At 71.0% G+C, this 56,893-nt stretch carries 52 protein-coding genes (1 of these 52 cut by a window edge); 25 read left to right on the top strand and 27 right to left on the bottom strand.

What is annotated here, in order from left to right:
- Positions 1–1,095 carry the 3' portion of a murein biosynthesis integral membrane protein MurJ gene (gene murJ, locus ACYVF3_RS21810; protein WP_461156096.1) on the top strand. The gene continues 531 nt to the left of window position 1, outside the view, so 1,095 of the gene's 1,626 nt are visible here — the last part of the coding sequence; the start codon falls outside the window, past its left edge; its stop codon occupies positions 1,093–1,095.
- On the opposite strand, the gene ACYVF3_RS21805 is transcribed toward murJ, so the two are convergent.
- The 7 genes from ACYVF3_RS21805 to fdh all read right to left on the bottom strand — a co-directional run bounded on the left by ACYVF3_RS21805 (position 1,096) and on the right by fdh (position 10,091).
- Positions 1,096–1,821, bottom strand: a complete 726-nt coding sequence (locus ACYVF3_RS21805; protein ID WP_461156095.1) for a type 1 glutamine amidotransferase — start codon at positions 1,819–1,821, stop codon at positions 1,096–1,098.
- The gene (locus ACYVF3_RS21800) at positions 1,818–3,215 is read right to left on the bottom strand and encodes a DUF1727 domain-containing protein (RefSeq protein ID WP_461156094.1); all 1,398 of its coding nucleotides are present in this window, start codon (positions 3,213–3,215) and stop codon (positions 1,818–1,820) included. Before ACYVF3_RS21800 ends, ACYVF3_RS21805 begins: the two co-directional genes overlap by 4 nt.
- Positions 3,216–3,284: 69 nt before the next feature.
- Positions 3,285–3,455 (bottom strand): hypothetical protein, encoded by a 171-nt coding sequence (locus tag ACYVF3_RS21795; RefSeq protein WP_461156093.1) that lies wholly within the window; start codon positions 3,453–3,455, stop codon positions 3,285–3,287.
- A 571-nt stretch (positions 3,456–4,026) separates the two neighbouring features.
- The gene (locus tag ACYVF3_RS21790) at positions 4,027–4,641 is read right to left on the bottom strand and encodes a LysM peptidoglycan-binding domain-containing protein (protein WP_461156380.1); all 615 of its coding nucleotides are present in this window, start codon (positions 4,639–4,641) and stop codon (positions 4,027–4,029) included.
- Between the two features lie 388 nt (positions 4,642–5,029).
- Positions 5,030–5,953, bottom strand: coding sequence for an NrfD/PsrC family molybdoenzyme membrane anchor subunit (gene nrfD / locus ACYVF3_RS21785; RefSeq protein ID WP_461156092.1), 924 nt, complete (start codon positions 5,951–5,953; stop codon positions 5,030–5,032).
- Positions 5,950–6,813 carry a 4Fe-4S dicluster domain-containing protein gene (locus ACYVF3_RS21780; protein ID WP_461156091.1) on the bottom strand — a complete coding sequence of 288 codons (864 nt, stop codon included), beginning with the start codon at positions 6,811–6,813 and terminating at the stop codon, positions 5,950–5,952. Before ACYVF3_RS21780 ends, nrfD begins: the two co-directional genes overlap by 4 nt.
- A gap of 2 nt (positions 6,814–6,815) precedes the next feature.
- Entirely contained in the window at positions 6,816–10,091 is a 3,276-nt protein-coding gene (gene fdh, locus ACYVF3_RS21775; RefSeq protein ID WP_461156090.1) for a formate dehydrogenase, read from the bottom strand.
- Between the two features lie 64 nt (positions 10,092–10,155).
- Here fdh and ACYVF3_RS21770 point away from each other — a divergent pair, with 64 nt between their 5' ends.
- Positions 10,156–10,356 carry a helix-turn-helix domain-containing protein gene (locus ACYVF3_RS21770; RefSeq protein ID WP_461156089.1) on the top strand — a complete coding sequence of 67 codons (201 nt, stop codon included), beginning with the start codon at positions 10,156–10,158 and terminating at the stop codon, positions 10,354–10,356.
- Here ACYVF3_RS21770 and ACYVF3_RS21765 read toward each other — a convergent pair.
- The 4 genes from ACYVF3_RS21765 to ACYVF3_RS21750 all read right to left on the bottom strand — a co-directional run bounded on the left by ACYVF3_RS21765 (position 10,338) and on the right by ACYVF3_RS21750 (position 14,792).
- Positions 10,338–10,979 (bottom strand): pyridoxamine 5'-phosphate oxidase family protein, encoded by a 642-nt coding sequence (locus tag ACYVF3_RS21765; protein ID WP_461156088.1) that lies wholly within the window; start codon positions 10,977–10,979, stop codon positions 10,338–10,340. The two genes, ACYVF3_RS21770 and ACYVF3_RS21765, sit on opposite strands and share 19 nt — an antisense overlap.
- 130 nt (positions 10,980–11,109) lie before the next feature.
- Positions 11,110–12,150 carry a PDR/VanB family oxidoreductase gene (locus tag ACYVF3_RS21760; protein ID WP_461156087.1) on the bottom strand — a complete coding sequence of 347 codons (1,041 nt, stop codon included), beginning with the start codon at positions 12,148–12,150 and terminating at the stop codon, positions 11,110–11,112.
- Complete coding sequence (locus tag ACYVF3_RS21755; protein ID WP_461156086.1) at positions 12,151–13,029, bottom strand: metal-dependent hydrolase; 879 nt, start codon at positions 13,027–13,029, stop codon at positions 12,151–12,153. It abuts the gene before it with no gap.
- A gap of 8 nt (positions 13,030–13,037) precedes the next feature.
- A complete protein-coding gene (locus tag ACYVF3_RS21750) occupies positions 13,038–14,792 on the bottom strand; it encodes an SDR family oxidoreductase (protein ID WP_461156085.1) in 1,755 nt (584 codons plus the stop codon).
- Positions 14,793–14,989: 197 nt separating this feature from the next.
- On the opposite strand from ACYVF3_RS21750, the gene selA reads away from it, so the two are divergent.
- The 5 genes from selA to ACYVF3_RS21725 all read left to right on the top strand — a co-directional run bounded on the left by selA (position 14,990) and on the right by ACYVF3_RS21725 (position 20,707).
- Complete coding sequence (gene selA / locus ACYVF3_RS21745) at positions 14,990–16,273, top strand: L-seryl-tRNA(Sec) selenium transferase (protein ID WP_461156084.1); 1,284 nt, start codon at positions 14,990–14,992, stop codon at positions 16,271–16,273.
- Positions 16,274–16,281: 8 nt separating this feature from the next.
- Positions 16,282–18,021, top strand: a complete 1,740-nt coding sequence (gene selB, locus ACYVF3_RS21740; RefSeq protein ID WP_461156083.1) for a selenocysteine-specific translation elongation factor — start codon at positions 16,282–16,284, stop codon at positions 18,019–18,021.
- A gap of 75 nt (positions 18,022–18,096) precedes the next feature.
- Positions 18,097–19,035 (top strand): non-homologous end joining protein Ku, encoded by a 939-nt coding sequence (ku, locus tag ACYVF3_RS21735; protein WP_461156082.1) that lies wholly within the window; start codon positions 18,097–18,099, stop codon positions 19,033–19,035.
- Between the two features lie 289 nt (positions 19,036–19,324).
- The gene (locus tag ACYVF3_RS21730) at positions 19,325–20,305 is read left to right on the top strand and encodes a phytoene/squalene synthase family protein (RefSeq protein WP_461156081.1); all 981 of its coding nucleotides are present in this window, start codon (positions 19,325–19,327) and stop codon (positions 20,303–20,305) included.
- Positions 20,306–20,374: 69 nt separating this feature from the next.
- Positions 20,375–20,707, top strand: a complete 333-nt coding sequence (locus tag ACYVF3_RS21725; protein WP_461156080.1) for a hypothetical protein — start codon at positions 20,375–20,377, stop codon at positions 20,705–20,707.
- A gap of 21 nt (positions 20,708–20,728) precedes the next feature.
- Here ACYVF3_RS21725 and ACYVF3_RS21720 read toward each other — a convergent pair whose 3' ends face one another.
- Positions 20,729–21,886, bottom strand: coding sequence for a S8 family serine peptidase (locus ACYVF3_RS21720; protein WP_461156079.1), 1,158 nt, complete (start codon positions 21,884–21,886; stop codon positions 20,729–20,731).
- Between the two features lie 205 nt (positions 21,887–22,091).
- Between ACYVF3_RS21720 and ACYVF3_RS21715 the strand changes: the two genes are divergently transcribed.
- The gene (locus tag ACYVF3_RS21715; protein ID WP_145739357.1) at positions 22,092–22,517 is read left to right on the top strand and encodes a universal stress protein; all 426 of its coding nucleotides are present in this window, start codon (positions 22,092–22,094) and stop codon (positions 22,515–22,517) included.
- A 1-nt stretch (position 22,518) separates the two neighbouring features.
- Here the strand turns inward: ACYVF3_RS21715 and ACYVF3_RS21710 are convergent, their stop codons facing one another.
- Positions 22,519–23,280 carry an IclR family transcriptional regulator gene (locus ACYVF3_RS21710; protein WP_461156078.1) on the bottom strand — a complete coding sequence of 254 codons (762 nt, stop codon included), beginning with the start codon at positions 23,278–23,280 and terminating at the stop codon, positions 22,519–22,521.
- A gap of 159 nt (positions 23,281–23,439) precedes the next feature.
- Between ACYVF3_RS21710 and ACYVF3_RS21705 the strand changes: the two genes are divergently transcribed.
- The 5 genes from ACYVF3_RS21705 to ACYVF3_RS21685 all read left to right on the top strand — a co-directional run bounded on the left by ACYVF3_RS21705 (position 23,440) and on the right by ACYVF3_RS21685 (position 27,794).
- Positions 23,440–24,366, top strand: a complete 927-nt coding sequence (locus ACYVF3_RS21705) for a U32 family peptidase (protein ID WP_461156077.1) — start codon at positions 23,440–23,442, stop codon at positions 24,364–24,366.
- A gap of 265 nt (positions 24,367–24,631) precedes the next feature.
- A complete protein-coding gene (locus ACYVF3_RS21700; protein ID WP_461156076.1) occupies positions 24,632–26,080 on the top strand; it encodes an MFS transporter in 1,449 nt (482 codons plus the stop codon).
- Between the two features lie 135 nt (positions 26,081–26,215).
- Positions 26,216–26,380 (top strand): hypothetical protein, encoded by a 165-nt coding sequence (locus ACYVF3_RS21695; protein ID WP_461156075.1) that lies wholly within the window; start codon positions 26,216–26,218, stop codon positions 26,378–26,380.
- Positions 26,377–26,865: a GNAT family N-acetyltransferase gene (locus tag ACYVF3_RS21690; RefSeq protein ID WP_461156074.1), complete on the top strand. Its 489-nt coding sequence runs from the start codon at positions 26,377–26,379 to the stop codon at positions 26,863–26,865. The genes ACYVF3_RS21695 and ACYVF3_RS21690 overlap by 4 nt, the downstream gene beginning before the upstream one ends.
- Positions 26,866–26,888: 23 nt before the next feature.
- Positions 26,889–27,794: a pseudouridine synthase gene (locus tag ACYVF3_RS21685; protein WP_461156073.1), complete on the top strand. Its 906-nt coding sequence runs from the start codon at positions 26,889–26,891 to the stop codon at positions 27,792–27,794.
- Positions 27,795–27,850: 56 nt separating this feature from the next.
- Here the strand turns inward: ACYVF3_RS21685 and ACYVF3_RS21680 are convergent, their stop codons facing one another.
- Positions 27,851–28,900: a cyclase family protein gene (locus tag ACYVF3_RS21680; protein WP_461156072.1), complete on the bottom strand. Its 1,050-nt coding sequence runs from the start codon at positions 28,898–28,900 to the stop codon at positions 27,851–27,853.
- A 172-nt stretch (positions 28,901–29,072) separates the two neighbouring features.
- A complete protein-coding gene (locus tag ACYVF3_RS21675; protein ID WP_461156071.1) occupies positions 29,073–29,966 on the bottom strand; it encodes a LysR family transcriptional regulator in 894 nt (297 codons plus the stop codon).
- Positions 29,967–30,085: 119 nt separating this feature from the next.
- Here ACYVF3_RS21675 and ACYVF3_RS21670 point away from each other — a divergent pair, with 119 nt between their 5' ends.
- The gene (locus ACYVF3_RS21670) at positions 30,086–31,024 is read left to right on the top strand and encodes a CoA transferase subunit A (protein WP_461156070.1); all 939 of its coding nucleotides are present in this window, start codon (positions 30,086–30,088) and stop codon (positions 31,022–31,024) included.
- A gap of 8 nt (positions 31,025–31,032) precedes the next feature.
- The gene (locus ACYVF3_RS21665; protein WP_461156069.1) at positions 31,033–31,791 is read left to right on the top strand and encodes a CoA-transferase subunit beta; all 759 of its coding nucleotides are present in this window, start codon (positions 31,033–31,035) and stop codon (positions 31,789–31,791) included.
- Between the two features lie 51 nt (positions 31,792–31,842).
- Here the strand turns inward: ACYVF3_RS21665 and ACYVF3_RS21660 are convergent, their stop codons facing one another.
- Together ACYVF3_RS21660 and ACYVF3_RS21655 are read right to left on the bottom strand one after the other, a co-directional pair.
- Entirely contained in the window at positions 31,843–33,090 is a 1,248-nt protein-coding gene (locus ACYVF3_RS21660) for an SLC13 family permease (RefSeq protein WP_461156068.1), read from the bottom strand.
- A gap of 32 nt (positions 33,091–33,122) precedes the next feature.
- Entirely contained in the window at positions 33,123–34,241 is a 1,119-nt protein-coding gene (locus ACYVF3_RS21655) for a PrpF domain-containing protein (protein ID WP_461156067.1), read from the bottom strand.
- 119 nt (positions 34,242–34,360) lie between these two features.
- On the opposite strand from ACYVF3_RS21655, the gene ACYVF3_RS21650 reads away from it, so the two are divergent.
- From ACYVF3_RS21650 to ACYVF3_RS21640, 3 genes are all read left to right on the top strand, one after another.
- Positions 34,361–35,314, top strand: coding sequence for a LysR family transcriptional regulator (locus tag ACYVF3_RS21650; RefSeq protein ID WP_461156066.1), 954 nt, complete (start codon positions 34,361–34,363; stop codon positions 35,312–35,314).
- 140 nt (positions 35,315–35,454) lie between these two features.
- Positions 35,455–36,282: an HTD2 family dehydratase gene (locus ACYVF3_RS21645; RefSeq protein WP_461156065.1), complete on the top strand. Its 828-nt coding sequence runs from the start codon at positions 35,455–35,457 to the stop codon at positions 36,280–36,282.
- 58 nt (positions 36,283–36,340) lie between these two features.
- A complete protein-coding gene (locus ACYVF3_RS21640; RefSeq protein ID WP_461156064.1) occupies positions 36,341–38,620 on the top strand; it encodes a molybdopterin-dependent oxidoreductase in 2,280 nt (759 codons plus the stop codon).
- 314 nt (positions 38,621–38,934) lie between these two features.
- On the opposite strand, the gene ACYVF3_RS21635 is transcribed toward ACYVF3_RS21640, so the two are convergent.
- The 4 genes from ACYVF3_RS21635 to ACYVF3_RS21620 all read right to left on the bottom strand — a co-directional run bounded on the left by ACYVF3_RS21635 (position 38,935) and on the right by ACYVF3_RS21620 (position 44,466).
- Positions 38,935–39,855 carry an AEC family transporter gene (locus ACYVF3_RS21635; protein WP_461156063.1) on the bottom strand — a complete coding sequence of 307 codons (921 nt, stop codon included), beginning with the start codon at positions 39,853–39,855 and terminating at the stop codon, positions 38,935–38,937.
- A gap of 185 nt (positions 39,856–40,040) precedes the next feature.
- Positions 40,041–43,196 (bottom strand): arabinosyltransferase domain-containing protein, encoded by a 3,156-nt coding sequence (locus tag ACYVF3_RS21630; protein WP_461156062.1) that lies wholly within the window; start codon positions 43,194–43,196, stop codon positions 40,041–40,043.
- A gap of 228 nt (positions 43,197–43,424) precedes the next feature.
- The gene (locus ACYVF3_RS21625) at positions 43,425–43,550 is read right to left on the bottom strand and encodes a hypothetical protein (RefSeq protein WP_281290238.1); all 126 of its coding nucleotides are present in this window, start codon (positions 43,548–43,550) and stop codon (positions 43,425–43,427) included.
- A gap of 397 nt (positions 43,551–43,947) precedes the next feature.
- Entirely contained in the window at positions 43,948–44,466 is a 519-nt protein-coding gene (locus ACYVF3_RS21620) for a hypothetical protein (RefSeq protein WP_461156061.1), read from the bottom strand.
- Between the two features lie 138 nt (positions 44,467–44,604).
- Here ACYVF3_RS21620 and ACYVF3_RS21615 point away from each other — a divergent pair, with 138 nt between their 5' ends.
- On the top strand, positions 44,605–45,156 hold the full coding sequence (locus tag ACYVF3_RS21615; RefSeq protein WP_461156060.1) for a heme-binding beta-barrel domain-containing protein: 552 nt from the start codon (positions 44,605–44,607) through the stop codon (positions 45,154–45,156).
- A 129-nt stretch (positions 45,157–45,285) separates the two neighbouring features.
- Here ACYVF3_RS21615 and ACYVF3_RS21610 read toward each other — a convergent pair whose 3' ends face one another.
- The gene (locus ACYVF3_RS21610) at positions 45,286–45,489 is read right to left on the bottom strand and encodes a cold-shock protein (RefSeq protein ID WP_125088080.1); all 204 of its coding nucleotides are present in this window, start codon (positions 45,487–45,489) and stop codon (positions 45,286–45,288) included.
- A gap of 350 nt (positions 45,490–45,839) precedes the next feature.
- Between ACYVF3_RS21610 and ACYVF3_RS21605 the strand changes: the two genes are divergently transcribed.
- Positions 45,840–46,952: an LLM class flavin-dependent oxidoreductase gene (locus ACYVF3_RS21605; RefSeq protein ID WP_461156059.1), complete on the top strand. Its 1,113-nt coding sequence runs from the start codon at positions 45,840–45,842 to the stop codon at positions 46,950–46,952.
- Here ACYVF3_RS21605 and ACYVF3_RS21600 read toward each other — a convergent pair whose 3' ends face one another.
- The 3 genes from ACYVF3_RS21600 to ACYVF3_RS21590 form a co-directional block, all read right to left on the bottom strand.
- On the bottom strand, positions 46,953–47,573 hold the full coding sequence (locus tag ACYVF3_RS21600) for an L-threonylcarbamoyladenylate synthase (protein WP_461156058.1): 621 nt from the start codon (positions 47,571–47,573) through the stop codon (positions 46,953–46,955).
- Positions 47,574–47,772: 199 nt separating this feature from the next.
- Positions 47,773–48,396 (bottom strand): HNH endonuclease family protein, encoded by a 624-nt coding sequence (locus ACYVF3_RS21595; RefSeq protein WP_461156057.1) that lies wholly within the window; start codon positions 48,394–48,396, stop codon positions 47,773–47,775.
- 116 nt (positions 48,397–48,512) lie between these two features.
- On the bottom strand, positions 48,513–49,733 hold the full coding sequence (locus ACYVF3_RS21590; RefSeq protein WP_461156056.1) for an MFS transporter: 1,221 nt from the start codon (positions 49,731–49,733) through the stop codon (positions 48,513–48,515).
- 223 nt (positions 49,734–49,956) lie between these two features.
- On the opposite strand from ACYVF3_RS21590, the gene ACYVF3_RS21585 reads away from it, so the two are divergent.
- The 5 genes from ACYVF3_RS21585 to ACYVF3_RS21565 all read left to right on the top strand — a co-directional run bounded on the left by ACYVF3_RS21585 (position 49,957) and on the right by ACYVF3_RS21565 (position 54,434).
- Complete coding sequence (locus ACYVF3_RS21585) at positions 49,957–51,528, top strand: long-chain-fatty-acid--CoA ligase (protein WP_461156055.1); 1,572 nt, start codon at positions 49,957–49,959, stop codon at positions 51,526–51,528.
- Positions 51,525–52,301 carry an SDR family NAD(P)-dependent oxidoreductase gene (locus ACYVF3_RS21580; protein WP_461156054.1) on the top strand — a complete coding sequence of 259 codons (777 nt, stop codon included), beginning with the start codon at positions 51,525–51,527 and terminating at the stop codon, positions 52,299–52,301. Before ACYVF3_RS21585 ends, ACYVF3_RS21580 begins: the two co-directional genes overlap by 4 nt.
- Before the next feature lie 192 nt (positions 52,302–52,493).
- Positions 52,494–53,468 (top strand): NAD(P)H-dependent flavin oxidoreductase, encoded by a 975-nt coding sequence (locus ACYVF3_RS21575; protein WP_461156379.1) that lies wholly within the window; start codon positions 52,494–52,496, stop codon positions 53,466–53,468.
- Between the two features lie 13 nt (positions 53,469–53,481).
- Complete coding sequence (locus ACYVF3_RS21570) at positions 53,482–54,021, top strand: PadR family transcriptional regulator (protein ID WP_461156053.1); 540 nt, start codon at positions 53,482–53,484, stop codon at positions 54,019–54,021.
- Positions 54,018–54,434 carry a nuclear transport factor 2 family protein gene (locus ACYVF3_RS21565; protein ID WP_461156052.1) on the top strand — a complete coding sequence of 139 codons (417 nt, stop codon included), beginning with the start codon at positions 54,018–54,020 and terminating at the stop codon, positions 54,432–54,434. Before ACYVF3_RS21570 ends, ACYVF3_RS21565 begins: the two co-directional genes overlap by 4 nt.
- A gap of 181 nt (positions 54,435–54,615) precedes the next feature.
- On the opposite strand, the gene ACYVF3_RS21560 is transcribed toward ACYVF3_RS21565, so the two are convergent.
- Together ACYVF3_RS21560 and ACYVF3_RS21555 are read right to left on the bottom strand one after the other, a co-directional pair.
- Positions 54,616–55,404, bottom strand: a complete 789-nt coding sequence (locus ACYVF3_RS21560) for an endonuclease I family protein (protein WP_461156051.1) — start codon at positions 55,402–55,404, stop codon at positions 54,616–54,618.
- A 134-nt stretch (positions 55,405–55,538) separates the two neighbouring features.
- Positions 55,539–56,663: an MFS transporter gene (locus ACYVF3_RS21555; RefSeq protein WP_461156050.1), complete on the bottom strand. Its 1,125-nt coding sequence runs from the start codon at positions 56,661–56,663 to the stop codon at positions 55,539–55,541.
- Positions 56,664–56,893: the final 230 nt, after the last annotated feature.

Here is a 56,893-nt window from a genome sequence, read left to right as displayed (position 1 = left end):
GTGGTGATCACCACCGTGATCGTCTACGCGCTGATGCCCGGCGAGATCTCCACCGACCCGGTGCGCATCGGCGAGCCGAAACTGCTGGTGCTCGGGCTCGGCACGCTGGCCGGGATCACCACCCAGTTGCTGGTGATGGTCGTGTCGTTGCGGCGCAGCGGGTTCCGCTACCGGTGGCGGTGGGGATGGGACCGGCGGCTCTCGGAGTTCGGCGGGCTGGCCGGCTGGGTGGTGCTCTACACGCTGATCAGCCAGGCCGGGATGGTCGTGATCACCCGCGTGACCGCGCAGGGCACCCCGGGCAGCGTGGCGACGTTCAACTACGCGTGGCTGCTGTCCCAGGTCCCCTACGGCGTGCTGGGCGTGTCGCTGCTGACGGCGCTGATGCCGCGGATCAGCCAGGCCGCGGCGTCCGGGAAGACCCGCGCGTTCGTCGACGACGTCGCCTGGGGCACGCGGATGACCGCGGTGCTGCTGATGCCGGTGAGCGCCCTGCTGGTGGTGGCGGGCGGCCCGCTCGCGGTCGCCTTCTTCTCGCTGGGTGCCAGCGACGTCGCCGCCGCCGGGCGACTCGGATGGGCGCTGGCCGCTGCGGCCGCGGGCGTCGTGCCGTTCGGGATCACCATGCTGCAGCTGCGCGCCTTCTACGCGATGCACGACGCGCGCACCCCGACCTGGATCAACGTGATCATGGTCGCCGTGCGCAGCGTGCTGTGCTACCTGGTGCTGGCCACCGTGGACCCGCAGGACGTGGTGCTCGGGGTGACCGCGGCGATGTCGGCGAGCTTCCTCCTGGGTGCCGTGGTCGGGCAGGTCTGGCTGCGCGCCCGCCTCGGCTCGCTGCGCACCGGGTCGACGGTGGTGGGCTGCCTCCGCGCGCTGCTGGCGAGCACCGCCGGGGCGCTGTGCTCGCTGGCGGTGCTCGCCGGGGTGCGCGCGCTGACCGGGCCGCTGAACCCGATGGTGGACGCGTGGCTGGCCCTGGTGCTGCACGGGATCGTCGTGCTGGCCGTCAGCCTCGGGGCGCTCGCGCTGCTACGGGCCCCCGAGCTGAAGCCGGCCCTGCAGAAGCTGGGCCGGCTCGCTCGTCGCTGACTACTTGCGGTTGCGCACGTGCACCCGGGTGCGCTCGGTGCGCAGCGCCTTGAGCTCCGGCGGGTCCGGGACCGGGGCCAGCGGTTCGCCCAGCGCCCACTCCAGCAGCAGGTCGGCCAGCTTCGGGTTCCGCGCCAGCACCGGGCCGTGCATGTAGGTGCAGACGACGTGCCCGGTCACCGCGCCCTCAGCCTCGTCGCGGCCGTTGCCGACGCCGCGCACGACCTTGCCCAGCGCGTGCGAACCGGGCCCGAGCGTCGTGCGCCCGAGGTGGTTCTCGAAACCGGTGAGCATGCCGACGCCGCCGAGCGTGGACTGGGTGGTGACCTCGCCGATCGCGCGCCCGCGCCCCGGCTCGGTCGTGGCGTCGACGAGACCGAGCCCTTCGTGGCGCCGGCCGTCGCCGGTGACGAAGCCCGTTCCCAGCACCTGCAGCCCGCCGCAGATCCCCAGCACAGGCACACCACGCTCCACCGCGCGGGCCAGCCCGGCACCCCGGCGCAGGAAGCGGACGGCGGCGACCTGCGCGACGTCCTCGCCGCCACCGATCAGGTACAGGTCGCAGTCATCGGGGACGGAGTCGTCGGAGGACAGGACGGTGACCAGCTCGCTGCCGATGCCGCGCCAGCGCAGCCGCTGGGAGAGCACGATCGCGTTGCCGCGGTCGCCGTAGGTGCCCAGCAGGTCGGGCAGGACGAGGGCGATGCGGACTCGTTCCCCGGTCATGTGCGGCTCCTGGTGAGCAGGTCACGGAAAGCGGTGTAGTTGGCGATGACGTCGGGCAGTCCGCTTTCGGTGCCACCGAGGGCGACCTCGACCGTGGAGGCGACGCTGGCCCGCACTCCGGCGTAGCGGAGGCGCACCGCGAGGTCCAGCGCGCGGTCGCCCGCGACCTGAACGGACCGACCGCGAAGCATCTCGAAGTCCACGTCCCACAACCACGAGACGTCGTACCCGTCGGCTTCGCGGCTGTTGACCACCAGGACCAGCGGTTCCTCGTTGGTGGAGACCAGGTCGAGCATCTCCAGCCAGCTGGCGGGGTTCTTGGCCAGCAACAGCCTGACCCGGCGTCCACCGAGCCGGACCGTGTCGTAGCGGCCGGCCGCTTGCGAGATGCGACGGACGCGTGCCAGCGCCGGGGCTTCCTCGCCGCCGAGCTGCAGCGCCGCGGCCAGCGCGAAGGTGGCGTTGACGCGGTTGACGTGGCCGGGCAGGGCGAGGGCGAGCTCGTGGTGGGTGCCCTCGGAGTCCAGGACGCCGGTGTCGGTGACCTTCCAGTCGGCGGGCGGCCGCGCGAGCCCGCACTGGCAGCGCCAGTCGCGGTCGACGTCGCCGATGAAGGCACCGCACTGCGGGCAGTTGAGCGCGTCGTCGCGCCAGCGCACGCCGCCGGAGATCCAGGTGACGTTCGGGTGGCCCGCGGCGGCGAACACGATGTTGGGGTCGTCGCGGTTGGCGATGACGTGCGCGCCCGGGGCCTGGGTGAGCGCTCCTTGAAGGCTGGCGGCCACGGTGCGCACCTCGCCCACGCGGTCGAGCTGGTCGCGGCTGAGGTTCAGCAGCAGGATGGCGGACGGCTCGAAGCGATCGGTGACCTGTGCCAGGTGCAGCTCGTCGACCTCCAGCGCGGCGAAGGGGGCGTCGAGCTGGGTCAGCAGCGCGGCGACGTGACCGTCGAGCATGTTCGCTCCGGTCGCGTTGCTGACCGCGGGTGCCTGCGCGCGCAGCGCCTCGGCGACCATCTGCGTGGTGGTGGTCTTGCCGTTCGTTCCGGTGACCATGACGACACGCCGACCGGTTGCCAGCTGCTGCAGGAGATCGGGCTGTAGCGTCAGCGCCAATCGGCCACCGATCATGCCACCGGAGCCGAGACCGAGACGCTGCGACAGCGACGCCGCCATCCGGCCGGCGTTGATGGCCATCGCGGTGCGCAGGCCCGTCCGACGGGCATCGGCGGGCTCGCTGACGGGCGCGGGAACGACCTTCCAGCGCTGGTCAGCGCCCTGGGTCTGGTCAGGCGGTCGTCGACGGCCGGAGCTCGGCCGCCGATCGGGCGACTGGCGCTGGGCCGGTGTCTGGTCGACCGTCGGCTCGTCGGTCTCCCGCGTGGTGTCGGACATGCGTCCCCTCCCCCCTCGGGCGGCCGTCGCACGCGGCACGCCGGGTCGGCTCAGGGCTGCGCGACACCGCTAATCGGCCGCACTCGTGCGCGTCGCCCTGCGCTTCCTGGCCAGTGTGGCCCGGCTCCGGCGAAACAGCGCGACGATCAAGAGCAGGAAACCGGCCGTGATGGCAGCGGGTCCGACCCAGCTGTCGAACCCGGAATCGGCTGCGGCGTCCAGCTGTAGTGCGATGAACATCGGGGGTCCCCTTTCCGAAGGTCGGGGGTCGGGGCACGCGGGGTGAGTGCGGTCACGTCAATGGTCCGCCGCAGCTGGCTAGGTCCGCTGCGCTGACATGCCGATACGTCCCGCGAACGAGCAGCAATCACTCGGGATGATGTCGCGAGGGCACGTTAGGTGATCGGCGGATGAGCTCCGGAGATCGGAGCAGATTTCGCATCTCGCGACATTTCGTTGCGGTTGTGCGGTTTTGAGGCCGAACGGCGGATCTTTCCACTTCGCACGCTCACCCGTTGGGGTCTATTGCGGCGATACGCTCGGCGATCAACGAACGTGCAATTACTCTCGGATTTGATCCCGACGGTGGCCGTCAAGATCCGAAGGGAGCCGGACGTGACCGAACTCGTGCTGATGCTGGGCTTCTTCGCCTTCGCCGGAATCGGCTGGACCGCATGGGACATCCGGAACGACCTGCGCCGCCGCAAGTTCAAGTGAGAGGCGCACCGCAGATCGCAGACGAGGGACCCCGCCGGAGAGAGGCAGGCGGGGTCCCTCGTTCATGCGCACCCTGGTCCGAAGACGGGGTGGGTCACTTGATGGCGAGCTGCTGACCCGGGAAGATCACGTTCGCGTCCTTGATGGCCGAACGGTTCTTGTCGAAGATCGACTCCCAGCTCACGCCGGCGGCCTGGGCGATCGAACCCAGCGTGTCACCGTTCTGGACGGTGTAGGTGCCCTCGACCTTGACGGTCTTCTTGACCGGGTTCTTCTTCTTGGTGGTGGACTTCTTCTCGGTGCTCTTCTTGCTGCTGTCCGAGTCGACGTCCTGGTGCTCGGCGCTGCCGCTCTTGCTCAGGCCGGCCTTCTTCGAGCACACCGGCCACGCCCCCGGGCCCTGCGCCTGGAGCACGCGCTCGGCCACGGCGATCTGCTGCGACTTGCTGGCCTGCGCGGCGTTCGAGCCGTAGTTGTCGCCGCCGTAGGCCGACCAGGTGGACTGGTTGAACTGCAGGCCGCCGTAGTAACCGTTGCCGGTGCTGATGCTCCAGTCGCCACCGCTCTCGCACTGCGCGACGGCGTCCCACGTGGACTCCGAGGCCGCGTTGGCCGGCAGGGTCATGGCGAACGGCGCGGCGACGGCAACGCCGGCGACGGCGACGCGGGCGAGGTTGCGACGGGTGGTGGACTTGCTGTGCTTGCCCATTGTCAGTCTTATCTCCAGCAACGCCTTCGTGCCGTCCAGGTTCCGGCGTCCCGCGCGGTCGGCCTCGGCCGTCCGCACCGGGTTCCCGGCCGGTCGTCACGTCCCTGCCCGCAATGCGTCTCGGGGTTTCGGAAAGCCCGCCGGGCAGGGTTCGGCGCTGCGGACTTCCGGTCTTGCTGTCGGCTCGGGGGCGCCGACGCCGGGCAACGCTACGTAGCTGAAAAGCGTGAACAAAACTCACAGCGAGTGGCACTCGTCATAGAAACGCAATCAAGATCGCAGCGATTGCGACGTTTCAGCTGGTCATTTCTTGATCAGAAATGCGTTATTCACCTGAAATCAAACCACGGAGTGTGAGACTTGAACCACTACTCACTCACGTGAGTGACTACCGGATGTCACCACCCGAACTCGATCTGTGCACTTCGCCACGGACTTCCGACCCTGGTTCGCCCACGCGTTCGCGCTGTGGCTCGACGACGTAGCGGGGGTCGCGAGCCGTTTCCCGACCGGCTTCGAACACGCCGTAGCGGGTGGCGACCGCGCCGAGGGTCAGGCAGGCCCCCGCCGCGACACCGGCCGCCCGGCTGCGCCCCGCAACCAGCGCCAGTCCCGCGCCCACCGCGGTGGACGCGCGCGCCACGCGCAGCACCGCACCCGCCCGCCCGGTGCGGTAGGCCTCCGCCGCCAAGCCCAAGCGGGACTCCATGCGCCTGCTCGCGGCCAGCTCCAACGCCGAACCCGCCACCGCCATCCGGCGGGCAGGGCGGGCTTGCGCAGGCGCCGCGACCAGCCCGACCGCCCCGGCGCTGGCGACCGCGCTCCCGGCGAACACGAACGGCAGCTCCCGGTAGGCCTCGTGCCAGCCCGGCACGGCGGTGTCGGCGAGCAGGACCGCGGTGTAGGTGGTCATGGCCGGTGCCAGCACGCCCGCCAGCATCCCGGCCGCCTTGCCCGGAACCGGCAGCAGTCCGGTGAGCTCGCTGGCGGCGGCCGCACCGGCCAGGCCCGAGAAGGGCGCGAGGATCCAGGACCCCACGCTGAGCGGTGAGGTCGGTTTGAACACCCGCAGCATGTGCAGGAACCGCGCCGGGCGCCCCAGGTCGTGCACCAGGGCTCCGACGCTCGCGGTGGCGCCCACCGCCGCTGCCACCCGACCCGCCCGCGCCAGCTGCCTGCGACCGGTGACATCGGCCAGCAGCGCCATCGTCGAGGACGCACCGGCCATGCCGCCGAGGTAGAGGTAGGCCGGGACGTCCGGAACCTTCCACACCGGCTCCTTGAGCACCGGCAGGCCGTAGTAGGAGCTCACCCGCGCCTCCCGAGGAAGGATCCGGCGATCAGCGCCGCCGCGGTGAGCGCGCCGGCGGCCGCGTGCCGCCACATCGAGGGCAGGTCGCGGGTCGTGACGACCGGGTCCGGCGGCAGCCCGTAGACCTCGGGGTCGTCGAGCAGCAGGAAGAACGCCCCGTCGCCGCCGACACCATCGCTCGGGTCGTGGCCGTAGAGGCGCGCGCTGGTCACGCCCTGCTCGTGCAGCTCGTCGACGCGCATCGCGGCGCGCTCCCGCAGCTCGTCGAGGGGGCCGTACTGGATGGACTCCGTGGGGCAGGCCGTGGCGCAGGCGGGCATGAGCCCGGCGCCCAAGCGGTCCTGGCACATCGTGCACTTGGCCGCGCCGCCGGTGTCGGGACGCATGTCGATGACGCCGTAGGGGCAGGCAGGCACGCAGTAGCCGCAGCCGTTGCACACGTCGTCCTGCACCAGCACGGTGCCGTGCTCGGTGCGGATCAGCGCGCCGGTCGGGCACACGTCGAGGCAGGCGGCGTGCGTGCAGTGCTTGCAGACGTCGGAGGACATCAGCCAGCGCACCTGCTGCTCGTCGGGAGCGCCGAAGGCGGGCATGCCGAGTTCCTCGGGCGTTCCGCTCTGCTCGACGAAGGCGACGTGCCGCCAGGTGGTGCCGCTGAGCGCCTCGGTGTTGTCGTAGGACATGCCCGTGAGGTCCAGGCCGTCCTCGGGCAGGAGGTTCCACTGCTTGCAGGCGACCTCGCAGGCCTTGCAGCCGATGCACACGCTGGTGTCGGTGAAGAACCCCGCGCGGGGCTGCGGCGGGTATCCGGTCTCCCCCGCCGGGTCGTCCAACGGTCCCGACAGCCGGTTGACGCTCACGCTCAGTCTCCTCCCACTCTCGGGTCGTCCGCGTGCTCGGTGCCGGTGCGCTCGTCGATGCCCGCGCGGTCGCGGTACTCGGCGACCAGGCGGTGGAGCGCCGAGGCGCGCGGACGGCGTCCGGGCCGGACGTCGCAGGCCCCGGCCTTGGTCTCCATGATGTGCACGTTGGGGTCCAGCGCCACGCCGATCAGCTCGTTGGCGGCGTCGCCGGTGGTCAGCCCGTTGGGCCCCCAGTGCCAGGGGATGCCGATCTGGTGCAGCGTGCGGCCGCCGATCAGCAGCGGCCGCATCCGCTCGGTCACCATCACCCGGCCCTCGATGGCGCTGCGAGCGGTGACGACGGTGGCCCAGCCGCCGTGCTGGAGGCCTCGTTCGGCCGCCAACTCCGGGGAGACCTCGAGGAACATCGCGGGGGCGAGCTCGCTGAGGTGCCGCAGCCAGCGGCTCATGCCGCCGGCGGTGTGGTGCTCGGTGAGCCGGAACGTGGTGAACACGTACGGGAAGACGTCGCTGCCGGGTTCGTCGCCGCTGGGCTGGTAGCGGTTCTCCGGGCGCGAGTGGATCTGCCGCGCGGGGTTCCGCTGCTGGTGGGGGTGCAGGAGGTTGGCGACCGGGGATTCCTGCGGTTCGTAGTGCGCGGGGAAGGGGCCGTCGACGAGGCCGGCGGGCACGTAGAGCCAGCCTCGGCCGTCGCTCTGCATGATGAACGGGTCGGTGCCCGCGATTCCCTCGGGTCCGACGGCGCCGTCCTCCGGCTGGTAGTCGGGGCGCTTGGTCTTGTCGAAGTCGGGGACGTCGTGGCCGGTCCACTCGCCGCGCCCGGCGTCCCACCAGACGTAGGCCTTGCGCTCGCTCCACGGGTTGCCGTCGGGATCGGCGGAGGCGCGGTTGTAGAGGATGCGGCGGTTCGCGGGCCACGCCCAGCCCCACTTCCGCGCGACCCGGTCCTGCTGCTCGGCGGGAACGCGGCGGGCGGACTGGTTGACGCCGTCGGCGGTGACGCCGCAGTAGATCCAGCAGCCGCAGCGGGTGGATCCGTCGGAGCGCAGCTGCGGGTAGGCCGACAGCGGCCGACCGTCGCCGTCGTAGCCGTTGATCTCGGCGAGCACGGCTTCCGCGCTCGGTTCGGCGATCTCGCCGTGCGTCGGGTAGTCCCAGGTCAGCTCCAGCACCGCGCGGTCGCGTTCGGTCTCGCCGGTGAGCTTGTCCCGGATGCGGCGGCCCAGGTGGTAGTAGAACCACAGGTCGCTGCGCTGGTCGCCGGTCGGTTCGACGGCCTTGTGGTGCCACTGCAGGAGGCGCTGGGTGTTGGTGAACGAACCGTCCTTCTCGGTGTGCGTGGCGGCGGGCAGGAAGAACACCTCGGTGCCGAGGTCGGCGGTGCGCATCTCGCCGGTCTCGATCTCGGGACCGTCCTTCCAGAAGGTGGCGGTCTCGATCATGTGCAGGTCGCGCACGACCAGCCAGTCCAGCGCGGCAAGGCCCATGCGCTGCTGGCGGGCGTTGGCGGTGCCCACGGCCGGGTTCTCGCCGATGACGAAGTAGCCCTTGCACTTGCCCTCGATCTGGTCGAGCACCGTCTGGAAGGTGCCGTGGTCGCCGGTGAGCCGGGGCAGCCGGTCGAAGCAGAAGTCGTTGTCGGCGGTGGCGTGCTCGCCCCACCAGGACTTGAGCAGGCTGACCAGGTAGGAGCGGATGTTGGCCCAGTAGCCGCAGGCCAGCTCGTCGTCGGCGACGAAGGACTCCAGGTCGGTGTCGGTGTGCGCGTGCGGCATCGGGATGTAGCCGGGCAGCAGGTTGAACAGGGTCGGGATGTCGGTGGAGCCCTGGATGCTGGCGTGCCCGCGCAGCGCGAGGATGCCTCCGCCGGGCCGGCCGATGTTGCCCAGCAGCAGCTGCAGGATCGAGGCGGCGCGGATGTACTGCACGCCGACGGTGTGGTGGGTCCAGCCCACGGCGTAGGCGATGGCCGAGGTGCGGTCACGTCCGGAGTGGGTGACGAGCTGGTCGGCGACCCAGGCGAAGTCCTCCTGGGAGATGCCGCAGATCTCCTCCACCACGTCCGGGGTGTAACGCGCGTAGTGGCGCTTGAGCAGCTGGAACACGCAGCGCGGGTGCTGCAGCGTCGGGTCGGAGTCGGGGTGCCCGTGGTAGACGGGACCCCCGGATCCGCTGCGCTCGGGACGGCTGCTGGCGCGTTCCCGGCCGTGCCGGGTGCTCGGCGCCTCCTCGGTCCCGTGGCCGCCAACGGCGGGTCCGGCCTGGCTTCCCCAATACTGCCAGGTCGTGACGTCGTAGCTGCCGGCTTCGGGGTCGAAGCCGGAGAACAGGCCGTCGAGATCCTCGGTGTCGGCGAACTCCTCACCGACGATCATGGCCGCGTTGGTGTAGGCGACCACGTAGTCGTGGAAGTGCGCGTCGCGGCTGAGCACGTGGTTGATCAGCCCGCCGAGGAACGCGATGTCGCTCCCGGCCCGCAGCGCGAGGTGCTTGTGCGCCACCGCCGACGTGCGGGTGTAGCGCGGGTCGACGTGGATGATCGTGGCGCCGCGCTTCTTGGCCTCCATGACCCACTGGAACCCGACCGGGTGGGCTTCGGCCATGTTGGAGCCCTGGATGAGGATGCAGTCCGATTCGGCGAGGTCCTGCTGGAAGGTGGTGGCGCCGCCACGCCCGAAGGAGGTGCCCAGACCGGGCACCGTGGAGGAGTGTCAAATGCGCGCCTGGTTCTCCACCTGGAGCGCGCCCAGGGCGGTGTAGAGCTTCTTCATGAGGTAGTTCTCCTCGTTGTCGAGGGTCGCTCCTCCGAGGCTCGCGATGCCCATGGTGCGCCGCAGCGGTCTGCCTTGGTCGTCGGTGTCCTCCCAGGTGGCGTCGCGGGTGGCCAGCACCCGGTCGGCGATCATGTCCAGCGCGACGTCGAGGTCGAGGTCCTCCCACTCGCTGCCGTGCGGACGGCGGTAGCGGACCTTGGTCTCGCGCAGCGGTGAGGTGACCAGCTCTCGGCTGGCCGAGCCCTTGGGGCACAGGCGCCCCCGGCTGATCGGCGATTCCGGGTCGCCCTCGATCTGGGTGATGCGGCCATCGGAGGTGAAGATCCGCTGGCCGCATCCCACGGCGCAGTACGGGCACACCGAGCGCGTGACGCCGTCGGCGTCGCTGGTGCGGGCCCTCAGCTCGTCGGTGCGCCGGGACCGCGACGCCGGGCCCCTGCCCAGCCGGTCGGGCCCGGTGAGCTGCCGCAACACCGGCCAGTTCAGCCACGTGGCCGCCATGTCCCGGAGGCTACCCACGTTCACGATCTCCCACACCTCGCGTCACGGGTGCAGGGCGAGTCCCTTGCGGACCTTGGTCCGGCTCGGAGCGGTCACCGCCGCTCCCCCAGGATGGGTCGCGGAGTCCGGGCGGACTCCGGCCGAGGCTGCCGCGGAGGCCGGATTCGCCGATCAGAGCCACCTGACCAGGTGGTTCCGCCGGTACTACGCGATCACCCCGGCCCGCTTCCGCGATGCCGCGCTAGGTCAGTCCGCGGGGTCGTAGAGCAGGGCCTCGTAGCGCTCGGCGGAGTAGTAGCGCTCCAGCTCGGCCATCGAGTCGTGCGGGCGTTCGAGGCTCTTGGCGATGTGCGCGCGGGACGGGACGGCCTCGGGGTCCCAGGTGTTGGGGTCCCAGAGCCGGGAGCGCAGGAACGCCTTGGAGCAGTGGTGGAAGACCTGCTCGATCTCCACGAGGAGCGCGACGCCGGGCCGGTGGCCCTTCACGACCATCCGCTCGAAGAACGGGGCGTCGCGCAGCAGCCTCGCGCGACCGTTGATCCGCAGCGTGTCGCCGCGTCCCGGCAGGAAGTAGATGAGGCCCACGTGCGGGTTGGCCAGCACGTTGCGGAAGCCGTCGACGCGGCGGTTGCCGGGCCGTTCCGGTACGGCGATGGTGCGCTCGTCGAGGACGAGCGTGAACCCGGCCGGGTCGCCCTTCGGTGAGACGTCGCACCGGCCCTCGGCGTCGGAGGTCGCGACCAGGCAGAACGGTGACGCGGCCAGCCATTCGCGGTCCAGCGGGTGCAGCGAGTCGCGTTCCTTGTCCAGGACGCGTTGCAGCGGTGCGCCGACGGCCTCCTCCAACTCCTCGGTCGAGGTGATCTCCGTCAGCCCGTCGCGTTGCACGGTTCCTCCCCAGCTCGCCTGCGACCGAGGCTACGGGGCCACCCGGTCGCCAGGAAGCGTTTTTTCGCGGGGTCGCCCGGTCCCGCATCCGGACGACCCCGCTCCCCTCCGGTCCCCCGACCGGGGTCCTTCACAGGTCGACGGCGATGTGCCCCCGTCCTCGGTCCACGCAGAGCGCCACGTCGTCGCCGCGCGCCCGGCCGCGCCTGCGCACCTCGCCGGACAGCAGCGGGACGTGGCAGGTGCCGCAGAAGCCCTGCCGGCACGAGTAGGCGACCTCCGGCACCACCTCGCCGATCGCGTCCAGCGCGGTGCGGTCGGCGGGCACCTCGACCGTGCGCCCGCTGCGCGCCAGCTCCACGCTGAAGGCCCGGCCGTCGATGATCGGGGGCGCCGAGAACCGTTCCCAGTGCAGGCCTTTCGCTGTGCTGCCGGGAAGGTCCAGGCGCAGCGAGGTGATCATCGGCACCGGGCCGCAGGCGTAGACCGCGGCGCCCAGCGGGGCGTGGGCGAGCAGTTCGCCCCCGGCGGCGGGAACGCCGAACTCCGTGTCGGGACGGATCCACACGCGGTCCGCCGGCAGGTCGCCGATCTCGCCGAGGAACGGCATCGACGCGCGCGACCGCCCGGTGTAGACCAGCCGCCAGTCGGCGCCTCGGGTCCTGGCGGCGCGCACCATCGGCAGGATCGGGGTGATCCCGATACCGCCCGCGACGAAGAGGTAGGAGCGTCCGCGCACGAACGGGAACGCGTTGCGCGGACCGCGCACCACGATCCGGTCGCCCTCGGAGAGCTCGTCGTGGATCTCGCGTGATCCGCCCGCGCCGTCGGCCAAGCGCCGCACCGCGATCCGGTAGTGGCGCCTCTCCCCCGGCGGCCCGCACAGCGAGTACTGCCGCGTGCGACCGGAGGGCAGCAGCACGTCCAGGTGCGCGCCGGGTTGCCAGGCGGGCAGCGGTCCGCCGCCGGGCCTGCTCAGCCGGAGGCTGCGCACGCCGTCGGCTTCGATCCGGATCTCGGAGATCACCAGCGGCAGGTCGTGGTCCACCGGTCGGGGGGCACCGGCGTTGCGACGGCTGTTGCGGTGCAGCCACTCCACGCCGCCGAGCACCCGGTCCAGCACGCGCATCAGCCGGTTGGGGCCGGTGGGTTCCGGTCGGAGCTCGGTCATCTAGTGGCCCGCCGCCAGCGCCGCGGGCGAGCCGGCCAGGTAGTCCACCGCCTGCGCGGTCGAACCGTGCTGCGACGGGTGGTAGCCGGGCCGGAAGAACGCCGGGATGGAGCCGAACAGCTGCCGGTAGCTCGGGGTGAGGCCGAGGCGTCCGGTGCGGATCAGGTCCCGCCAGCGGGGCTTGCGCCTGCCGCGCAGCACCGGGTCGTGCGCCATCAGGAAGCGCAGTCCCCGCACCCACAGGACCGTGAGCACGATCGTCGCGAGCGCCATCGACTGCAGCCGCAGCAGGTATCCGCCGTGGACGTGCTGGTAGACCTCGAAGGCGACCGCGCGGTGCTCGACCTCCTCGGCGCCGTGCCAGCGCAGCAGGTCCAGCATCGTGGCGTCCGCACCGGCCAGGTCCAGTTCCTCGGCGTCGAGCACCCATTGGCCGAGGAACGCGGTGAAGTGCTCGATCGCGGCGATCAGGGCCAGCCGCTGCACCAGCCAGGCCTCGGCGCGCTTGCCGCGCAGCGGCCGGTCACCCAGGCTCTTGCGGAACATCCACCGGACCTGCGCCACGTACGGCCGGGTGTCCAGGCCGTGGGCGTCGAAGTGGTCGATCACGCCCTGGTGCGATTCGGCGTGGATGGCTTCCTGGCCGACGAAACCGCGCACGTCCTCGGTCAGGCGCTCGTCGGTGATCATCGGCAGCGCCTGCTTGAACACCTCGACGAACCACCGCTCGCCTTCCGGCAGCACCAGGTGCAGGAAGTTCACCCAGTGCGTGGCGAACGGCTCGCCGGGTATCCAGTGCATCGGCAGCTGGGACCAGTCGAACTCCACGTCTCGGGCGTGCAGCGCGACGCGATCCGGGTCACCGGGGTCCAGGTCCATGCCACCTCCTACTTGGGCATGTGGTCGGCTCGGGCTGCAGCCCGCAGCAGTCGCGGGGTGAGCCGCGAGAGCACCAGTCCCGCGCGGGCTTCCGGGGTCACCGGGGCGATGGCGGGCGCACGTCTGGTGGCGCGGAGGATCTCGTCGGCGGCGCGTTGCGGGCTGAAGTCGCGGCGCTGGTAGAGCTCGGTGGCCGCTCGGCGGCGCTTGGCCTGCTCGGCCTCGTCGGTGCCCGCGAAGCGGCTGCTGGTGGTGATCCCGGTGTTGACGAGGCCGGGGCAGACCGCGGTGACCTTGACGCCGTCGGCGGCCAACTCGACGCGCAGGCACTCGCTCAACCGCAGCACCGCGGCCTTGGTGGTGCTGTAGGCGGGCAGCACCCGGGAGGGCAGGTAGGCGGCGGCGGAGGCCACGTTGATGATCCGCCCGCCCTCGCCGCGTTCGGCCATCTGCCGCGCGAACAACCGGCAGCCGTGGATGACGCCCCACAGGTTGACGTCGATGACGTCCTCCCACTCGGCCACCGTGGTGTCCAGGAACGCCCCTGCCAGTCCGATTCCGGCGTTGTTGATCACCACGTCCGGCGTGCCCAGCTCGGTGCTCACGCGCTGGGCGAACTCGGCCATCGCGGCCTGGTCGGACACGTCGACCTCGTGGGTGGTGGCGGCCTCGCCGAGCAGTTCACCGGTCTCCCGCAGGGCTTTCGGGTCGACGTCGGCGGCCACGACGTGCGCACCTGCGGCGACGAAGGCCTGAGCCGTGGCACGTCCGATGCCGTTGCCCGCGCCGGTGATGACCACCAGCTGGTCGGCGAACTCGCCTCGTCCGGGCAGCACGCGGGCGCTGCGCAGACCACGGGTCTGCTCGCCGCCCTCGACGTGGTCGACGAGCTCGGCGGCGCACCGGGCGACGAGTTCCGGACGGCTGCGGGGAAGCCAGTGGCCACCGGGGAGTCGCCGCACGCGCAGGTCCGAGGCCAGCGCCTCGATCTCGGTCTGCAGTGGGGTCGACACGAACGGATCGCCGGTGGGGGCCAGCACCTGCACCGGGATCCGGGTGTGCCGCTGGACCGGGTCGCCGAGCCGGCCGGCGTTGGCGCGGTAGAGCTCCAGGCCGTTGATGCCGTCGGAGGTGACCGGGCGGGTCGGTGTCCCGGCGGCCTTGGGGTCCAGGCGCTCCAGGGTCGAGATGAGCTTGGACATGATCCCGCTGCGCCAGGCCAGTTCCGGCAGGGCGGGGAGCTGGAAGAACGCGATGTAGGCGGAGAAGGCCAGCTGGGCGGCCAGTTCCCGCAGATCCCTCGGGTTGGGGCGCAGTTTCGACCGCAGCCATTGCCCGTAGTGGTCCAGGCCCGGGCCCGAGATCGAGGTGTAGGAGGCGATGCGCGACGCGGCGCCCGGTTCGGTCACCGCGTGCCAGGACTGCACCGAGCCCCAGTCGTGCGCCAGCAGGTGCACCGGGCGGTCCGGGCTGACGGCGTCGATGACGCGGAACAGGTCGTCGGCGAGCTGGTCGACGCGGTAGCCCTCGGTGGTCGCCGGGCGGTCCGAGTCACCGGCCCCGCGCACGTCGTAGGTGACCACCCGGTACCGGTGGGACAGCGCGTCGACGACACCGTCCCAGACGGTGTGGTCGTCGGGGTATCCGTGGACGGCGAGCACGGTCGGCGCGTCCTCGGGTCCGCGCACCTGCACGGCCAATCGCAGCCGGTCACCGGTTTCGAGCAATCCACCGGTACTGCCCTGCCACGGTGCGCGAGTCATGCGCGAAAGCCTAACCACGTTGTCAACGGCCGTTGTCACGGTTCACCCTCTCGCACTCCAGGATCCCTCGAACCAGGCCGCGGAGCCCGAATTTCACCCGGATTTCCGATCCTCGGACCGCGTCCGCACCACACGAGACACCCCGGCGGCAGCGCCGACGACGAGCGGGCGGCCAGGTGCGTTCCTATGGTGGGCACATGGCTGATCACCGCCGCGACGTCCCGGGCACCGACCGGGTGCTCGCCGAGCCGGACGTGGCCGCCGCCGTCGAACGACTGGGCCACGACCTCGTCGTGCGGACCGTCCGGGAGGTCGCCCAGCGCGCCCGCGACGGACTGCTCGCACCGGAGCGCGTGGTTCCGGAAACGATTGCGACGCTGCCGGGTTCGGCATCGGCGCTGCGTCCCGTGGTCAACGCGACCGGCGTCCTGCTGCACACCAACCTCGGGCGCGCCCCGCTGTCGCAGGCCGCGCGGGAGGCGCTGCAGGTCGCGGCGGGAACCACCGACGTGGAGCTGGACCTCGACACCGGTGACCGCGGACCCCGCGGCGCGTCGACCGTCGAGGCCTTGCTGCGGGCCGTGCCCGGGGCCGAAGCCGCGCACGTGGTGAACAACGGCGCTGCCGCGCTCGCGCTGGCGGCCACGGCGCTGGCCGCAGGGCGGGAGATCGTCCTGGCGCGCGGCGAGATGGTGGAGATCGGCGACGGATTCCGCGTTCCCGAACTGCTCACCTCCACCGGGGCGCGGCTGCACGAGGTCGGCGCGACCAACCGCGCGCGCATCGACGACTACCTGCAGGCGCTGGGTCCCGACACCGGGTTCGTGCTCAAGATCCACCCGTCGAACTTCGTGATCAGCGGCTTCACCGCCGAGGTCCCGGTCTCGCAGCTGCGCGAGCTCGACGTCCCGGTGGTCGCCGACATCGGTTCAGGGCTGCTGCGGCCGAACCCGGCGCTGCCCGGCGAACCCGACGCGGCGAGCACCCTCGCCGACGGCGCGGACCTGGTCATCGCCAGCGGTGACAAGCTCCTCGGCGGACCGCAGTGCGGGCTGCTGCTGGGCCGCGAGCAGGTCGTGCGACGGCTGCGCCGCCACCCGCTGGCGCGGGCGCTGCGGGTGGACAAGCTGACGCTGGCCGCGCTGGAGGCCACCGTGCGCGGTCCGCGCCCGCCCGTGGTCGAGGCGTTGCACCGGACCGGGCTGGCCGAACGCGCTGCGGCGCTGGCCGATTCGCTCGCGGCGTCCGGGATCGCGGCCGAAGCGGTCGAATCCGGCGCCACCGTCGGCGGCGGCGGGGCTCCCGGGGCGGTGCTGCCGAGCGCGGCGGTGGCCCTGCCCGGGCGGTTCGCCAAGCAACTGCGTCTCGGCGATCCGCCGGTCGTCGCACGCCAGGAGCGCGGCAGGTGCCTGCTGGACCTCTTCGCCATCGAACCGGCCGACGACGAACTGCTGCGTCGCGCAGTGCTCGCCGCGCACTAGGAGGTCTCATGCGCGTGGTTGCCACGGCTGGCCACGTCGACCACGGCAAGTCCACGCTGATACGGCGGTTGACCGGGATGGAACCCGATCGCTGGGCCGAGGAGCGGCGCCGTGAGCTGACCATCGACCTCGGCTTCGCGTGGACGCAGCTCGCCGACGGGTGCGGGGTGGCCTTCGTCGACGTGCCCGGTCACGAGCGGTTCGTGCCGAACATGCTCGCCGGGGTCGGCCCGGTGCCCGCTGTGCTGTTCGTGGTGGCCGCCGACGAGGGCTGGATGCCGCAGTCGGCGGAGCACCTCGACGCGCTCGACGCGCTGGGCGTCTCCGAGGGGCTGCTGGTCGTCACCCGCAGCGATCTCGCCGATCCCGGCCCGGCGCTGGAGCAGGCGCGCCGGCGGCTGCGCGGCACGAGCCTGGCCGGCATCCCGTCGGTGCGGGTCAGCGGACGCAGCGGCGCCGGGATGGACGAGCTCGCCGCGGCGCTGGACGCGATGCTCCACCGCCTCCCTCCCCCGGATCCCGATGCCGATGTGCGGCTGTGGATCGACCGCGCCTTCGCCATCCGGGGCGCGGGGACGGTGGTGACCGGAACGCTGCAGGGCGGCGCGCTGCGCGTCGGCGACCACCTGCGCGTCACCCCGACCGGGCTGGACGCTCCGATCCGCGCGCTGCACGCGCTGGGCACCGCCGAGGAATCGATCACCGCTCCGGCTCGGGTGGCGGTCAACCTGCGCGGTGTCGATCTCGACCGCCTCCGGCGCGGCCACGCCCTGATCACGCCGGAGCGCTGGCTGACCACCGACGTGCTCGACGTGCGCGTCCGCCCGGCCGGTGACCTGCCGCGCGAGCTCGTCCTGCACATCGGTTCGGCCGCCGTGAACGCCCGTGTGCGGCCGCTGGGGTCCGACACGGCCCGGCTGACGCTCGCGCAGGATCTGCCGCTGCGGATCGGGGATCGCGCGCTGCTGCGCGACCCCGGCGGACACCGGGTGCGCGGCGGGGTCACCGTCCTGGACGTGCGCCCTCCCCCGCTGAACCGGCGGGGTGCGGGACGGCTGCGCGCCGCGGCCCTGTCCGAGCTGGACGGCACGCCGGACTGGGCCGGTGAGCTGCGCAGGCGCGGCCTCGTGCGCTCCGCCGAGCTGACCGCCATGGGCGCCGCGCCGCCCGCCGGTGGCCCGTGGCTGATGTCGGATCAGCGCCGGGCCGAACTCGCCGCGCGGCTGCACGAGGTCTACGCCGAGCACCGCAGCGCTCACCCCCTGGAGGACGGGATGCCGTCGGGCGCGGCCGTCCGGGCGCTGGGCCTCCCGGACTCCGCGCTGCTCGCCGACGTCGCCGCCGAAGCGGGCCTCCCGCTCGGGGGTGGCCGACTCGGCGACGCGGGAAGGTCCCTGCCCCGGCGCGTCGCCCACGCCGTGGAGGTGCTGCGCAGCGGGTTGCGGGAGCACCCGTTCCGCGCGCCCACAGCCGCTGAACTGGCCGAACTCGGCATCGGCGACCGGGAGCTCGCCGCCGCCGAACGCACCGGCGCTCTGCTGCGCCTGGGTCCGTCGCTGGTGCTGCTGCCCGATGCCGAGCACGCCGCGCTGCCGCACCTGGAGGAGCTGGACGAACCGTTCACGCTCAGCGAGGCCAAACGTGCGCTGGACACCTCGCGTCGCGTCGCGGTTCCCTTGTTGGAGCTGCTCGCGCGTCGCGGCCGCACCCGCAGGTTGCCGGACGGGACCCACCGCCTGGTGCGGTGAAGCCGTGCGATCACGCGCCCCCCACCTCATCGTGGGAGGTGCCGACGCCGGTGCCGGGCGATGGGAGGCGACGTCATGCCGCGCAAGATCTGGACGGGGTCGATCAACTTCGGCCTGGTGACCATCCCGGTCGGCCTCTACGCCGCGACCGAGGACCACACGATCTCGTTCCACCAGTACCAGCGCGGCACCACCGACCGGATCCGATACAAGCGGGTCAACGAGTCCACCGGCGACGAGGTCGGCTTCAACGACATCGTCAAGGGCCGCGAGTACGGCGACGGGATCATCACGGTCGAGCAGTCCGAGCTGGAGGAGATCGCGCCGGGCCGCTCCCGCACCATCGACATCAGCACCTTCGTGGACCTCGCCGAGATCGATCCGGTGCACTTCCAGAAGACCTACTGGCTGGCGCCCAACTCCAAGGAGCACTTCCGGCCGTACAACCTGCTGCGCCGCGCGATGGAGGAGACCGGCCAGGCGGGCATCGCGACGTTCGTGCTGCGGGGCAAGCAGTACCTCACGGCCGTGCGCGCCGACACCGACGTGCTGGCGCTCAACACGCTGTACTTCGCCGACGAGATCCGCGATCCGGCCGACCTGGTCGGCGACCAGCCCGAGCAGTCCAAGCCCTCGGACAAGGAGCTCCAGATGGCCACCACGATCATCGAGTCGATGAGCGGCGAGTGGCAGCCCGAGGAGTACTCCGACACCTACACCGAGCAGGTCGAGGAGCTGCTGGCCGAGAAGGCGCGCGGCGGCGAGGTGCAGGCGGCCGAGGCACCGCCGGAGGCCACCGACGTCATCGACCTCACCGAGGCGCTGCGCCGCAGCGTCGACGAAGCGCGCAAGGGCAGGGCGCCCGCGCCCACCGAGGACCTCTCGGAGCTGACCAAGTCCGAGCTCGAGGACCGCGCCAAGCAGCTGGGCATCAAGGGCCGGTCGAAGATGAAGCGGGCCGACCTGGAGCAGGCCGTGGCCGAGGCCGGCCAAGGGTCCCGCAAGGCGTCCTGACCGCGCACCACGCCCGTGGTGGACCTGCGCATCGCCTGTTCGGAAGGGGTGCGGAAATAGTTCCGCGATCTTGCGTCATGGGTGCGCACCGGGCCGGTCCCGTTCACGTGGGCGGCCCTGGTTCGCGGCCCACGGGCGCGCGGGACGCAGAGGGGATTCCGCGTGTGAAATCCGCCGGGCGCGGCCGCCGTGGATGCGGCTCGCGCCCGGCGGTCCCCGCACGTGACGCCGTTCACCCCACCCCGCCACCGACGCCGCCCGCGCGGGCGCGATGTGCTGAGATTTGGCCATGGACGCGGGTGCCTGGGTGGCGGTGGGAGCACGCCGTGAACTCGACTCCGCCGGGGTTCCCGCCGACCTGCGCGAGGCCTACCTGCGCTGTCGCGCGCTCAACGCCGAGCACGGCCGCACCTACTTCCTCGCGACCCGCCTGCTGCCGCCGTCGCGGCGTCCTCCCGTGCACGCGCTCTACGGATTCGCCCGCTGGGTCGACGACATCGTCGACGAGGTCCACGAGGGCTCGACCGCCCAGCGCGCCGACCGCCTCGACGAGCTCGACCAGCGGCTGCGGGACGCGCTCAAGACCGGCACCAGCGAGCACCCGGTGCTGGCGGCGCTGGCGGACACCGTGCAGCGCCACCGGGTGGACCCGGTGCTGTTCGAGGACTTCCTGTCCTCGATGCGGATGGACCTCACCGTCACCGAGTACCCGAGCAGGACCGACCTGGAGCGCTACGTGCACGGCTCGGCCGCGGTCATCGGGATGCAGCTGCTGCCGGTGCTCGGCACGGTCGGCCCCGCCGACGAGGCCCGCGCCGCGGCCGCCGCGCTGGGCGTGGCGTTCCAGCTGACGAACTTCCTGCGCGACGTCGGCGAGGACCTCGACCGGGGACGGGTGTACCTGCCCGGCGACGAGCTGGAGGTCTTCGGCGTCGACCGGGACCGACTGCTGTGGTGCCACCGACGGGGGCGCGCCGACGGACCGGTCCGGCGCGCGCTGGCCGACCAGGTCGCGCGGACCCGCGCGCACTACCGCGCCGCCGAACCGGGCATCGCGATGCTGGCGCCCGAATCGCGCCCCTGCGTGCGCACGGCGTCGGTGCTCTACGGCGAGATCCTCGACCACGTCGTCGCTTCGGGATACGACGTGTTCCGCAGGCGGATCGCGGTCCCGGTCCCGCGCCGTTTGGCCGTGGCCGCAGGAGCGGCGGGTGTGGTGCTCGTCTCGCGCGCGGTGCGCGGAGGCTTGGGTTCCCGGTCTCGCGGGTAGTACCAGGGCAGCACGACGGTGGCGCCGGGTTGCACGACGCCTGCCTGTTCGACACCGGGGAGCCTGACGATGAGCGCACGACCCACGAGTTGGCACGACGTCAACGCGACCGCCGACATGATCACCGTCGCCGGTCAGCGCCTGCACGAGGGCACCCGCGCGATCGCGGGCAGCCCGGTGGAGGCCGCCAGGGCACGTGACGCGCTGCTGGACCTCAGCGCGGCCAGCGCCAGGCTGGCGCGCCAGCTGGACCTGCTGGCCGCCGACAGCGGCGGCGGAGGCTCGGAACCGCCCGACGTGCACGTGGCCCTCGACCAGGCGGCAGCCGCCGCCGAGGACCTGGGCAACTGCACGCGGGCGGCAGCCAGGGCGATCGAGGACGAGCTGGGCGGCGAGCAGTGACCCGCCACCCGCACTCCCCCATCACGGCGCCTGGACGATCCCGGCGCCGACGTCGGTGCCCGGCTGCGGCAGCCGCCGGGCCGACTGGGTGAGCCGCGTCCACAGCGCCCGCGCGCGATCCGGAGACTGCTGCGCGTGCAGCGCGGCGATGCCCGAGACGTGCGGGGTGGCCATGCTCGTGCCGTCGAGCTTGCGGTAGCGCTCGGCCCCGGGCCAGCTCGAGTAGACGTCCACGCCGGGTCCCACCAGGTCGACCTGCCCGACGTCGTCGACGGTGCCGCAGGAGAAGTCGGCGACCTGCAGCTGCGAGTCGACCGCGCCCACGCCCATCACCGACGGGCAGTTCGCCGGGTGCCCGACGGGGGCGATGACGCCCGCCGACCGCTGGCTCTCGTTGCCCGCCGCGGCGATGATCAGCGTTCCGCGCTCCAGCGCGCGACGCGCGACGCGTTCGAACGCCTCCGAGTACGGCTGGCCGGGCTGGGTGGGCGCGCCCAGCGACATGGACACGACCGAGCAGCTGTTGGAGATCGCCCACTCGATGCCCGACAGGATCCCGCTGTCGGAACCCGATCCGTCGTCGCCGAGGACCTTGCCCGCGTAGATGCTGGCCTCGTGCGCGATGCCGTAGCCGGGACCGGCCTGCGAGGTGCGGGGGCCGCACGCGGTGCCGATGACGTGCGTGCCGTGCCCGTGGCCGTCGTGGGCGCTCTGCCCCTCCACGAACGCCCCGGTCACGATGTCCCGGCCGGCGAAGTCCGGGTGCTGCTCGTCGAGACCGGTGTCGAGCACGGCCACCCGCACTCCCGCTCCGGTGGCGGTGGCGGCGTCGGCGCGCACGGCCTGCAACCCCCAGGTGAACTCGCCGTCCGCCGGTGGCGCCGGCTGGCCGATCGCGAACACCCTGCGCTCGGCCTCGATCCCTGCGATGGGCCCCGTTTCGCCCGCCGCGCGGGTCAGGTTCGCGAACTGCTCCTCGTCGGCGTCGATCAGCGCGACCCCGAGCTGGTGCAGCACGATCCCGCCTGCGCTGCTGAACAGCTCGCCGGGCCCGGCTCCGGCCGCGTCGGCGGTGTTGGCGCACCGGATCCCGGTCAGGCGGGTCAGCTCCCGCGTGCCGATGATCGTCGAGTCGTCCTCGAGTAGGACCAGGAATCGCCCGGTCTGGCTGGAAGTCATGTCGCTCCTCGTCGGTCGATGGCGCGGATGCGACTCATCGGTAGCGGACGGAGATCAGCGATCACAACGGAATCCCCCCGCCCCAACCCGTTCGTGTCACCGGCGCGGCTATCCATAGCGTCGACACGCCGCGCGCCGCGGAGCGGACTGGACTCGATCGCCCGCGCGTACTTCCATGGGGACAAAGCCAACGCGGGAGGTCGTCATGACGGACCACGGCAGGATCGTCGTCGGCGTGGACGGATCGGAACCCTCGAAGTGCGCCATGCGCTGGGCGCTCAAGCAGGCCGCGCTCACCGGCTCCTCGGTGCGCGCGATCAGCGCCTGGGAGTTCCCGGCGTTCTACTCCTGGGAGGGCGGCCCGATGCCGCCGGACGACTTCGAGGACTCCGCCCGGCAGTGCCTGGACGACACGGTCTCGGAGTTCCAGCAGGCCGATTCGGAGGTGACCATCGAGCGCGAGCTGGTGCACGGGCACGCCGCCCAGGCCCTCATCGACGCCTCGGCCGAGGCCGACCTGCTGGTCGTCGGCAGCAGGGGCCACGGCAGCTTCTACGGCGCGTTGCTGGGCTCGGTCAGCCAGCGCTCAGCACTGCACTCCAAGTGCCCGGTGGTCATCGTCCGGCACTGAATCAGGCGGTGTGGCCGAGCCTTTCCGACAAGGCCGCGGCACCTTCGCGGACCAGGTCGCGGAGCGCGGACTCGGTTTCGTCGTTCCAGCGCAGGATCGGTACCGAGATGCTCATGGCGGCGACGATCTCACCGCTGGTGTCGCGGACCGGGGCAGCCACGCACGCGACCGATTCGTTGGACTCGCAGTACTCGCGGGCCACGCCGTTCTCGGCGATCTCGTCGAGCTCCTTGCGCAGCGCCTTGCGGTTGGTGATGCTGTGCCCGGTCATCGGGTCGAGCTTGTGCCCGCTGTAGATCTCCTCGACCTCCGCGTGCGGCAGCGCGGCCAGCAGCGTCTTGCCCAGGGCCGTGCAGTGCGCGGGCAGCCGGCGCCCGACGGCGGAGACCATCCGCACCGGGTGGCTGCTGTCCACCTTGGAGACGTAGAGGACGTCGGCGCCGTCGCGCACGCCCACGTGGACGGTCTCCTGGCAGCGCTCGGCGATCTCCTCGGCGACCAGCTGGCCCTCCTTGGCCAGGTCCAGCCGCTCGGCGTAGGCCGAGCCGAGCTGGAAGCTGCGCACGCCCAGCCGGTACTTGTTGGTGGCGCGCCCGGTGGGCATCAGGTAACCCCGCTCGTTGAGCGTGCCGACCAGTTCGTGCACCGTGGTGCGGGGAAGACCGAGCTGCGCGGTGATCTCCGGCGCGCTGAGCTCATCGGTCTCCAGGAACAGTTCGAGGACGTCGAACGCCCGCTCCACGGCTGGTACCGCTCGTGCCAACGCTGCCGCTCCTTCCGCTCTGGCCAACCTCGCGGATGACCGATATTTCGAACATCGTACCTGATTTCGATCGCCGTCCGAGCTGTCGTCTTGACCACCCTTCGTTCGCGACCATACGATTTTGCGAACGTTGTTCGGAATGTCGAACGGAGAACCCAGGTGCGCCAGACGCGTGACTTCCTGCGAACCCTCGGTCTGCCCACCGACGACACCGCCGCCACCAGCGACAAGAGATTTCCCGACGGCGCCCTGTACCGGGTGGAGATCCCCAGCACCGAAGGCCCCGAGGTGCTCGACGCGGTGCTCGCCGAGGCCGACGCGCGCGGGATCCTCGTGCACCGGATCTCCCAGGGCAGCGGCGGAATGCTGCTCACCGACGACGAACTCGCCGCCATGGCCACCACCGCCGCCGCCCGCTCGATCGAGGTGAGCCTGTTCGCACGACCGCTGGCGGGCTGGGACACCGGCGCGATGGCGGTCTCCTCCGGCGGCGCCCCGGTCGCCGGGCAGGCGCGCGGGACCGAGCAGCTGGTGCACGTGCTGGAGGACGTCCGCCGCAGCGCCGAAGCCGGCATCCGCAGCGTGCTGATCACCGACCTCGGCGTGCTCAAGGTCGCCTCGGCAATGCGTGAGGCCGGGGACCTGCCGCCCGACCTGCAGTTCAAGATCAGCGTCCAGATGGGCTTGGCGAACCCGGCGTCGGTGCGCATCGCCGAGGACCTGGGCGCCGACACCTACAACGTGCCCACCGACCTCAGCATCGGACAGCTGGCCGCCTTGCGCGCCGCCACCGACCTGCCGCTGGACGTCTACGTCGAAGCCCCCGACGACATGGGCGGGTTCGTCCGGCACTTCGAGATCGCCGAGATCGTGCGCGTCGCCGCGCCGGTCCACGTCAAGTTCGGCCTGCGCAACGCCCCGAACATCTACCCCAGCGGCACCCATCTCACCCACACCGCCGTCGCGCTCGGCCGCGAACGGGTCCGACGCGCTCAGCTGGGCCTGGGGCTGCTGCACCGCTACTCCCCCGACGCCGTCGGCTCGGACCTCCCCGCCGAAGGACTGGCCGTACCCGTCACCGGCTAAGAGGTGTTGGGAATGCGGCGGAGCCGCTGTTTCAGGTGCGGGACTCAGCCCGCACCGCCGCGGGTTCGCCATCGCCTTCGTGGCGAGTACGCCGGGACGCGGATGTCCACCCCGGGGGTAAGCGACATCCTCGAGGAGCGGCGCACGGAGTCCACGAAGGCGATCAGGTTCCGCTACCCGCACCGCCACGCAAACCAATCCATAAACAGCGACTAGCCCGGCCGCGCGATTTTCCCGGGGCGGCCGGGGAGCCTATCGTCGGCCCGTGTCCACCGCCGTTGCGCTGCGCTCCCGATCCGGCCGCTGGATCCTGCTGGCCACCATCTTCGGCTCCGGGGTCGCGTTCCTCGACGGGTCGGTGGTCAACGTGGCGCTGCCGGCGATCGGCCGCGACGTCGGCGGAGGCCTGCGCGTCCTGCAGTGGGTCCTCGACGCCTACCTGCTCACCCTGAGCGCCCTGCTGCTGCTCGGCGGCGCGCTGGGTGACCGCTACGGGCGGCGGCGGGTGTTCACGATCGGTCTCGTGGTGTTCACCCTCGCCTCGCTGGGCTGCGGGCTCGCATCGACCGGCGAGGTCCTGATCATCGCGCGGCTGGTGCAGGGCGTCGGCGGGGCGCTGCTGGTGCCCGGCAGCCTCGCGCTGATCAACGCCTCCATCGACCCGGACGACCGCGGTGAGGCCGTCGGCCGCTGGGCGGGGCTGACCGGTGTGTCCTCGGCGGTCGGCCCCTTCGTCGGGGGCTGGCTGGTGGACGCGGCGTCCTGGCGGTGGGTGTTCCTCATCAACGTGCCGATCGCGGCCGCCGCGCTGCTGGCGCTGCGCCACGTACCCGAGACGCGCGACCCGAACGCCTCCGGGCGCCTGGACATCGGTGGCGCGGTGGCCGTCACCGCCGGGCTCACCGGGACGATCTTCGCCCTGATCGAGGTCCCGACCACCGGCTGGAACCCCCTGTCCGCCACGGCCGCGGTGGTCGGGGTGGCCTCGCTCGTGGTGTTCCCGATGCTGGAAGCCCGTCATCCCAGCCCGCTGCTGCCGCTGTCGCTGCTGCGCTCCCGGCAGTTCTCCGGCGCGAACGCGGTGACCCTGGCGGTGTACGCGGCGCTCAGCGGCGCGCTGTTCCTGCTGTCGCTGCAGCTCCAGCAGTCGATGGGCTACTCGGCGCTGGAAGCGGGCATCGCCACGCTGCCGATCACGATCATCATGCTGCTGCTCTCCGGCAGGGTCGGTGCGCTGGCGCAGCGAACCGGCGTGCGCGTTCCGATGACGGTCGGTCCGCTCGGCTGCGCTGCCGGACTGCTGCTGCTCACCCGCGCACAGGCCGGTGCCACCTACCTGGCCGGGGTACTGCCCGGCCTCCTGGTGTTCGGGGTGGGACTGTCGATCACGGTGGCGCCGCTGACCGCGGCCGTGCTGGGGTCGGTCGGGCCGGAACGCGGCGGAGTCGCCTCAGGCGTCAACAACGCGGTCTCCCGCATGGCGGGGTTGCTCGCGGTGGCGGTGCTGCCCGTGGTCGCGGGGCTGACCGGCACCGGGGACGGCGCTCCGCTGGGGCCGGGGTTCACCACCGCCCTGCACATCTCGGCAGCCCTGTGCGCGGCGGGCGGAGTGATCGCGGCTCTCACGGTCGGCCGGGGCGGCAAGGTCGAGACCCCTCCCCTGCCCGGCCTCAACCACGCGTGTCAGGACCCGTCCTGCGAGTGCCGCGACTGATTCGAACGCCTCTGCTCACTGTGCTCACCACGCCGAAGCTACGGACGCCGCGCCCCACGGATTAAGGCACAAAGTCACCGTTTCGGCCGTCGCCTTCATCACCCCGCGGGAGCGCGGATGTGATGAGATCAAGACATGAGACGAGGTCGACGCGGCCATCCGTGCGAGGTGCCCACCCAGATCGGGTTGTGGCGGTGCCCGGAGTGCGGCCAGCAGTGGGAGATCCACGGCATCGAGGGGAATCCGCAGATCCGCAAGGTGAGCCGCGTCGGGTGGTTCATCGCGAAGTTGCTGGGATGAGCGCCGTGACCGAACCGCTGCTCGTCGGCTCGGTGGAGTACCGGGTCCAGCGGGCCGCGCAGGACGACCTGCCGTCGATCGTCGGGCTCCTGGTCGACGACGAGCTCGGGTCGACGCGGGAGTCGGCGACCGACCTCGCGCCCTACCGGGAGGCGTTCGCCGCGATCGACGCCGATCCCGCTCAGCTGCTCGTCGCGGTGAAGGACCCCGACGGGGGTGTTGCCGGCACCCTGCAGCTGACGTTCATCCCGGGGCTGGCCCGCCGGGGCGCGCTGCGCGCCCAGATCGAGGCGGTGCGGGTGCACGCCGCGCACCGCGGTCGCGGCCTCGGCGCCGCGCTGTTCGGCTGGGCCGTCGAGGAGGCCCGGCGACGCGGGTGCGCGCTGGTGCAGCTCACCACCGACAAGACGCGCGCCGACGCGCACCGCTTCTACGACCGGATCGGCTTCACCGCCTCCCACGAGGGCTACAAGATGAGCCTGTGACCTGTGGCTATGCTGGTCCGACCATGCGCCGCAAGCTCCGCTCACCGCTGCCCCAGCGCGACGGCCTCGACCCGGTCCGGCTGCACCTGCCCACCGACGGGCGCTGGTCCCGCGTCCGGGACTTCCTCGTCGACCGGCTCGCCAAGGTCCCCGCGGAGGTCGTCGACGAGATGCTGCGCACCGGGCGCTTCGTCACCCACGACGGACCGCTCGGCGCGGAAGACCCGTACCGGCCCGGCGGTTTCGTGTGGTTCCACCGCGATGTCGCGCCGGAGGTACCGGTTCCGTTCGACCTGGAGGTGCTGCACCGCGACGAGCACGTCCTGGTCGTCGACAAGCCGCACTTCCTGGCCACGACTCCGCGCGGCGGGCACGTCACCGAGACCGCCCTCGTCCGACTGCGCACGCAGCTCGACCTGCCGGACCTCTCGCCGGCCCACCGGCTGGACCGGGCCACGGCCGGAGTGCTGCTGCTGGTGATCGACCCGGCGCTGCGCGGCGCGTACCAGACGCTCTTCCACGACCGGCGGGTCGAGAAGGTCTACGAGGCCATCGCCCCGCACGACCCGCTGCTGACGTTCCCCCGGACCGCGAGCAGCCGGATCGTCAAGCACCGGGGCGTGCTGGCCGCGGTCGAGGAACCCGGCGCCCCCAACGCCGAAACCCGCGTCGAGCTCCTGGAGCAGCGCGGGTCCTTCGCCCGCTACCGGTTGCACCCCCGCACCGGACGCACCCACCAGCTCCGGGTGCACCTCAACTCGCTGGGCCTGCCCATCGTCGGCGACGACCTCTACCCCGAGGTCCGGCCGAAGGCTGACGACGACTTCACCGACCCGCTCCAGCTGCTGGCCCGCTCGCTGGAATTCCCCGATCCCCGCACCGGAGAACTCCGCCGCTTCGAATCACGCCGAGCCCTGCACTGGCCCTGACTTTCCGGGTCCCGTTTCGAAGTTTTCATGAAAACTTCGCGCGGAACCCAGTCGGGTCAGAAGGTGGCGACCGGGGTCGTCGGGGAACCGACCGCTCCCGGCAGGTTGAGGGGTGGTGCGGTGAGCAGGAAGCGGGATCGGCCCAGCCGCCGCAGGTCCTCGGCCAGCGGCGTGAGGTGCCAGAGCTCACCCAGGTGCACGCCGAGCTTGAACAGGCAGTGGTGGTGCAGCGGCAGTGCGGGTGCCGGCGGATCGGCGGGCCGTGACGGGAGGTTCTCGACGGCGTAGTTGTCGGCGATCAGCGCGCTCAGCCCGGTGTCGGTGATCCACTGCAGCAGCCGTTCGTCGCGCCCGTCGAGGGTCGCGCACGCCCCGTGCAGGACATCGGGGTCAGGATCGCCGCCCATCTCGACGATGCGCTGCGCGAAACCGGTGTGCAGGCAGACGAGATCGCCTTGCTCGACCTCCACTCCGTCGGCGGCCATGATCTCGGCGAGGGTGTCGTAGCCGACGACCTCGCGCCCGTCGCCGAGGTGGTGGCGCAGGTCGATGAGCACGCCTCGACCCTGCGCACCGGTGCGGGCGAGGGAGTCGATGCCGATCGGCCCGCCGGACGAGGTGGTCTGATCGTGCGGGCCGCCGAGTCCCGCGTCCTCCGCTTCGGACGGTCCGACGACGTGCTCACCGGCCCGAAACCCGTTGTAGAAGACCGGTTCCGGGATGCCGTCGCCGTCGGCGTCGAACAGCGCTCCGGCGTGGGCGAAGGAGTCCCACTGCGTGGAGTACTGCAGGTGCAGCACGACGAGGTCGTCGCAGAGCACGTCGGTGGTTCCGTCGACCTTGTCGCGCAGCTCGTAGTTGAAGTTGATCTCGCCGTAGCGCCGGGTCGGCCGGAGCACGGGCGGGAACCGGTTGGGGTTCAAGGCGTTCCCGCCCGGCAGCGTCAGCGGCAGGCTCAGGGTCCGGCTGATGCCTTCGCGCACTTCGGCCGCCGCGGCCCGCACCCGCTGCGGTGTCAGCAGGTTCATCCGCCCCGCGGTGTCGTCGGGGCCGAAATCACCCCAGTTGGACCCTTCCGGTCGTCGAGCCCAGCGTTCTCCGGTCACCGCCGCCTCCCGGGTTGTCGCGCGCGTCGCAGCTGAGCAGGGCGCTCAGCCCACCGGGAAGACCGGGGACGCCAGCACTGCTCCGGCGTCGCCCGTCGATCCCGGTGATCGCGGGCAACGGTGGCAGGCCGAACGCGGAGGCGTCCACCGCGACATGAAACCGCTGTTCCGATTACCCGGGGGTGGGCAGCGCGGCCTCGGCGATGTCGAGCACGGTGTGCAGGGCGGCGTTGGTGTTGTCCTGGCGCCAGGCCAGCGCCGCCCGCAGCCGGGTCGGCCGGCCCGCGAGCTTGCGGTAGACCAGGCCGGTCTGCTGGATGTGCTGGCAGGACGTCAGCGTCAGCGTGACCCCGACACCGGCCGCGACCAGCGCGAGGATCGTGTAGGAGTCCGGCGCCTCCTGCACCACGCGCGGGGTGAAACCGCCTGCCACGCACGCCTTCACCAGCGCGTCGCGCAGCGTGGACCCGGCGTTGGAGGGGAAGCTGACGAAGGGTTCGGCCGCGAGCTCGGCGATCGGGACGCGGTCGAGCTCGGCCAGGCGGTGGTCGGTGGGCAGCGCGCAGATGAGCTCTTCGACCTCGATGACGCGCGTGTTGACGCCGGGCTGGCTAACCGGCAGCCGCACGAATCCGAGGTCCAGAGTTCCGTCGGCGACCTTGGCCAGGGCGACGTCGGCGTAGGTCTGCCCGCGCATCACCAGTTCCAGGCCGGGGTGGGCGGCGCGCACGGCGCGGGTCAGCACCGGCAGGGCTTCGTGGCTGGAGGCGCCGGCGAACCCGACGGTGACCCGTCCGCGCTCCCCTCGCCCGGCGGCCCTCGCCGCGCCGATGGCGATGTCGACGTCGTCGAGCACCGCGCGCGCCGGTTCCAGGAAGGACTCACCGGCGTTGGTCAGCCGGACCGAGCGGGTGTTGCGCTCGAACAACCGCACGCCCAGCTCCTTCTCCAGCTGCCTGATCTGCTGGCTCAGCGGTGGCTGGGCCATCTGCAGCCGTTTGGCGGCGCGGCCGAAGTGCAGCTCTTCGGCGACCGCGACGAAGGCGGTCAAGTAGCGCAGCTCCACACCGAACCCCGATCCATTCGTCCCTGCTCTGGATCTGACACTAATTCGGTATTGGACCTGTCTCAATCCGGGGTGGCAGGCTGAGCCGCAGGCGCAGGAGCGAGACCGCTGGGGGATCGATGCCGCAGGTCAGCAAGCCGGACAAGACGAGATCGATGCGAGACGCCATCGCCGAGTTCGTCGTCGACGGCGCCACGGTGTCGTTGGAGGGCTTCACGCACCTGATCCCGACCGCGGCCGGGCACGAGATCATCCGGCAGGGACGCCGCGACCTGACCATCGCGCGGATGACCGCCGACGTCGTCACCGATCAGCTCATCGCCGGTGACTGCGTGAGCGGGCTGATCTCCTCGTTCGTCGGCAACTCCACCGCTGGTTCGCTCGGCGAGCTGCGCCGGAGGGTCGAGGCGGGAGCGCTGGAGTTCTCCGAGCACAGCCACTACGGCATGATCTGCCGCTACCTGGCCGGGGCTCAGCGGCTGCCGTTCTACCCGCTGCGCTCCTACGCGGGCAGCGACGTGCCGGGCATCAACCCCGGCATCCGCAAGGTCACCTCGCCCTTCCCCGGCCCGGACGGCGGTGAGGAGCAGATCTACGTTGTGCCCCCGCTGAACCCGGACGTGACGATCGTGCAGGCGCAGCGCGCGGACCGGGCGGGCAACACCCAGATCTGGGGGCTGACCGGCATCCAGGCCGAGGCCGTCTACGCGGCGCGCACGGCGATCGTGGTGGTCGAGGAGGTGGTGGCCGACGAGGTGATCCGCTCCGACCCCAACCGCACGGTGATCCCGGCTCACGCGGTGGACGCGGTCGTGGAGTGCCCGCGCGGCGCGCATCCGGCGTTCGTGCAGGGCTACTACGACCGCGACGGCGAGTTCTACCGCGAGTGGTCGCGGATCAGCGGCGACGAGGCCCGGTTGCGGGAGTGGCTGGACGAGTGGGTGCTGGGCACCTCCGACCACGCCGAGTACGTCGCCAAGCTCGGCGAGCAGCGCTGGGCCCGCCTCGCCGTCGGTGAGGCGTGGAGCGAGCCGGTCAACTACGGCCGCAGGCTGTGAGGAGGACCATGTCGATCACGTCGTCAGAGCTGCTGGCTTCGGTCGCGTCACGCGAACTCGCCGGTGCGAACACGGTTTTCGCCGGGATCGGACTCCCGACGCTGGCGGTGTCGCTGGCGCAGAAGACCGTGTCACCGGACGTGGAGATCGTCTACGAGTCCGGGGTCTGCGGTGCGCATCCCGCGCAGCTGCCGGAAACGATCGCCGACGCGGTGCTGATCACCGATTCCGAGGCGGTGCTGCCGATGACCGCGCTGTTCGGGTACGTGCTGCAGGGCGGCCGGATCGACGTCGGGTTCCTGGGCGCCGCGCAGATCGACCGCTTCGGCAACCTCAACTCCTCGGTGATCGGCGATTGGCACTCCCCCGACGTCCGGCTGCCCGGTTCGGGCGGCGCGATGGAGGTCATGGCCAACTCCGGCGAGGTCTTCGTGGTGATGCGCCGCCACGACCCGCGCTCGTTCACCGCCGAGCTCGACTTCTGCACCTCACCCGGCCCGGATCGCGCGCTCGCCGACGGGATCCGCCCGCGCGGCAAGGGCGTCACCCGCGTCATCACCGAGCTCGGCATCCTCGCCCGCGACGGCGTCGGCGAACAGCTGCGCCTGGTGGCCGTCCACCCTGGCGTCACCGCCGAACAGGTCCGCGCGGCCACCGGCTGGGACCTGCAGGTCGCCGACGACCTCACCACCATCACCCCGCCCTCGGAAGCCGAACTCCACCTCCTGCGCGACGAAGTCGATCCCGACCGCGTCTACCTGAGGTGAAGGCGGGTGGTGCGTTCCGAGGAGCGCACCACCCGCCGCAGCGCAGGTCGGTCAGAACGCGTTGGGGAGCACCAGGAATCCCCACGCCAGCGCCGGACCGGCACCGACGATCCCGGCCGTGTAGCCGATGATCTGCCGGTAGAAGCGCCCCCGGTCCACTCCCCTGGCGTTGCTGAGCACCAGGGCGCCGTTGGTGGAGAACGGCGAGGTGTCCACGATCGTCGTGGAGATCGCCAGCGCGGCCACCAGTCCGGCCGCGCTCAGGTGGCTCGACAGCAGCAGTGGCACGGCGATCGGGATGATGGCGGTGAGGATCGCCGTGGAGGAGGCGAACGCCGACACGATCGCCACCACGAAGCACAGCAGCAACGCGACGAACAACGGCGCGCCCATGTCGGCCGCTCCGTGCGAGATCGCCTCGATCGTGCCCGCCTTCTCCAGGATCTCCACGTAGGTGACCATGCCCGCGACCAGCAGGATCGTGGACCAGCTGATGCCGTCGACGGCCTTGGCCTGGTTGCGGATGTCGATCAGCGTCAGCGCGGTGGCAGCCAGCAGGGCCAGGAAACCGATCTCCAGGTGGAACACCAGCGCACCGACGACCAAGCCGGCCAGGGCCACGAGCGTCACCGCCTGGCGCCACGTGATGCCCGTCGCGGCATCGTCCTCACCCTCGGGCGCGGCGGCCGCGCCACCACCGCGGCGGAATCCGCCGAACGCGAAGAAGGTGATCAGAGACAGCAGCAGGTTGAACCCGAAGCTGGCCGCGAACAGCGCGGTCGCCGAGATGTTCAGCGGCGTCTGTTCGACCATCCCGAGCACCAGCGCACCGGAGACCGCGATCGGGGAGAACGCTCCGGCGTGGGCGCCGCTGATGACCATCATGCCGGCCATGAGCTGGCTGAGGCCGAAGCGGTGCGCGAAGTTGAGGCCCACCGGAGCCAGCAGCGCCACCGCGGCCGGTGTGAAGGTGCCGAAGGCCGTCAGCACCGCCGCGACCGCGAACAGCACCCAGGGGATCAGCGCCGCCTTGCCCCGGACCAGCTTGATCCCGGTGCGCACGACCACGTCGATCGTCCCGTTGCGCTGGGCGACCGAGAACAGGTAGGTGACGCCGACGATGGTGACGAACAGCGAGACCGGGAATCCCTCGAAGATCTCGTCCTCGCTGAGGCCGAGCGCCGAGGTCCCCACCAGGAAGGCCCCGGTGAAGGCGAGGAGGCCGATGTTGATGGGCAACACCGTGGCCACCACGAACATGACGCCCAAGGCGCAGATGGAGATCATTTCAGCAGACATCGTTGTCCCATGCTCTTCGAGTTCGGCGAATGTTAGGCGGTGGCGAGGTCGGGCACCAGGAGGTCCGCCTCGCAGAGGATTCGTGCGGCGCGCCGCACCGTGACCCGTTGCGGCACGCCTCCTGCGAGGTCGGCGCAGGTCACCTCGACGACCCCGGCGGGCGTTCCGATCCGCAACGCCGGGCCGGATGCCGTGGCGACCTCGTGCACGACCGATTTCTCCAGCAGCGCGGCGACCGCCACGCCGACCGCGGAGGTGAGTCCGATGGCCGGGTGCGGCGAGTTCATCGACAGCATCCGGACCGACACGTCGTGGTCGGCGCGATCGATGTCGTCGCCCAAGGAGCTGCGGTACCCGCGCGGCTTCCCGACCAGGCCGACCTTGGGGATCGCGTCACCGGGATCGGCTCCCGGTCCGGTGAGCCCCATGAGGCCCGCCGCCTGCCCGCGCACCGCCCGCAACGGCGCGACCAGGTCGCGCATGTCGGCGAGGGTCTCGGCCCCGGTGCGCCCGACCGTCGCAGCGTCCAGCAGCGCGACCGGTGCGCCCGCATCGATCAGGCTGGCCGCGACGGGACGGCCGTTGAAGGACAGCTCGTCGACGACGGCGCCGGTCGGCGTCACCGAGCCGGTGCTGCGTCCCGCCGGGTCCAGAAAGGTGAGACCGACGGCGACTCCACCGGCCCGGGTGCCCGGCACCGTCTGGTCGCCGAACTCGTGGACCCTGCCGCCCGCGGTGTCCACGACCGCTTCCAGCACCGCACCGGTGTTGACGTTGCGCAGCCGGACCCGGGTCGCGTCCCCGACCACCGGCACGATCCCGCGGTCCACCGCCCAGAGCGCGATCGCGGTGGCGCAGTTGCCGCAGTTGCTGCCCCACTCGACGCGGCCGACACCGATTCCGACCTGCCCGAACAGGTACTCCACGTCGACGTCACCGGTCACCGCGCGACGCACCACGGCGGCCTTGGAGGTGGTGGGGGTCGCGCCTCCCACGCCGTCGAGCTGCACCGGATCGGCTGCGCCGTAAGCGCTGACGAGCAGTCCCTCCAGCTCGGCCGGAGCCGAATCGATCGTCGTCGGCAGCGACGACTCGTCGAACAGCCAGCACTTGCTGGTTCCACCGCGGACCAGCGTTGCGGGAACGTGCACCGGGAACTTCCTTCCAGAGCGGATCTTTCGGCGTTCACCGTGACCCGGGGAAGGGTTGAGTACAATGTCCGATGTCTAATCCCGACTTAACCTCGGCTAAACCCGGCTGAGCAGCGGAGGTGCCCGTGCTCGACGTCCGCAGGGTGTTGTTGCTGGTGGAGGCGGCCGAACGGGGCTCGCTGACAGCCGCCGCCGAGGCGCTCGCGATCACGCCCTCAGCCGCCTCGCAGCAGATGTCCCGATTGGAGAGCGAGGTCGGCCAGCCCTTGCTGCACCGCCAGCCGCGCGGTGTCCGGTTGACCGACGCCGGAGCGGCGCTGGCCGAGCGCGGCCGGTCGATACGGCGCGAACTCCGGGCAGCGCAAGCGGATCTGGACTCCCTGATCACATTGGACAGAGGAACGCTGCGGTTGGGTTCCTTCCCCACGGCAAGCGCTTCCCTGCTGCCGCTCGCTCTCACCCGGTTCTCCCGCAAGCACCCGGGACTGCGGGCGACGGTGCACTCCGCGCTGCTCGCCGACCTGCTGGAGCTGCTGCACACGGGCGAGATCGAGCTGGCGATGCTGTGGGACTACGAGTGGAACCGCATCCAGGACCCCGCGCTGGCGATCGACCACCTGCTGGACGACCCGACGGTGCTGGTCGTGCCCGCCAACTCGGAGCTGCTCGACGAGCCTTCCATCGGGCTGGCCGACCTCGCCGACCACCAGTGGATCATCCGGGCCGACAACCACCCGGTGGCCGAGGTGCTGCGGCGCAGCTGCCGCCTCGCCGGGTTCGAGCCCATGATCTCCTACGAGTCCCAGGACTACCAGGAGGCGCAGGCGATGGTCGCGGCCGGGCTCGGGATCGCCATCGCGCCCCGGCTGGCGCTGACCAACCGCCGCAACGACGTCCGGTTGCTCCACTTCGCCACCGACGTTCCCGCGCCGACCCGCCGGATCCTCCTGGCGCGCATGGCTTACCGCGATCCGACCCCCGCGACCACGGCGATGACCGAGATCCTGCACGCGGTCTCGCAGCGGTTCACCGACGACAACCTGCACCGCAGCCAGCTCGGCACGGTCCGCTGAGGAGGTGCACGCGTTCGGACGGCGCGCTGGACCCGGCAGGCTCCATGACCCACGATCGCAGCGGGCGCAGCGTGAGGTGGTGACCTGCGCGCCCCGTGGTCGCACGACCGCGTCATCGCGAAGCGAGGAAGGAGGACTCCGTGCTGGAGGAGTATCTGCGGGAATGGCGTCCGCGTCCGGTGGTCGAGCACGACGCCCTGGCGCCGGAGCAGTCCAGCGCGCTGGCCCACGCGCTGGAGACCTCGCCGCCGGTGGACGTCCTGCCGCCGCTGTGGCACTGGGTGCACTTCCTGTCCTGGCCACCGCACTCCGAGATCGGTCCCGACGGGCATCCGCTGGACGGTGACTTCCTGCCGCCGGTGCCGGATCGGCGGCGGATGTTCGCCGGCGGCCGGATCACCATCGCCGAACCGCCGCGGCTGGGAGTGCCCGCCGAGCGCACCACCGAGCTCGGCGGTGTCTCGGTCAAGCAGGGGCGTTCGGGTGAGATGGCCTTCGTCACCGAGCACCGCGAGATCCACCAGGACGGGCGGCTGCACATCACCGAGGAGGTCGACTTCGCCTACCGCAGCGGGGAGAGCGGCAGCAAGAACCCGAACCGGTTGCCTCCCACCGACTTCCCCGCTTCCGACGCCGCGTGGCAGCGGCGGTTCGTGGGCGATCCGACGCGCTTGTTCCGGTTCAGCGCGCTGACGGCCAACACCCACCGCATCCACTACGACGAGCCGTACTGCCGCGAGGTGGAGGCCTACCCGGGGCTGGTGGTGCACGGGCCGCTGCTGGTCCTGCTGATGACCGAGCTGGCGCGCGAGCACGGCGGCGACATCGGCGAGGTGTCCTACTGGCTTCGCCGACCCGTCTTCTCCGGGGATCCGGTGCTGGTGTGCGGCGATGAGGACGGCGCGATGTCGGTGCGCTCCGACCAGGTCGCCGCGGAGGCGTCGGTGACGTTCACCGTGCCCCGGTAGCATCGGGCGGAACCACGAAGTCGCAGGTCGGAACGTGCCCGGCCAGGAGAGGGGCCGGATGTCGACCGAGCAGTGGGTGCCGACGACCGCGCACTGGGGGGCCTACGAGGCCGCAGCCGACGGCGAGGGCGGGGTCCGGGTCCGCCCGCATCCCGAGGACCCGGCACCGTCGGCGCTGATCGACAACGTTCCCAGCATCGCGCGACACACCACGCGCGTGCGGCGGCCGGCGATCCGGCGCGGCTGGCTCACCGGCGGCCCCGGCCCCTCGTCGCAGCGCGGCCGCGAGGAGTTCGTGGAGGTCGACTGGGACACCGCGCTGGACCTGGTCGCCGCGCAGCTCGACCGGGTGCGCAACGAATCGGGTAACGAGGCGATCTACGGCGGCTCGTACGGCTGGAGCAGCGCGGGGCGCTTCCACCACGCGCAGAGCCAGCTGCACCGCTTCCTCAACACCATCGGCGGCTACACGGCCTCGCGGAGCAACTACAGCTTCGGCACCTCCGAGATCCTGCTGCCGCACGTGGTGGGCAGCTCGGCTGCCGTGCTCGGCTACGCCGACAGCTGGGCGACGGTGCGCGAGCACACGGACCTGATCGTGGCCTTCGGCGGCGTGCCGGTGAAGAACACCTGGGTCAACCCCGGCGGTGTCGCCCGGCACAGCACCGCGGCCGCGACGGCGGATCCCGGGGTGGAGGTCGCGTCGATCAGCCCGCTGGCCGACGACGCTCCCGGCGGCGGGCGCTGGTACTCGATCGAACCCGGCACGGACGTGGCCATGCAGCTGGCGCTGGGGCACGTGCTGCTCACCGAAGACCTGCACGACACCGAGTTCCTGGACCGCTGCTGCACCGGGTTCGACGTGTTCGCCGGTTATCTGCGCGGCGACTCGGACGGCGTGCCGAAGACGCCCGAGTGGGCGGCCCGCATCTGCGGTGTCGAGGCGGACGAGATCCGCGCGCTGGCCCGCCGAATGGCGGCGGGGCGGACGCTGGTGACCGTCACCTGGTCGCTGCAGCGCGCGGTGGGCGGCGAGCAACCGGTGTGGGCCGGGATCGCGCTCGCGGCCATGCTCGGTCAGATCGGCCTTCCGGGCGGTGGTTTCGGGCACGGCTACGGGTCGATGGCCGATGTCGGCGGCGACGGCCCCGCGCTGCAGATTCCGACGCTGCCGCAGGGGACCAACCCGGTCAGCGCGTTCATCCCGGTGGCGCGGATCGCCGACATGCTGCTGCACCCGGGAACCGAGTACGACTTCAACGGCTCCCGGCTGACCTACCCCGACATCCGGCTGGTGCACTGGGCGGGCGGCAACCCCTTCCACCACCACCAGGACCTCAACCGGTTGCGTCGCGCGTTCGCCCGGCCGGAGACCGTGGTGGTGCACGAGACGCACTGGACCGCCACCGCCCGGCACGCCGACGTCGTGCTGCCGGCGACCACGACCCTGGAGCGCGAGGACCTGGGCGCGGGACGGCGAACGACCCACCTCACCGCCATGCACCGCGTGCTCGACCCGGTCGGCGAGGCGCGCGACGACTTCACCATCCTGGCCGGGCTCGCCGAGCGCCTCGGCGTGCGCCGGCGCTTCACCGAGGGGCGCAGCGCTCGCGGCTGGGTGGAACACCTCTACACCCGGTGGCGCGACCAGCTCACGCGCCTGGGACACGACCTGCCGGAGTTCGACCAGTTCTGGAAGGCCGGGGAGGTCCGGCTCCCGCAGATCCCCGAGGACCCGCCGCTGGTGCGCTTCCGGCGCGACCCCGAACGCGAACGGCTGCACACGCCGAGCGGGCGCATCGAGCTGCACTCGGAGAAGGTCGCCTCGTTCGGCTACGGCGACTGCCCCGGTCATCCCGCGTGGCTGGCGGGCGAACGCGACGCGCCGCTGCACCTGATCGCCAACCAGCCACGGACGCGGTTGCACGGGCAGGGCGACGTGGGCGCGGTGAGCCGGGATTCCAAGGTCGAGGGTCGGGAGCCGATCACGCTGCACCCGCAGGACGCCGCGGCGCGCGGGATCGCACAGGGCTCGGTGGTGCGGGTGTTCAACGATCGCGGCGCCTGCCTCGCTGGGGTCGTGCTCAGCGATCGCGTCCGGCCGGGTGTCGCGGTGCTCTCGACCGGCGCGTGGTTCGATCCGCAGCCCGACCCGCAGCACCCGGGACAGGAGCTGTGCGCCCACGGCAATCCCAACGTCCTCACCGCAGACGTCCCCGCCTCGCGCCTGTCCCAAGGCTGCGCCGGCCAACGCACCCACGTCGACGTCGAACCCGCCGAAGCCCCCATCCCCCACGTCAAGGCCCACACACCTCCTCCGCTCACCCCGGAGCCGTGACCTCGCCCGCTCCCAGTTTTAGTCCAAACTGAGCCGACATTTCGGACATGATCATGGCTCGGTTCGGACTAAGGAGTCGTTTCAGAATGCGGCGGAGCCGCTGTTTCAGGTGTGGGACTCAGCTGGCACCGCCGCGGGTTCTCACACGTCGTCTGGGTGAGGACGCCGCGACGCCGTGTATTGGCATACATCAGGAGTGGCGCCCGGAGGCCAGGCGGCGTGTGAGGTTCCGCCACCCGCACCGCCAAGCAAGGTGATTCTGCAACGACCCCTAAAACTGGGACCTGCCGGGGACGTTCCCCACCCGGAGGCGGTCAGCCCAGCAGGGCGGTGACCGTGACGAGGACCGGGACCGAGAGGATCGTGGAGAGCAGGATCGACTCGCGGGCCAGGCGGACGCCGACGTTGTACTTCGAGGCGTAGACGAAGAGGTTCTGGGCGGCGGGAAGAGCCGAGATCACCACCGCCGCGAACAGCGGTGCCCCTTCCAGGCCGAACAGGCCCGCACCGATCGACCAGGCGATCACCGGGTGCACGAACGACTTCAGCGCCACCGAGACCAGCACCGGCCAGCGCTCCGCACCGCCCGCCGGGAGCTGCGAACCGCGCAGCGAGACGCCGAAGGCGAGCAGCACGGTGGGCACCGACAGGTGCCCCAGCAACGTCAGCGGCTCGGCGACCGGCCCGGGGATTCGCCATCCCAGCAGCGACAGCGAGACGCCGAGCAGGGAGCAGATCACGATCGGGTTCCTGAACGGCGCCAGCACCCGGAGCCACACCGAGGACGTCTCGCCGGCCTGCGTGAAGTCGATGACGGTGAGCCCGATCGGCGTCATCACCAGCAGCTGGAACAGCATCACCGGCGCGACGAGGCTCGCGTCGCCGAGGACGTAGACCGCGACCGGGATGCCGAGGTTACCCGCGTTGACGTAGCTGGAGCACAGCGCTCCGATGGTGGTGCGCCGGACGTTCCACCGCCGCCACAGCGCGATCAGCACGAACAGTCCGGCCGCCGCGACCGTGCTCAGCGCGGTGACCAGCAGCGGAGTGGAGAACAGCACGCGCACGTCGGATTCCGAGAGCATCTGCAGCAGCAGCGCCGGGGTGCCGACGTAGAAGGAGATCTTCGTCAGGACCTCGCGCCCGCTCTCGCCGAGCACCTCGGTACGCCCCAGCACGTAGCCGACCAGAACGATGGCGCCGATGACGCCGAAGCCCTGGATCACACCCGACACGACGCCTCCACCCCGGGCGCGCGGTCCACTGTGGAATCGCGCGCGAAGCCTTTGCGGTCCTTCAACGCGGCTTTCGGCGCTCACCGCAGCCCCATCGCGCTGGCGCCGACACGTTAGCGATCCTAATCGATCACCCGCGCGGGCGCGGTGCCCGAATGGCCACTCTCACACCGTGCGCAGGGCCGTCAGCTCTCGTTGCCGACGATCGCCGGTTCCACCGTCCGCAGGTCGGTGCGCCCGTCGGACGTGGGCACCCGGCCCGGCAGCTTCACGGCGTCGGTGAGCGGACCCGGGCTCCAGTCGCCCCAGTGGGTCTCGCGCCGCACCTGCACCGCGGCCTCAGCTCCGACGGCGTCGGGGTTGTACGGGTCGACGACGTAGATCGCGCCCCAGTCCCGGTTCGGCGAACCGTGCAGGTAAGCGGGCATCTTCCGGACGCTGGCGCCCACGTTGAGCCAGCCGAACGGGCCGCCGCCGGCCGGTGCCGACCAGGTCTGGCCCATGTCGCGCATGATCCCGCCGCCGGCGATCCGGAAGCGCGGCATCTCGAAGACACCGTTCTGGATCTTCGCCGGCTGCAGGCACGGGTGCACCAGCGCGGCCGGCCACTCGACGAACGTGGGCTGGCTGCCGATCAGGTTCGTCATCGTGGTCAGCACCGGTGCGCGAGGTGCGCTGAAGGCCAGCCAGCCGCCCTCGTCGGTGCGCTGGTCCGCCGCGACGACCCGGACCTTCTCGGCTCCGCGCACGTCGAACCGCGCGTGCTGCCAGGAACCGCTGTCGAGCTTCAGGTCGCGGTGGCCGCTGATCTGGAACCCGCCGGGCAGGTCGCGACCCCATTCCACCCGCACCGCGTTCGCGCCGGTGGACGAGCCCGCGAACGCCATCACCACCGGCGTGGTGCCGTCGGCGGCCTGCGGGGGCACGTCGTACCAGGGGGTGCGGATCTCCCCGGTGCTCGCCGCGTCCGCGTCGAAGCTCCCCCAGACCGGTGCGTCGTCGCCGCCGTAACCGAACGGCGGCGCGAACTCGGCGCTGTCGGGATAGCCGAAGCGGTGGAACCCCTGCTGCTCGTCGCGCAGGTAGTCGGGCGGCTGGGCGGGATCGCTGGACACGCGCGGCTGGGTGGCCGATGGGGCGAGGACGCCCTTGCGCGGGTCGGCTTCGACGTCGATGTAGTCCGACAACCCGCAACTGCGCCCGGCGATCTGCTTGATGTTGTCGAGGCCGAGGCTGTAGCTGTCGCGCTGCTTCTCGATGCCCACGGTGAACAGTCCGACCTCGACGATCAGGCACAGCGCGCAGGTGATGGTCAGCGGCGCCGCACCCAGGCTCAGCACCCGCTTGCGCGCGGTCGGCGTGAGCACCGGGGGCTCGTCGTGACGCACGTGCTCGATGAAGGCCACGACCAACCCGAGGAACCCGATGGCCAGGAACGCCGTGCTAGCGCTGCGCCCGTCGAGGCTGGGAGCCTTGTCGAACCACGGCACGCCCCAGCCGGAGACGTACCACCAGGAGTTGGTCCCGGTCACCGACAACGAGCACACGACCATCAGACCGGCGAAGAACCCGGCCCGGTTGCGCCGGGAGCGCAGGACGGCGGCGCTGGTGGCCAACGCGGTGAGCGCGGCCAGCACCGCCCCGATGGCGGCGAACACGCCGAAGTGGTGGGTGTGCTTGGTCGGCGTGGCCGCCAGGACGGCGAAGCTCAGCACCGCGATGCCCAGCATCCGGCGGCTCGGCCCCAGCGCCGCGCCGCGGATCTTGCCGCGACGCAGGAACACCACGCCGCTCGCCGCGATGCACAGCAACAGCAGCAGCACCGGGAAGCGCCTGGTCAACGATCCGTCGGGCCACTTGTCGAACAGCTTCTCGTAGCGGCCGAGCTCTTCGTACCAGGAGTCGTTCGGGCCGAACTCGGTCTTGAGCTCGATGGAGTCCAGCACGGACTGCAGGGTCTGGTCGAAGAACACCCCGACCAGGATCACGAGCCCGGCCGCGGCGATCGGGGCGAGCACCGGCAGCGCACCGATCTCGCGGATGCGCCGCGACAGCAGCCGCAGCAACGGCTTGGAGGCGGCCAGGAACGGCAGGGCAGCGACCATGCCGTGCGGGTTGGCGCCCAGTCCCAGCGCAGCGGCCAGCAGACCGAGGGCCGCCGGGGTCAGCCGTTCCGTGGCCACCGCGCGCTCGACCGCGCACACCGACAGCAGGAAGAACACCACCACGACCGGTTCGGGGCGGAGTCCGTTGTTGTAGGGAAGCCAGAAGGCGAGGAAGACGGCGGCGGCCGCCCAGCCCGCGGACTCGCTGCGCCGGACCTGCTGCCCCAGGCGGGGCAGCACGCCGCGGCTGAGCAGCAACCAGCTCACGACGCCGAGGAACAGCGCGGGCAACCGCACCCACGGCGTGGCGGCGGAGATCTGCACCCACACCGCGTAGATCTCGTAGAACCAGCCGAACGGCGATTCGGGATTGCCGAACCAGCGGAAGTAGTTGGTGACGTACCCGGCGTCCGGGGCCGCCCGCAGCATGGTCAGGATGTAGCCGTCGTCGGCGGTCATGGCGCCGATCAGCCACCACACGGCCAGGGCCGCGAACACCACGAAGTCGCGCACGCCCAGGCGCCACCACCCGACCGGCAGGCGGCGCACGGGGTTGCGGACCTCCAGCTTGCGCAGCGCGAGCACCGCGCCGAGGAAGCTCAGCACCGCCAGCACCATGGCGGTGGTCTTCAGCAGCGTGGGAGTGGTCGAGAAGCGGGTGTCGACCCCGGCCTGGAAGTCCAGTCCGCGCACGTCGTCGCGCTGGTCGTCCAACTGCGAGTAGATGCCGGTGAGCTGCGGGCGCTGGTCGCCACCGACGGAACCGATCGGGACGCCGCCGACCTCGGCCCTCGTCTGGCCCGCATCGGAGCTGATGGTGATCGCGCAGTCGCCCGCGGGCAGCGCCGTCGAGCCGACCTGGTGACCGCGGGCGAAGAAGTTGACCTGGCCGTTGTCGACCTGGAGCGTCAGTCCGGTGGTGCCGCCGTAGGTGCCCGAGGGCGCGTTGGTGGCCAGCAGCTCGCCGGCTCCGTTGATGCGGGCGTCGAGGCTGCGGGCCGACGCGCAGGGCACCGTGGCGTTGAGCCAGAGCGGCGCGTGGCTGACCAGCGGCGCGGACACCGAGCGGGTGCCCTCGGCGGTCGGCCAGCGCAGGGTCGTGGTGTCGTGGTTGACGGGCAGCAGCGGAACGGCCACCGCCAGCAGCGCCGACAGCAACCCGAGCACTGCCGCCACGACGCGCGCGCGTCGCCGCGCCGGGTCACGACGCGTGAACCGCGTCGAACGCTGACTCACGCGCTCGCCACCTAACCTCGCAGGACTTGCTCCTCGCAGAGCTTAAACGGTGACCTCGTACCGTTCGTCCCTGGCGGGGCAACAACGAGGCGGCGACACCTCGTCGAGGTGGGCACCGGGACGTCGTTCGCGCGCTCCGGCCGGTTGATCGGCACCGCTGCGGTGGTGCGGACCGGAGTCCGAGACCCCGCCGCTCGCACCGCTGCGCGGTGAGACCGCGGAGGAGGATCAGGCTGCCAACGCCGGCTCCAGGTCTCCGGTCATCGGGTTGCGGCGGGCGTCGAACAAGTACCCGACCCAGAACCCGATGACTCCCGCACCAACGACAGCCAACGTTCCGACAGCACGCACCATGGGAGCTTTCCTCTTCTCAGCGGCGCCCGATCCACTGGACCCGACCTTTCGCTTTCAAGGGGAATGCTCAACCCGCCGGGTAGCAGCGCCGTGTCACAAACGATAACCGGCCGTAAATTGGCCGACCACGCCACCCCTCGGAAATATCCCATCACGGACCGTCATTCCGCTCACCCGCGAATGGAGTAGTCCGAGCTCGTTGGTGAGCGTCACCAGGGCCTTCGTGAGCTGCCCGCATCCGACGCATCGGACTGCGGGCCCGAACCGCCACCCGCCCGTAGTCGTCGTGATGATGCGGATCACTTTCCGCCGGTTGTCCTATGTCACTCTCTCGGGCGCGCATTGCGAAAATGGCTCGGAATTGACGGTCGCGCGGAGCCCGGGAATGACGCCGAGATCAAATGTTGATCTGCGCCAGCCCGCGCTCGTCCCAGGTCGCCTCGGGCCACGGCCTGCGGGCCGCGGCGAGGATCCTCGCCGCGGCTTCGGTGATCTCCCCCGCGGCCGCGGCCATCGCGGCCACGTCACCGGCGTGCTCCTCGGGTTCGAGCCCGGCCCGGCGAAGCAGCGGGGTGAGGTCGCCCAGCACCCGGGACAGCCAGCCGATCGGGTCGGCAGACAGTGCGGCGTCGAAGACGCGATCACCCGGTTCGCCGTCGGACATCTCCGGGTGCCAGTGCATCCGATCGGCCGCGTGCGGAGCCGATTCCAGCAGGTCGAAGCGGCAGATCCCGCGGCTGAGCCACGCCGCCCTGGACGAGTAGATCGAGCCGGCCTCGGCCGATTCCGACAGGCCGCGCAGCTCGAGGCGGACCCCGCGCTCGCGAACGCCCGGTTCACCGGCACGCGCGGGGTCGGCGAAGTCGACGCCTTCCACGGTCACCGCCAGCCTCTGGAAGCAATAGATCCGATACACACCAGAACACAAGCACAGCACCGCACGCGACGACAAGGATGATCACCGGTTGCTCGCAACGTCCACAGTGGATTTCCCAGATGCCGGTACGGGTGTGCCGGTGCGCTGGGTCCCCGGTGCGGCTTCTACGCTGCCGGGGTGAGCACCCCCGAGGAATTCGCGCTGCAGCCGATCCCCGCCGACACCACCGACCTGAGCGACGGGCCGCCGCTGCACGACGCGTGCACGCCGCTGCGCGACCTGATCGGGGTGTGGCAGGGCGAGGGCGAGGTCGACTACCCGACCATCGACGGCCCGTTCCGCTTCGGCCAGCAGGTGACGATCTCGCACGACGGCCGACCGTTCCTCCGCCACCAGGCCCGCGCCTGGCTGCTCGACGCCGACGGGGCCGTGCTGCGACCGGCGGCCTGGGAGACGGGCTGGTGGCGCCCCGGCGCCGAGGGCCGGCTGGAGCTGCTGCTGACCCACGCCACCGGACTCCTCGAGATCTTCTACGGCAGCGCGGAGACCGGGCGCTGGGAGCTGGAGACCGACGCGGTCCTCGGGACGGCCACCGCCAAGGACGTTCGGGCCGCGCAGCGCTCCTACGTGCGGCGCGGCGACGTTCTCGACTACGCCGAGAGCCGGGCCATGGTCGGCGAACCGATGACCCCGCACGTGTCCGCCGAGCTCCACCGCGCGAACCGCTGAACCGCAAGAAGCCCCGCACTCGAGAAGGAGTGCGGGGCTTCTTGTGTGCGGGCCGTGTGACCGGCTCTGTGAAGTGGAAGGGCCTACCTCAGGAGGCGGGCCTTTCCGGTATTACGTGAGACGCCGTGCTCAGATGACGCGGACGTCGGCCGCCTGCGGACCCTTCGGGCCCTGGCTGACCTCGTAGCTCACCTTCTGGTCCTCATCGAGGCTGCGGAAGCCGCGGGCGTCAATGGCCGAGTAGTGGACGAACACGTCCGGGCCACCGTCGTCCGGGGCGATGAAGCCGAAGCCCTTTTCCGAGTTGAACCACTTCACGGTTCCCTGTGCCATGCTTGCTCTCTCCTTCTGGGAGCCGGTACTACAACAGCCCGTCACACTGCGTGACGACCTGGGTCGCTGACCGAACGGCGACTTGTCCAGCTACAACCAGAAAGCAGCACGCTCGCATCACCATCCTGCGAGTGTGCGCGAACACGACCCCAGAAAAATACGACCGACACGGAGACTACACGGTCCCTCGTGGACACGTCTGCCTCTATCGCTCGGGCGTGTTGTGACCGGCGCCACACTTTCTGCCGACCGACCTGCGCGCGTTCACAGCCCGGCTCCGTGAAGAACGAGATCTTGTCCGGCCCTCCGATTCGAGGTGAAATCGATTCACAATCGAATGAGGAGGGCGGATGTCCAGCACGTTGCTCACCAGCCAGGACTTCAAGCTCGGCCTGTTCTCCCCGAACTGCTCCGGCGGTCTCGCGATCACCAACGTCGCCGACAGGTGGGGCGCGAGCTGGGCGGACAACCTCGGGCTCGCCAGACTCGCCGACGACGCCGGGATCGACTTCGTCCTGCCCATCGCGCGCTTCATCGGCTATCCCGGGAGCTCCGGGTTCCACGAGAGCGTCCTCGAACCCGTGCCCTGGGCCGCCGGGCTGCTCGCCGCGACCCGGCGGATCACGGTCTTCGCCACCGTGCACACCGCCTTCAACCACCCCGTGGTCAGCGCCAAGCAGCTGGCCACGCTGGATCACGTCGGCGAGGGCCGGGCCGGGCTCAACGTGGTGGCGGGATGGAACGAGCCCGAGTACCGCGCGATGGGCCTGCGACTGCCCGAGTCCCACGACGAGCGCTACGCCCTGGCGCAGGAGTGGTGGGACCACGTCCGCGCGCTGTGGACCCGCGAGGGCACGTTCGACCTCCCCGGCAGGTTCTTCGACCTCGAAGGCGTCGCGGCCGCTCCCAAACCGGTCAACGGGACGCTGCCGATGATCAACGCGGGCTCCAGCCCGCAGGGGCGCGCGTTCGCCGCGCGCAACGCCGACTTCGTGTTCACCGCGATCAACGACCCCGACCACGCCGCCGGCGTCGTCGTCGAGCTGCAGCAAGACGCGCGCGCCCGGCACGGTCGCGACGTCGGCGTCATGGCCCCGGCGTTCGTGGTGTGCCGCAAGACCCGGGCCGAAGCCGAGGAGTTCCTGCGGCACTACGCGGAGGACAACGCCGACTGGGACGCCGTCGACGAGCTGATGCGGCTGCAGGGGCTCCACGCGCAGTCCTTCGCCAACGACATCATGGACACCCTGCGCACCCGATTCGCCGCCGGGCACGGGACGTGCCCGCTGATCGGCACGCCGCAGGAGGTCGCCGACGAGATCGCCCGCTACGCCGAGGCGGGCCTGTCGGGAATGGCCCTGGCGTTCCTGGACTACATCGACGAGCTCGAACACTTCGCCTCGGAAGTGCTGCCGCGCCTGGAAGCGAGGGGAATCAGGCTTCCGGTGACCCGGCGCGTCTGATCACTCGAACCGCGACGGGTCACCCGCGCCGACCCGCACCACCTCGGGCTCATCGTTCGAGAAGTCGACGACCGTGGTCGGTTCGACGCCGCAGTCACCGGAGTCGATGACGGCGTCGAGCACGTGGTCGAGCTCGTCCTTGATCTGCCAGCCCTGCGTCAGCGGCTCCTGCTCACCCGGCAGCAGCAAGGTCGTCGAGAGCATCGGCTCCCCCAGCTCCGCCAGGAGCGCCTGCGCGGCGACGTGGTTCGGGATGCGCACGCCGACGGTCTTCTTCTTCGGGTGCAGCAGCCGGCGCGGGACTTCCTTGGTGGCGGGCAGGATGAAGGTGTAGCTGCCCGGCGTGGAGGCCTTGATCGCGCGGAAGACCGCGTTGTTGATGATCACGAACTGGCCGAGCTGCGCGAAGTTCTGGCACACCAGCGTGAAGTGGTGCCGGTCGTCGAGGTTGCGGATGGAGCGGATCCGGTCCATGCCCTCCTTGTTCCCGAGCTGGGCGCCGAGGGCGAAGCAGGAGTCCGTCGGATAGGCGATCAATCCGTTGTCCCGGAGGATGTCCACCACTTGGCCGATCGAGCGGGGCTGCGGGTTGTCCGGGTGCACGTCGAAGTACTTCGCCATGCGGACAAGCATAGGAGCCGTGTCACGGTTGCGTACCGCAGCCGCACCCGGCGAGTCGATCTCCAGACATCCCCCCGGGGAGCCGGGCAGTTTTGGTCCGAATTGACCGGGCAAACCGGACAATGATCATGGAGGGTTCGGACCAAAACTGCCTGCGGCCCACCACCGGAGGACACCGCCGGGGTCCTCCCGGACGCCGTTACTTGCAGGTGGCGAGCATTTCGGTGAGGGACTTCTTCTCCGCGTCGGTGACGGTGAGGTCGTAGGTCTTCTTCACCGTGATCCAGTCCGTGGCGTAGACGCACCACTGGCCGTGCGCGGTCGGCTTCCAGGTCGACGGGTCCTGGTCGCCCTTGCTGCGGTTGGAGCTCGAATCGACCGCGACCAGCTGCGGGATGCTCATGTCGTTGGCGAACTGCTGGCGCTTGGCGTCGTCCCACTTGTTCGCGCCGCTGCGCCAGGCGTTGGCCAGCGGAACCATGTGGTCGATGTCGATTCCCTTGGCGCCGCTGACCTTGTCGCCGGTGTAGAGGCTGGTCCACGACCCGGAGGTGACCTCGCAGGCGGTGTTGGACTTGATGCCCTCACCGTCGCGGGCCAGGACCGCCTCGCGCGTGTTGCAATTCTTGCCCGCGTCCGGTTGCGGGATCCAGTGCTTGAACTTCTCCCGCGAGTACCCCGTCATCGAGCCCGCCGCGGCGACGTCGAGCTCGGCGAGCTGCTCGCTCGCGGGCCCGGTGGCCGCGCTGACCTTCGAGTCCAGCAGGCCGGATTCGAAAACGAGCCACATCGCTCCGAGCAGAACCGCCGCCACGACCGACATCCAAACCGGTTTCTTGCTAGCCGACACCCGACTCCCCCTTCTCGGCGAGGTGTTCGACCAATCTGATCATCCGGGGTGCCCGGCGATCACTCCACCACGTGGGTTGTGTGTTCCAGCTAACGATCAGCCGTCAGGCCCAGGGCCGGCCGCTTCGGCACGTACCGCGGTGCGTAGCGCAGCAGCAGGCCCGCTCCGAGGAACCCGAGGACTCCCATGCCGACGCCCGCGATGCCGACGCCGACGAGGGCGGTGAGCCCGGAGATGATCAGCGGTCCGGCGGCCTGGCCGAAGTCGCCGGTGAAGCGCCAGGCTCCGAGGAACTGGGCGGGTCCGGGCTGCGGCGCGAGGTCGGCGCCGAGGGTCATGATGATGCCGCTGCTGGTGCCGTTGGCCAGCGCCAGCAGGATCGCGATCGCCGCGAAGGTGGGCACGTCGGAGACGACGAACAGCAGCACGTGGCCGATGGCCAGCCCGGTCATCGACGGCGCGGCCGCCCACAACCTCCCCCAGCGGTCCATGATCTGCCCGGAGGAGTAGGCCAGCGCGAAGTCGACGCCTCCGGCGATGCCGATGATCAGCGCCGTGGCCGACGGCGGCAGTCCCGCCGCGACCGCGACGACCGGCAGCACGACGTTGCGGGAGGCGCGCAGTCCGCCGAGCAGCGCGGCGCAGGTGCCCATCCGCAGCAGGACACCCCGGTGGCGCGTCATCGTGGTGAGCAGGCCGTCGTGGGTTTCGCGGTCTCCTCCCGCGTCGTCGGCGCCCGAGAGATCACCGGTGCACAGCAGGAGCAGCAGCGTCGCCACCGCGAACCCGATGTGCACCAGGAAGACCACGCGCTTGTCGGGGCTGACGGCCAGCACCAGGGAGGACACGAAGGGGCCGATGAAGTAGCCCGCGCGGAACAGGCCGCCGAGCACGCTGAGCGCTCGGGCGCGGTAGCGCAGCGGGACGCTGGTGGTGATGAACGCGTGCCTGGCCAGCGCGAACACCGCGGTGGCCAGGCCGACGAGGAAGACACTGGCGCCCAGCACCCACGGGTTGGTGGAGAAGTAGCAGCCGAGCAGTCCGGCGATGGACACCAGCGAGGCGAGGATCATCGCGGTCCGCTCGCCGAGCCGGTGCACCAGCGCTCCGCTGGGCAGGTCGCCCACGAGCTCGCCCACCATGATCATGGCGGCGATCAGTCCGAGCGCCCCGAGTCCGGCGCCTTGGTCGGCGGCCACCAGCGGGATCATCGGCAGGATCGCGCCCTCGCCGGTCGCGAACAGCAGCGTCGGGCCGAAGGCCGCGAGCGCAACGGTTTTCAGCTCGAACGGTTGCTTCCCCTCGGTCACGCTGCGTTGACACCCCACCACGAGATTGGCTCGACCACCGGCTCCGATCACCTTTGCACGCCGGGACCAGGGCCGAAACACGCGCGCCCCGCGAAACCCCTTCGCACGAGGTGAAGTTCGTTACCCCCGGGGAGCGAGCTCCGGCGACCGGTCGCCGCCTTGACCGCCCTCATTCCGCACCGCACGATGAGTGCACCCATCACCCCTCAGCGGCGAGGTGACGATGTCCGGACTGCCCGGCCAGGGAATGACGACCAGCGATCAGCTCGCGCGCCACGCGCGCAAGATCCCCGACGAGGTCGCGTTGCGGCACGGCGGGGTGTCGCGCAGCTACGCCGAGTTCGACGACCGGGTCACGCGCCTCGCCAACGCGCTGCGCGACCGGGGCCTGGGCGCGGGCGACCGGTTCGCGGTGGCCACGGCGAACCACCTGGAGACCATCGAGGCCTTCGTCGCCGCGTCGCGGCTCGGGGCGATCTGCGTGCCGGTCAACTTCCGGCTGGTGGCCGACGAGATCGCCTACGCTCTCACCGACAGCGGTGCGCGCGCGGTGGTCACCGACTCGCTGCTCGCCGCCACCGTGGCCGAGGCCCGCCAGAAGGCGCCGGAGACCGGGTTCGCACTGGTCATCGGCGGTGGGGATGCGGGAGCGGAGTCGGTCGAGTTCGAGCAGGCGCTCGCGGGGGCCTCGCCCGAGCACGACGAGGTGGACGTGGACCTGCACTCCCCCGCGTTCATCATGTACACCTCGGGCACCACCGGGCGCCCCAAGGGCGCGGTGCTGAGCCACTACAACCTCCTGATGCACACCTGCGCTCTGCTGATCCACAACGGGACCTCCGACGACGACCGGGTGTACCTGGTCGGGGTGCCGTTGTTCCACATCGCCGGGGTTTCCGGGTTGATGGGTCCGCTGCTGCGCGGTGGCCGGATCGTGCTGTCCTCGTCCGGGCAGTTCGACCCGCAGGAGACGGTCGCGATGCTGGAGCGGGAGCGGATCTCGGGCTGCTTCTTCGTGCCCGCCCAGTGGCAGGCCATCTGCTCGCTCCCGGGCATCGCCGAGCACGACCTCTCGTCGCTGCGGCGGATCAGCTGGGGCGCCGCCCCGGCGTCGACGACGTTGCTGCGCCAGATCATGGACACGTTCCCGCAGGCGGAGCTGGGCACCGTGTTCGGCCAGACCGAGTGCAGTCCGGTGACCACGGCGCTGCGGGCCGAGGACGCGCTGCGCAAGATCGGCTCGGTGGGGACGCCGCTGCTCAACGTCGAGGTGCGCATCGTCGACGACGAGATGAACGACGTCACCCAGGGCGAGGTCGGCGAGATCGTCTACCGGGGTCCGACGGTGATGCGCGAGTACTGGAACAAACCGGAGGAGACCGCGGAGGCCTTCCGCGGCGGTTGGTTCCACTCCGGCGACCTCGTGCGCCAGGACGCCGACGGGTACATCTACGTGGTCGACCGGAAGAAGGACATGATCATCTCCGGTGGCGAGAACATCTACTGCGCCGAGGTCGAGGAGGCGCTGTCCGGGCACCCCAAGGTCGCCGAGGTGGCGCTCATCGGCGTTCCGAGCGAGCGCTGGGGCGAGACTCCCCTGGCGGTGATCGCCCCGCGCGATCCGGCCGACCCACCCACCGACGAGGACGTCGAGACCTGGTGCCGCGCGCGCCTGGCCGGTTACAAGCGGCCCCGCCAGGTCCGCCTGGTCGAGCAGCTCCCGCGCAACCCCAGCGGCAAGGTCCTCAAGACGACGCTGCGAGCCGAGTACCGCGACGAGCAGGAGCGCACGTGAGCGACAAGACCCATCCGTTCGACCTCACCGGGCACGCCTCGCTGGTCACCGGCGGCAATTCCGGCATCGGTCTGGCGATGGCCGACGCGCTGGCGGCCGCAGGCGCGTCGGTGTGCGTCTGGGGCACCAACACCGAGCGCAACGAGACCGCGGTCCGCCAGTTGGAGTCCCACGGCGGGAAAGCCCTGTCGCTGCGCTGCGACGTCGGCGACGAGGACCAGGTCGAGCGGGCGATGGCCGAGACGGTCGGGCACTTCGGACGGCTGGACTCGTGCTTCGCCAACGCCGGGATCGGCGGCGTGGGAAGTCGATTCGTCGACACGGAGCTCAGCGAGTTCCGCCGGGTCACGCGGGTGGACCTGGACGGGGCGTTCCTGACCCTGCGCGCGGCGGCTCGGCAGATGGTGGCCCAGGGCGAGGGCGGCAGCCTGGTGGGCACCTCCAGCCTGGCGGCCCGCCAGGGCCAGCCGCGCGGCCAGGCCTACGCGGCGAGCAAGGGCGCGCTGGTGTCGATGATCAAGTCGATCGCGATCGAGCTGGGACGCCACGGCATCCGCGCCAACGCAGTGCTGCCGGGGTGGGTGAGCACACCGCTGGCCGATCCGATGCTCGACTCCGAGGCGTTCCACCGCAAGGTGCTGCCGCGGGTGCCCGCCGGCCGCTGGGGCGAGCCGGACGACTTCGGTGCGCTGGCGGTCTACCTGGCCAGTCCGGCCAGCGCGTACCACACGGCGGACGCCCTCACCGTCGACGGCGGCTACGTCAACTTCTAGCCGCAGGCACTCATCACCGCAGGTAGGCCCCGAGGTCAGCGCGACCTCGGGGCCTTCTGCCGTCCCGCGCTCCGCCCTATGCAACTCGTTGCATTGCAACAGGGTGCATAGTACCGTCCGAGCTCACCGGAGCGGTTCGATCGAGCCCTGCGGTTCCAGCGGGCAGAAGACTTCAGAAGGGCAGTGAGCAGCGTGCTGCGGACCAAGTTCACCGAGGAGTTCGGCGTCGAGCACCCGATCGTGCAAGGCGGCATGCAGTGGGTCGGCAGGGCCGAGCTGGTAGCAGCCGTTGCCAACTCGGGCGCGCTCGGCATGATCACCGCGCTGACCCAGCCCACGCCCGAGGACCTGGTCAAGGAGATCGCGCGCTGCCGCGAGCTCACCGACAAGCCCTTCGGCGTCAATCTCACGATCCTGCCCTCGATCACGCCGCCGCCCTACGCCGAGTACCGGCAGGCGATCATCGAGTCGGGCATCACGATCGTCGAGACCGCCGGATCCAACCCCGCCGACCAGGTCGCCGCGTTCCAACCCGCCGGGGTCAAGGTCTTGCACAAGTGCACCAGCGTGCGGCATGCGCTCAAGGCTCAGCAGCTGGGCGTGGACGGCGTGAGCATCGACGGGTTCGAGTGCGCCGGGCACCCCGGTGAGGACGACATCCCTGGGCTGGTCCTCATCCCCCGGGCCGCCGACGAGCTGACCATCCCGATCATCGCCTCCGGCGGCATCGCCGACGCCCGCGGCCTGGTCGCCGCGCTGGCGCTGGGCGCGGACGGGGTGAACATGGGCACCCGGTTCATGTGCACCCAGGAGTCGCCGATCCACGACGAGGTCAAGAAGCGCATCACCGAGGCCGGCGAGCGCGACACCGAGCTGATCTTCCGCCCGCTGCGCAACACCGCGCGGGTGGCCAGCAACTCGGTCAGCCGCGAGGTCGTGGCCAAGCTCGACGACGGCGCCGAGTTCGAGGACATCCGCGAACTGGTCGCGGGCTCCCGTGGCCGGAAGGTTTACGACGAGGGCGACACCGAGCTGGGCATCTGGAGCGTCGGTATGGTCCAGGGGTTGATCAACGACGTCCCCACCGTCGGAGAGCTGGTCGACCGCATCGTGACCGAGGCGGGCGACCTCGTCCGCAAGCGGCTCGGGAACCTCGTCGCGAGCTGAGAGGAGACCCGGGTTGTCCCTGGAGTACGCGATCCTGGTGTCGCTGCGGGAGCGCGCGGGTTCGGGTTACGAGCTGGCGCGGCGGTTCGACAAGTCGATCGGGTACTTCTGGGCCGCCAGCCACCAGCAGATCTACCGCAGCCTCAAGCGCATGGTCGAACTCGGCTGGGTCGACTGCGACGAGGTCGCGCAGGAGAAGCGGCCGAACAAGAAGGTGTACCGGGTCAGCGATCCCGGCGCGCAGGAGCTCACGCGCTGGATCGCCGAACCTGCCGCCACCCGCAACGACCTCACCGTGAAGCTGCGCGGGGCGTCGTTCGGCGACCCCTCGCAGGTGCGGGACGAGTTCGCCCGGCAGCGCGACCTGCATGTCCAGCGGCTCTCGCTCTACCGCGAGATCGAGCGGCGCGACTTCCCCGACGCAGCGCAGGAGAAGGGGCAGGTCTTGCACCAGCACCTGGTGCTGCGCGGCGGGATCCGGACCGAGCAGGCACTTCTGGAGTGGTGCGAGGAAGCCATCCGAGCACTCGACGACGAGGAACGAGGACGATGAACGCCGCAGAACGCTTCCGCAGGGCCATCGAGGCGGGCGATTTCGACGCGGCGGTGGACGAGTTCACCGCCGACATCCGCTTCTACAGCCCGGTGAAGTTCACGCCGTTCGAAGGAATCGACACCGTGCGCGCCCTGTTCCGGGTGCTGCAGCGGACTTTCGAGGACTTCCGCTACGTCGGCGACTTCCCCGGCCGCGGCCAGACCCCGGACGGCGAGGACGCCGAAGCCCACGTCCTGCACTTCCGCACGGTCGTGGACGGCAAGCAGGTCGAGGGGATCGACCTCATCCACCTCGACGACGAGGACCGGATCAGCACCTTCACCGTGATGATCCGGCCGATGTCCTCGCTCCAGGTCGTCAGCGAAGCCATCTACAAGGGCCTGGTCGCCGACGGAGTCGTTCCGGGCTGACCAGCGGTCACAAACCCCGTGCGGCGGAGCCGGTTTCCCGCCGTGCGAGCCGACCGACCGGCATCGCCACGAGACCTGAAGCGGTCCTCCTGCGAAAACGCCCCGGCGCCGTGCGCGTTGACGCACGACGCCGGGGCGTCCGGACCAGGAGGACCGCTTCAGGTCCGGGCGCAGCGACCCGTCACCAGATCTCCTCGACCCATTCCGGGTGGTCGACGAACGGGTTCCTGTTGTGCTGGATGTCGGTGAAGATGACCTCGTTGCGGTGCTGCTCGAAGGCGTCCGGCGGATCCTGCTCGTTCCACTGCTTGAGGACCGAGAGCTTCCCGATGTTGGGGTTGCTGCCGTTGCCGACCTGGTCGTTGACCTCGAGGTCGGCGAACCCGTCCTCGCCCTCGTAGCGCACCGACATGTAGAAGATCATGCGGGCGACGTCGCCCTTGACGGCGTCGCGGGGCTCCCACGAGTCGTCGTCGGTGAAGTTGCCCGGGGCTTCGGCACTCTCGGTGCCGCCCATGTCGAAGTCCTTGTTGCCGCGGTCGGAGTTGACCGACACGTCGGTGGGCCGCAGGTGGTGGACGTCGGTGCCGGGACCGGGAACGGTGTCGAAGTCGCCGTGGGACTTGGCCCAGGTGTGCTCGCGGTTCCACTGGTCGGCGTCGCCGCCGTTGGTGTCCTTGCCCTGCGAGCGGCCGCTGTAGAGCAGGACGACGTTCGCGGTGTTGTTCGGGTCCTCGTCGGTGGCCTTGAGGGCTTCCCAGACGTCGTCGTAGTTCAGGGTCGTGACGCCGTTGCTGATGATGCCGTGCAGGGCGGCTTCCAGCTCGGGACCGGTCTTGCCGATGGCGTCCTGGTAGTAGTCGTCGGCGGTGGGCTGCGCGGGCGAGGCCACCGCGACGGCAGCGGTCGGCGCGGCGACGAGCACTGCCCCGCACAGCAGCGATAAGGGCTTCCAGCGGTTGATCTTCATGACTCCCTCTCCCGGTGGTCGAGACGGGGGCAGCGTGACACACGAACGATCACCATTGGGTGACGCAAATCTGGTGAAGAGATGGCGAGAAATGGTCGCCTCCGTGCCGGAAATCCACGACGAGCTGCGCGAACTCAATCAGCGGCGCGAGACCGCCGGGGCCACCAAATGGCAACAACGGGAATCAAAAGTGCCAGCAGCAGACCCGCCAACCCGAATCCCAGCGCCGAATCCCAGTAGTAGAGACCGGTGAACACCGCCGGGGCGGCGGACATCCCGAGGAACCGCCAGGCGGTGACGACCGAGATGGCCCCGCCCCCACCCGTGCCGCCGAGGACGGTCGAGTGCACCGCCACCAGGATCAGCTGGCTGCTCAGCCCTGCCGCCGCCCAGGCCAGCACGACCACCGGCAGCGAGTCGACCAGGCCGATCAGCGCGACGGACAGCGCCGCGGCCGCGACTCCGGTGAACAGCATCGAGCGCACCCCGAAGCGATCGACCGCGCTGCCGGTCAGCCGGGCGCCGAGCACTCCCGCGATCCCGTAGGCGGTCAGTGCCAGGCCCCGCGCGGTGGGTCCGAGCGCGAAGGCGTCGTCGAGGCGGAAGGACACCAGGAACGGCAGCCCGGCCGAGCACATCCAGGCGACGCCGGCGATCGCGCCGCACAGCAGCACCACCGGCGTCCATGCTTCGCGCAGCGGCGGTACACCGCGCCCGTCGGCGGGCTGGGAGTCAGGTGGCAGCGGGCTGACCGCCAGCAGCGCGGCGACGGCGGCGACGCCGACGAAGGCGAACTGCCACGCGCTCTCGGCCGCCAGCCCGCCGACCAGAGGAGCGGTGGTCTGCCCGATCGCCTGCATCGCACCGTAGGTACCCATCGCCCGGCCGAGCCGTTCGCGGGGCGTGCCCGCGGCGATCTTGGCCAGCAGCAGCGGCGTGGTGAAGGCGTTGGCCACGCCTTGCAGCGCGCGGGTGAGCTGGAAGAGCCAGAACCAGGGCGCGATGGCGCCGAGCACGGCCACGACGGCGTAGACGACGTAGGCGGCCCGGATGGTGCGGCTGCTCCCCCAGCGCTCGCCGAGGCTCCCGGACACGAGCATCACCAGCGCGAAGGGCAGCAGGTAGGTGGTGGTCGTGGTGGCGGCCAGGCTCGGCGGGACAGCGAAGTCCGCGCTGAGCTCGGGCAGCATCGCGGCGACGATCCCACCGCCGAAGGGTCCGAGCAGGCCGCCGATGTACAGCGCGATCCGGGTGCTCATCGCGCCACCTCCACACCGCGAACACTCGTTAGCCGCGCGAACGTTAACACCGCGAACGCCACATCGAAGTCCACAGTGGCCGGGATCGCACCGGGACGCAGAACAGGGCAAATCCCAGTTTTAGTCCAAACCGAGGACCCTTCACGCCCGAAATGTCGGCTCAGTTCGGACTAAGTGTGGTGTTCGGGGAGGTTGGTCAGTCGGGTGATGGGTGGTTGGCCTCCGATGGC

The organism is Saccharopolyspora tripterygii, assembly GCF_054778355.1.
The sequence above is the reverse complement of the archived record's forward strand: the minus strand, read 5'-3'. Positions and strand labels throughout refer to the sequence as shown.

What these genes read in the sequence shown, in the direction of transcription:
- ACYVF3_RS21685 (WP_461156073.1), top strand. Translation starts at nt 26,889, where the DNA reads ATGCGCCGCAAGCTCCGCTCACCGCTGCCCCAGCGCGACGGCCTCGAC.
- ACYVF3_RS21755 (WP_461156086.1), bottom strand. Translation starts at nt 13,029, where the DNA reads ATGGACCTGGACCCCGGTGACCCGGATCGCGTCGCGCTGCACGCCCGA.
- ACYVF3_RS21665 (WP_461156069.1), top strand. Translation starts at nt 31,033, where the DNA reads ATGTCGATCACGTCGTCAGAGCTGCTGGCTTCGGTCGCGTCACGCGAA.
- selB (WP_461156083.1), top strand. Translation starts at nt 16,282, where the DNA reads ATGCGCGTGGTTGCCACGGCTGGCCACGTCGACCACGGCAAGTCCACG.
- ACYVF3_RS21625 (WP_281290238.1), bottom strand. Translation starts at nt 43,550, where the DNA reads ATGGTGCGTGCTGTCGGAACGTTGGCTGTCGTTGGTGCGGGAGTCATC.
- ACYVF3_RS21760 (WP_461156087.1), bottom strand. Translation starts at nt 12,150, where the DNA reads ATGACCGAGCTCCGACCGGAACCCACCGGCCCCAACCGGCTGATGCGC.
- ACYVF3_RS21560 (WP_461156051.1), bottom strand. Translation starts at nt 55,404, where the DNA reads ATGAAGATCAACCGCTGGAAGCCCTTATCGCTGCTGTGCGGGGCAGTG.
- ACYVF3_RS21670 (WP_461156070.1), top strand. Translation starts at nt 30,086, where the DNA reads ATGCCGCAGGTCAGCAAGCCGGACAAGACGAGATCGATGCGAGACGCC.
- ACYVF3_RS21790 (WP_461156380.1), bottom strand. Translation starts at nt 4,641, where the DNA reads ATGGGCAAGCACAGCAAGTCCACCACCCGTCGCAACCTCGCCCGCGTC.
- ACYVF3_RS21600 (WP_461156058.1), bottom strand. Translation starts at nt 47,573, where the DNA reads ATGGCGAAGTACTTCGACGTGCACCCGGACAACCCGCAGCCCCGCTCG.
- ACYVF3_RS21695 (WP_461156075.1), top strand. Translation starts at nt 26,216, where the DNA reads ATGAGACGAGGTCGACGCGGCCATCCGTGCGAGGTGCCCACCCAGATC.
- ACYVF3_RS21725 (WP_461156080.1), top strand. Translation starts at nt 20,375, where the DNA reads ATGAGCGCACGACCCACGAGTTGGCACGACGTCAACGCGACCGCCGAC.
- ACYVF3_RS21660 (WP_461156068.1), bottom strand. Translation starts at nt 33,090, where the DNA reads ATGTCTGCTGAAATGATCTCCATCTGCGCCTTGGGCGTCATGTTCGTG.
- ACYVF3_RS21605 (WP_461156059.1), top strand. Translation starts at nt 45,840, where the DNA reads ATGTCCAGCACGTTGCTCACCAGCCAGGACTTCAAGCTCGGCCTGTTC.
- ACYVF3_RS21610 (WP_125088080.1), bottom strand. Translation starts at nt 45,489, where the DNA reads ATGGCACAGGGAACCGTGAAGTGGTTCAACTCGGAAAAGGGCTTCGGC.
- ACYVF3_RS21640 (WP_461156064.1), top strand. Translation starts at nt 36,341, where the DNA reads ATGTCGACCGAGCAGTGGGTGCCGACGACCGCGCACTGGGGGGCCTAC.
- ACYVF3_RS21750 (WP_461156085.1), bottom strand. Translation starts at nt 14,792, where the DNA reads ATGACTCGCGCACCGTGGCAGGGCAGTACCGGTGGATTGCTCGAAACC.
- ACYVF3_RS21720 (WP_461156079.1), bottom strand. Translation starts at nt 21,886, where the DNA reads ATGACTTCCAGCCAGACCGGGCGATTCCTGGTCCTACTCGAGGACGAC.
- ACYVF3_RS21555 (WP_461156050.1), bottom strand. Translation starts at nt 56,663, where the DNA reads ATGAGCACCCGGATCGCGCTGTACATCGGCGGCCTGCTCGGACCCTTC.
- ACYVF3_RS21715 (WP_145739357.1), top strand. Translation starts at nt 22,092, where the DNA reads ATGACGGACCACGGCAGGATCGTCGTCGGCGTGGACGGATCGGAACCC.
- ACYVF3_RS21805 (WP_461156095.1), bottom strand. Translation starts at nt 1,821, where the DNA reads ATGACCGGGGAACGAGTCCGCATCGCCCTCGTCCTGCCCGACCTGCTG.
- ACYVF3_RS21795 (WP_461156093.1), bottom strand. Translation starts at nt 3,455, where the DNA reads ATGTTCATCGCACTACAGCTGGACGCCGCAGCCGATTCCGGGTTCGAC.
- ACYVF3_RS21585 (WP_461156055.1), top strand. Translation starts at nt 49,957, where the DNA reads ATGTCCGGACTGCCCGGCCAGGGAATGACGACCAGCGATCAGCTCGCG.
- ACYVF3_RS21730 (WP_461156081.1), top strand. Translation starts at nt 19,325, where the DNA reads ATGGACGCGGGTGCCTGGGTGGCGGTGGGAGCACGCCGTGAACTCGAC.
- ACYVF3_RS21595 (WP_461156057.1), bottom strand. Translation starts at nt 48,396, where the DNA reads ATGTCGGTCGTGGCGGCGGTTCTGCTCGGAGCGATGTGGCTCGTTTTC.
- ACYVF3_RS21690 (WP_461156074.1), top strand. Translation starts at nt 26,377, where the DNA reads ATGAGCGCCGTGACCGAACCGCTGCTCGTCGGCTCGGTGGAGTACCGG.
- ku (WP_461156082.1), top strand. Translation starts at nt 18,097, where the DNA reads ATGCCGCGCAAGATCTGGACGGGGTCGATCAACTTCGGCCTGGTGACC.
- ACYVF3_RS21800 (WP_461156094.1), bottom strand. Translation starts at nt 3,215, where the DNA reads ATGTCCGACACCACGCGGGAGACCGACGAGCCGACGGTCGACCAGACA.
- selA (WP_461156084.1), top strand. Translation starts at nt 14,990, where the DNA reads ATGGCTGATCACCGCCGCGACGTCCCGGGCACCGACCGGGTGCTCGCC.
- ACYVF3_RS21565 (WP_461156052.1), top strand. Translation starts at nt 54,018, where the DNA reads ATGAACGCCGCAGAACGCTTCCGCAGGGCCATCGAGGCGGGCGATTTC.